Annotated in this window: 51 protein-coding genes and 1 pseudogene (1 of these 52 only partly in view); 14 read left to right on the forward strand and 38 right to left on the reverse strand. The window is 68.1% G+C overall.

Annotated elements, in window-relative coordinates; genetic code table 11:
• From ACIRRA_RS00435 to ACIRRA_RS00455, 5 genes and pseudogenes are all read right to left on the reverse strand, one after another.
• Positions 1–4,900 (reverse strand): annotated as a pseudogene (locus tag ACIRRA_RS00435) (hypothetical protein); the annotation flags it as partial.
• Positions 4,901–4,929: 29 nt separating this feature from the next.
• On the reverse strand, positions 4,930–5,424 hold the full coding sequence (locus ACIRRA_RS00440; RefSeq protein WP_402761121.1) for a YbaB/EbfC family nucleoid-associated protein: 495 nt from the start codon (positions 5,422–5,424) through the stop codon (positions 4,930–4,932).
• Complete coding sequence (locus ACIRRA_RS00445) at positions 5,421–5,750, reverse strand: hypothetical protein (RefSeq protein WP_402761123.1); 330 nt, start codon at positions 5,748–5,750, stop codon at positions 5,421–5,423. The genes ACIRRA_RS00440 and ACIRRA_RS00445 overlap by 4 nt, the downstream gene beginning before the upstream one ends.
• A gap of 118 nt (positions 5,751–5,868) precedes the next feature.
• A complete protein-coding gene (locus ACIRRA_RS00450; RefSeq protein WP_402761125.1) occupies positions 5,869–6,663 on the reverse strand; it encodes an ESX secretion-associated protein EspG in 795 nt (264 codons plus the stop codon).
• Positions 6,660–8,756 (reverse strand): hypothetical protein, encoded by a 2,097-nt coding sequence (locus tag ACIRRA_RS00455; protein ID WP_402761127.1) that lies wholly within the window; start codon positions 8,754–8,756, stop codon positions 6,660–6,662. The genes ACIRRA_RS00450 and ACIRRA_RS00455 overlap by 4 nt, the downstream gene beginning before the upstream one ends.
• Positions 8,757–8,924: 168 nt before the next feature.
• Here ACIRRA_RS00455 and dtd point away from each other — a divergent pair, with 168 nt between their 5' ends.
• Together dtd and ACIRRA_RS00465 are read left to right on the forward strand one after the other, a co-directional pair.
• A complete protein-coding gene (gene dtd / locus ACIRRA_RS00460; protein WP_402761129.1) occupies positions 8,925–9,368 on the forward strand; it encodes a D-aminoacyl-tRNA deacylase in 444 nt (147 codons plus the stop codon).
• 36 nt (positions 9,369–9,404) lie between these two features.
• The gene (locus ACIRRA_RS00465) at positions 9,405–10,004 is read left to right on the forward strand and encodes an AAA family ATPase (RefSeq protein WP_402761130.1); all 600 of its coding nucleotides are present in this window, start codon (positions 9,405–9,407) and stop codon (positions 10,002–10,004) included.
• A 21-nt stretch (positions 10,005–10,025) separates the two neighbouring features.
• On the opposite strand, the gene ACIRRA_RS00470 is transcribed toward ACIRRA_RS00465, so the two are convergent.
• The 12 genes from ACIRRA_RS00470 to rpsH all read right to left on the reverse strand — a co-directional run bounded on the left by ACIRRA_RS00470 (position 10,026) and on the right by rpsH (position 16,864).
• The gene (locus ACIRRA_RS00470) at positions 10,026–10,439 is read right to left on the reverse strand and encodes a nuclear transport factor 2 family protein (protein ID WP_402761132.1); all 414 of its coding nucleotides are present in this window, start codon (positions 10,437–10,439) and stop codon (positions 10,026–10,028) included.
• Between the two features lie 160 nt (positions 10,440–10,599).
• Positions 10,600–11,004, reverse strand: a complete 405-nt coding sequence (locus tag ACIRRA_RS00475; protein WP_402762219.1) for a type II toxin-antitoxin system VapC family toxin — start codon at positions 11,002–11,004, stop codon at positions 10,600–10,602.
• An 8-nt stretch (positions 11,005–11,012) separates the two neighbouring features.
• Positions 11,013–11,240: a CopG family transcriptional regulator gene (locus ACIRRA_RS00480; RefSeq protein WP_402761134.1), complete on the reverse strand. Its 228-nt coding sequence runs from the start codon at positions 11,238–11,240 to the stop codon at positions 11,013–11,015.
• A gap of 120 nt (positions 11,241–11,360) precedes the next feature.
• Positions 11,361–12,161: a type I methionyl aminopeptidase gene (gene map / locus ACIRRA_RS00485; protein ID WP_402761137.1), complete on the reverse strand. Its 801-nt coding sequence runs from the start codon at positions 12,159–12,161 to the stop codon at positions 11,361–11,363.
• Positions 12,162–12,707: an adenylate kinase gene (locus ACIRRA_RS00490; RefSeq protein WP_356996993.1), complete on the reverse strand. Its 546-nt coding sequence runs from the start codon at positions 12,705–12,707 to the stop codon at positions 12,162–12,164. It abuts the gene before it with no gap.
• The gene (gene secY / locus ACIRRA_RS00495; protein ID WP_356996992.1) at positions 12,704–14,026 is read right to left on the reverse strand and encodes a preprotein translocase subunit SecY; all 1,323 of its coding nucleotides are present in this window, start codon (positions 14,024–14,026) and stop codon (positions 12,704–12,706) included. Before secY ends, ACIRRA_RS00490 begins: the two co-directional genes overlap by 4 nt.
• A 168-nt stretch (positions 14,027–14,194) precedes the next feature.
• Complete coding sequence (gene rplO / locus ACIRRA_RS00500) at positions 14,195–14,638, reverse strand: 50S ribosomal protein L15 (RefSeq protein WP_354830509.1); 444 nt, start codon at positions 14,636–14,638, stop codon at positions 14,195–14,197.
• 2 nt (positions 14,639–14,640) lie between these two features.
• Entirely contained in the window at positions 14,641–14,820 is a 180-nt protein-coding gene (rpmD, locus tag ACIRRA_RS00505) for a 50S ribosomal protein L30 (protein WP_154786029.1), read from the reverse strand.
• Position 14,821: 1 nt separating this feature from the next.
• On the reverse strand, positions 14,822–15,469 hold the full coding sequence (gene rpsE / locus ACIRRA_RS00510) for a 30S ribosomal protein S5 (protein ID WP_402761144.1): 648 nt from the start codon (positions 15,467–15,469) through the stop codon (positions 14,822–14,824).
• Between the two features lie 31 nt (positions 15,470–15,500).
• On the reverse strand, positions 15,501–15,908 hold the full coding sequence (gene rplR / locus ACIRRA_RS00515; RefSeq protein ID WP_402761147.1) for a 50S ribosomal protein L18: 408 nt from the start codon (positions 15,906–15,908) through the stop codon (positions 15,501–15,503).
• 3 nt (positions 15,909–15,911) lie between these two features.
• Entirely contained in the window at positions 15,912–16,451 is a 540-nt protein-coding gene (gene rplF / locus ACIRRA_RS00520; protein WP_379437320.1) for a 50S ribosomal protein L6, read from the reverse strand.
• A 14-nt stretch (positions 16,452–16,465) separates the two neighbouring features.
• Positions 16,466–16,864, reverse strand: a complete 399-nt coding sequence (rpsH, locus tag ACIRRA_RS00525; RefSeq protein WP_040855371.1) for a 30S ribosomal protein S8 — start codon at positions 16,862–16,864, stop codon at positions 16,466–16,468.
• A gap of 348 nt (positions 16,865–17,212) precedes the next feature.
• Here rpsH and ACIRRA_RS00530 point away from each other — a divergent pair, with 348 nt between their 5' ends.
• Complete coding sequence (locus ACIRRA_RS00530; protein ID WP_402761151.1) at positions 17,213–17,497, forward strand: type II toxin-antitoxin system Phd/YefM family antitoxin; 285 nt, start codon at positions 17,213–17,215, stop codon at positions 17,495–17,497.
• On the forward strand, positions 17,490–17,909 hold the full coding sequence (locus tag ACIRRA_RS00535; RefSeq protein ID WP_402761154.1) for a type II toxin-antitoxin system VapC family toxin: 420 nt from the start codon (positions 17,490–17,492) through the stop codon (positions 17,907–17,909). The genes ACIRRA_RS00530 and ACIRRA_RS00535 overlap by 8 nt, the downstream gene beginning before the upstream one ends.
• Before the next feature lie 12 nt (positions 17,910–17,921).
• Here ACIRRA_RS00535 and ACIRRA_RS00540 read toward each other — a convergent pair whose 3' ends face one another.
• A complete protein-coding gene (locus tag ACIRRA_RS00540) occupies positions 17,922–18,704 on the reverse strand; it encodes a hypothetical protein (protein ID WP_402761157.1) in 783 nt (260 codons plus the stop codon).
• A 172-nt stretch (positions 18,705–18,876) separates the two neighbouring features.
• Here ACIRRA_RS00540 and ACIRRA_RS00545 point away from each other — a divergent pair, with 172 nt between their 5' ends.
• Positions 18,877–19,686 carry an alpha/beta fold hydrolase gene (locus ACIRRA_RS00545; RefSeq protein ID WP_402761160.1) on the forward strand — a complete coding sequence of 270 codons (810 nt, stop codon included), beginning with the start codon at positions 18,877–18,879 and terminating at the stop codon, positions 19,684–19,686.
• On the opposite strand, the gene ACIRRA_RS00550 is transcribed toward ACIRRA_RS00545, so the two are convergent.
• Together ACIRRA_RS00550 and ACIRRA_RS00555 are read right to left on the reverse strand one after the other, a co-directional pair.
• Positions 19,687–20,421, reverse strand: coding sequence for a helix-turn-helix domain-containing protein (locus ACIRRA_RS00550; RefSeq protein WP_402761162.1), 735 nt, complete (start codon positions 20,419–20,421; stop codon positions 19,687–19,689).
• A gap of 264 nt (positions 20,422–20,685) precedes the next feature.
• Entirely contained in the window at positions 20,686–22,092 is a 1,407-nt protein-coding gene (locus ACIRRA_RS00555) for an alpha/beta fold hydrolase (RefSeq protein WP_402761165.1), read from the reverse strand.
• A 506-nt stretch (positions 22,093–22,598) separates the two neighbouring features.
• On the opposite strand from ACIRRA_RS00555, the gene ACIRRA_RS00560 reads away from it, so the two are divergent.
• Both ACIRRA_RS00560 and ACIRRA_RS00565 read left to right on the forward strand, forming a co-directional pair.
• Entirely contained in the window at positions 22,599–22,862 is a 264-nt protein-coding gene (locus tag ACIRRA_RS00560; RefSeq protein ID WP_402761168.1) for a hypothetical protein, read from the forward strand.
• A gap of 126 nt (positions 22,863–22,988) precedes the next feature.
• On the forward strand, positions 22,989–24,467 hold the full coding sequence (locus tag ACIRRA_RS00565) for a plasmid pRiA4b ORF-3 family protein (protein ID WP_402761171.1): 1,479 nt from the start codon (positions 22,989–22,991) through the stop codon (positions 24,465–24,467).
• Positions 24,468–24,740: 273 nt separating this feature from the next.
• On the opposite strand, the gene ACIRRA_RS00570 is transcribed toward ACIRRA_RS00565, so the two are convergent.
• The 6 genes from ACIRRA_RS00570 to rplN all read right to left on the reverse strand — a co-directional run bounded on the left by ACIRRA_RS00570 (position 24,741) and on the right by rplN (position 26,965).
• A complete protein-coding gene (locus tag ACIRRA_RS00570; protein ID WP_402761174.1) occupies positions 24,741–25,160 on the reverse strand; it encodes a PIN domain nuclease in 420 nt (139 codons plus the stop codon).
• Positions 25,157–25,366 carry a type II toxin-antitoxin system VapB family antitoxin gene (locus ACIRRA_RS00575; RefSeq protein WP_402761177.1) on the reverse strand — a complete coding sequence of 70 codons (210 nt, stop codon included), beginning with the start codon at positions 25,364–25,366 and terminating at the stop codon, positions 25,157–25,159. The genes ACIRRA_RS00570 and ACIRRA_RS00575 overlap by 4 nt, the downstream gene beginning before the upstream one ends.
• A gap of 156 nt (positions 25,367–25,522) precedes the next feature.
• A complete protein-coding gene (locus tag ACIRRA_RS00580; RefSeq protein ID WP_029923637.1) occupies positions 25,523–25,708 on the reverse strand; it encodes a type Z 30S ribosomal protein S14 in 186 nt (61 codons plus the stop codon).
• Positions 25,709–25,711: 3 nt separating this feature from the next.
• Complete coding sequence (gene rplE, locus ACIRRA_RS00585; RefSeq protein ID WP_354830525.1) at positions 25,712–26,278, reverse strand: 50S ribosomal protein L5; 567 nt, start codon at positions 26,276–26,278, stop codon at positions 25,712–25,714.
• 1 nt (position 26,279) lies between these two features.
• Positions 26,280–26,594 (reverse strand): 50S ribosomal protein L24, encoded by a 315-nt coding sequence (gene rplX, locus ACIRRA_RS00590; RefSeq protein WP_067574588.1) that lies wholly within the window; start codon positions 26,592–26,594, stop codon positions 26,280–26,282.
• Between the two features lie 2 nt (positions 26,595–26,596).
• Positions 26,597–26,965 carry a 50S ribosomal protein L14 gene (gene rplN, locus ACIRRA_RS00595; RefSeq protein WP_033090674.1) on the reverse strand — a complete coding sequence of 123 codons (369 nt, stop codon included), beginning with the start codon at positions 26,963–26,965 and terminating at the stop codon, positions 26,597–26,599.
• Positions 26,966–27,333: 368 nt separating this feature from the next.
• Here rplN and ACIRRA_RS00600 point away from each other — a divergent pair, with 368 nt between their 5' ends.
• Together ACIRRA_RS00600 and ACIRRA_RS00605 are read left to right on the forward strand one after the other, a co-directional pair.
• Positions 27,334–29,373 (forward strand): M13 family metallopeptidase, encoded by a 2,040-nt coding sequence (locus ACIRRA_RS00600; protein ID WP_402761182.1) that lies wholly within the window; start codon positions 27,334–27,336, stop codon positions 29,371–29,373.
• Between the two features lie 78 nt (positions 29,374–29,451).
• Positions 29,452–31,506 (forward strand): M13 family metallopeptidase, encoded by a 2,055-nt coding sequence (locus ACIRRA_RS00605; RefSeq protein ID WP_402761185.1) that lies wholly within the window; start codon positions 29,452–29,454, stop codon positions 31,504–31,506.
• 30 nt (positions 31,507–31,536) lie between these two features.
• Here the strand turns inward: ACIRRA_RS00605 and ACIRRA_RS00610 are convergent, their stop codons facing one another.
• From ACIRRA_RS00610 to ACIRRA_RS00625, 4 genes are all read right to left on the reverse strand, one after another.
• Positions 31,537–31,872 (reverse strand): MmcQ/YjbR family DNA-binding protein, encoded by a 336-nt coding sequence (locus ACIRRA_RS00610; RefSeq protein WP_402761188.1) that lies wholly within the window; start codon positions 31,870–31,872, stop codon positions 31,537–31,539.
• A 35-nt stretch (positions 31,873–31,907) separates the two neighbouring features.
• Positions 31,908–32,510: a Uma2 family endonuclease gene (locus tag ACIRRA_RS00615; protein ID WP_402761191.1), complete on the reverse strand. Its 603-nt coding sequence runs from the start codon at positions 32,508–32,510 to the stop codon at positions 31,908–31,910.
• A gap of 128 nt (positions 32,511–32,638) precedes the next feature.
• Positions 32,639–34,015, reverse strand: coding sequence for a SagB family peptide dehydrogenase (locus ACIRRA_RS00620; RefSeq protein WP_402761194.1), 1,377 nt, complete (start codon positions 34,013–34,015; stop codon positions 32,639–32,641).
• Positions 34,012–35,007 (reverse strand): ABC transporter substrate-binding protein, encoded by a 996-nt coding sequence (locus tag ACIRRA_RS00625; RefSeq protein ID WP_402761197.1) that lies wholly within the window; start codon positions 35,005–35,007, stop codon positions 34,012–34,014. The genes ACIRRA_RS00620 and ACIRRA_RS00625 overlap by 4 nt, the downstream gene beginning before the upstream one ends.
• 190 nt (positions 35,008–35,197) lie before the next feature.
• Here ACIRRA_RS00625 and ACIRRA_RS00630 point away from each other — a divergent pair, with 190 nt between their 5' ends.
• Positions 35,198–36,292 (forward strand): AMP-binding protein, encoded by a 1,095-nt coding sequence (locus tag ACIRRA_RS00630; RefSeq protein WP_402761200.1) that lies wholly within the window; start codon positions 35,198–35,200, stop codon positions 36,290–36,292.
• A 123-nt stretch (positions 36,293–36,415) separates the two neighbouring features.
• Here ACIRRA_RS00630 and ACIRRA_RS00635 read toward each other — a convergent pair whose 3' ends face one another.
• Genes ACIRRA_RS00635 through ACIRRA_RS00655 form a run of 5 tightly spaced genes read right to left on the reverse strand, consistent with a single transcriptional unit; the run spans position 36,416 to position 51,333 of the window.
• Positions 36,416–41,002, reverse strand: coding sequence for an amino acid adenylation domain-containing protein (locus ACIRRA_RS00635; protein WP_402761203.1), 4,587 nt, complete (start codon positions 41,000–41,002; stop codon positions 36,416–36,418).
• Complete coding sequence (locus tag ACIRRA_RS00640) at positions 40,999–46,056, reverse strand: amino acid adenylation domain-containing protein (protein ID WP_402761206.1); 5,058 nt, start codon at positions 46,054–46,056, stop codon at positions 40,999–41,001. Before ACIRRA_RS00640 ends, ACIRRA_RS00635 begins: the two co-directional genes overlap by 4 nt.
• Positions 46,057–46,074: 18 nt before the next feature.
• A complete protein-coding gene (gene nbtC / locus ACIRRA_RS00645) occupies positions 46,075–49,272 on the reverse strand; it encodes a nocobactin polyketide synthase NbtC (RefSeq protein ID WP_402761209.1) in 3,198 nt (1,065 codons plus the stop codon).
• Positions 49,265–50,581: a polyketide synthase gene (locus ACIRRA_RS00650; protein ID WP_402761212.1), complete on the reverse strand. Its 1,317-nt coding sequence runs from the start codon at positions 50,579–50,581 to the stop codon at positions 49,265–49,267. Before ACIRRA_RS00650 ends, nbtC begins: the two co-directional genes overlap by 8 nt.
• Positions 50,578–51,333 (reverse strand): thioesterase II family protein, encoded by a 756-nt coding sequence (locus tag ACIRRA_RS00655; protein ID WP_402761215.1) that lies wholly within the window; start codon positions 51,331–51,333, stop codon positions 50,578–50,580. Before ACIRRA_RS00655 ends, ACIRRA_RS00650 begins: the two co-directional genes overlap by 4 nt.
• Positions 51,334–51,491: 158 nt before the next feature.
• Between ACIRRA_RS00655 and ACIRRA_RS00660 the strand changes: the two genes are divergently transcribed.
• The gene (locus tag ACIRRA_RS00660; RefSeq protein ID WP_402761218.1) at positions 51,492–52,148 is read left to right on the forward strand and encodes a GNAT family N-acetyltransferase; all 657 of its coding nucleotides are present in this window, start codon (positions 51,492–51,494) and stop codon (positions 52,146–52,148) included.
• On the opposite strand, the gene ACIRRA_RS00665 is transcribed toward ACIRRA_RS00660, so the two are convergent.
• On the reverse strand, positions 52,103–53,398 hold the full coding sequence (locus ACIRRA_RS00665) for a SidA/IucD/PvdA family monooxygenase (protein ID WP_402761221.1): 1,296 nt from the start codon (positions 53,396–53,398) through the stop codon (positions 52,103–52,105). The two genes, ACIRRA_RS00660 and ACIRRA_RS00665, sit on opposite strands and share 46 nt — an antisense overlap.
• 135 nt (positions 53,399–53,533) lie before the next feature.
• On the opposite strand from ACIRRA_RS00665, the gene ACIRRA_RS00670 reads away from it, so the two are divergent.
• Entirely contained in the window at positions 53,534–53,998 is a 465-nt protein-coding gene (locus tag ACIRRA_RS00670; protein WP_402761224.1) for a hypothetical protein, read from the forward strand.
• 286 nt (positions 53,999–54,284) lie between these two features.
• Here the strand turns inward: ACIRRA_RS00670 and ACIRRA_RS00675 are convergent, their stop codons facing one another.
• Complete coding sequence (locus tag ACIRRA_RS00675) at positions 54,285–55,148, reverse strand: DUF4190 domain-containing protein (RefSeq protein WP_402761226.1); 864 nt, start codon at positions 55,146–55,148, stop codon at positions 54,285–54,287.
• Between the two features lie 80 nt (positions 55,149–55,228).
• Between ACIRRA_RS00675 and ACIRRA_RS00680 the strand changes: the two genes are divergently transcribed.
• Both ACIRRA_RS00680 and ACIRRA_RS00685 read left to right on the forward strand, forming a co-directional pair.
• Positions 55,229–56,197 (forward strand): pseudouridine synthase, encoded by a 969-nt coding sequence (locus tag ACIRRA_RS00680; RefSeq protein ID WP_402761229.1) that lies wholly within the window; start codon positions 55,229–55,231, stop codon positions 56,195–56,197.
• Between the two features lie 46 nt (positions 56,198–56,243).
• Positions 56,244–57,008 (forward strand): CPBP family intramembrane glutamic endopeptidase, encoded by a 765-nt coding sequence (locus ACIRRA_RS00685; protein WP_402761232.1) that lies wholly within the window; start codon positions 56,244–56,246, stop codon positions 57,006–57,008.
• Between the two features lie 112 nt (positions 57,009–57,120).
• Here ACIRRA_RS00685 and ACIRRA_RS00690 read toward each other — a convergent pair whose 3' ends face one another.
• Positions 57,121–57,204, reverse strand: partial view of a hypothetical protein gene (locus ACIRRA_RS00690; RefSeq protein ID WP_354830556.1) — the end only. It continues 327 nt past the right edge of the window; 84 of the gene's 411 nt are visible here — the last part of the coding sequence; its start codon lies off the right edge, out of view; its stop codon occupies positions 57,121–57,123.

A 57,204-nucleotide genomic window follows, 5' to 3' on the forward strand; every position in this document is an offset into this window, starting at 1 on the left:
CACCGAGCTTCTCGCCCTGAACACGAAGATCCGACCGCTCCTCCGGAGCAACCCACCGACGCTCCTCGATCGGAATACCCTCGGACTCACCCTCCGGCCCCGAACCGGCCGACTTCCCCCGCTCCGACGCGGACGTATCCAATTCCCCCGCATGCGATTCCGGAAAAGCTACTTCACCGAGCTTCTCGCCCTGAACACGAAGATCCGACCGCTCCTCCGGAGCAACCCACCGACGCTCCTCGATCGGAATACCCTCGGACTCACCCTCCCGCTCCGAACCGGCCGACTTCTCCCGCTCCGACGCGGGCTCATGGGGCTGTTCGAACGTCTTCGACGGAGCGAGCGGGTCGGCGGCGGTATGCGCCACGTCCGCCGCGTGGGCCAGGTCCGCGTCGATCAGCGCGCGCGTCAAGGTGTCGGCGCGGTGCAATCCCGTTGCGGCGTCCCGCAATTTGGTGAAGGCCGCCTCCGGGTCCGCGCCCTTCTTCACCTTCAGCTCGCGGCCCTCGAGGTCCCGCATGGTGTCGTCGAGTTTGGCCGGGGTCAGGTCGGATTCGGTGACCTTCAGGCCGGTCGTCTTCTCCAGGTTGGCGATCGCCTTCCGCAGCTCGTGCTGGGCGATGTCGTGACCACGCACGATCTGGGTGTGGATGTCGGCCGGCTCCTGCTCGGGCTTGCCCTTCGCCCCGTGCCCGCCGTGCCGCGCATTGGTCGGATCCAGCAGGTGCCGGGTCTGCTCGTCGAGCGGATCCACCGGTTTGCCGTCGTCCCCGAAAAGGATCGCGCGCGTGCCCTCGGTCTCGCGGGGGATCTCGGGCGGGAAGCCGTGCTCACGGCCCGCCGCCGGATCCTTCACCACGATCTTGCCGTCCTCATTGACCAGCAGATAGGCGTGGCCGCCGACGCCGTGCTCATCGGCGGGACCGGCGTAATGGTCGATGACCAGCGCGGACGAACCAGAGCCCAACTCCAGCAGCCGATCCGCGATCGCCTGGTGGTCGTCGTAGCGGCGCAGCTTGCCGCCCGCCTTCGCGACCACTTCCGACACGCTCATGCCCTCATGACCGGGAACCCGATCCGGAATCCGGATCGAATCATTGCCGGTCAGCTGGCGCAGCAGTTTCAGGGCCAGCTCACCGCACCGCCCGCGGTTCGGGTGCCCGTCGGTCGCCTTGGCCGGATCCGATTGCGGCGCAGCGTGATCGGGTGCCTCGTCGGGGTGCGCGGATCCCGCGTGCGCACCGGGTTCCCGCACCGAACCGGGGTGCTCGGCCGCCCCGTCGCCACGCGCAGGCTGCCCGTCACGACGTTCGCTCGGCCGGACCTCCGAGGTGGGCCGCTCGCTCCGGCGTCCACTCTCCGGGGCGTCGGCCCGCCGCTCACCGGTCGGGGCACGATGCTCCCCGGTCCCGCCCGAACGCCCGAGCGGGTGATCGCCCAGCGCCACCGGCGCGACCAGCAAACCGTCTTGCGCACCATCGGATTCGTGCCGGACGTCCGAGTGCGAACCGTCCTGCGCACGCTCCTCCGGCTTGCCGGTCTCCGCGTGCTGCCCCGACGGATGCTGCTCGGACGGGTGCCGCCCCGTGCCGCGCTCCGGTTCATCCGGCCGGGACTCCGCCGGATCATGCACAGAGTCACGGGATTCCGGGTGTTCCCCGGGCTCGCCCGCCCGCTCGGCCGCACCGTCATGCGCGGATTCATCAACCTGCCGCGGCGATTCCTCATGCTGCACAGCGGGATCAGCCTCACCACGCGCCGGATCATCCGCACTCACCGCAGATTCGTCACGCTGCGAAGGAATTTCGGACACCGGCTCCGAGTCACGACCGATCTCGTGATCACGCGCGGAGTCCGAATCGTGCACAGCCGGAACGGAGCCGTCCGCGTGTGCCGGTGCGTCCGAATCCGGTTGCTCCACAGGGTGTTCGGAGGCCGGATCACCGTGCTGCGGTTCGGCGTCGGAGTGCGGGTCCGCCTCCCGTGCCGAACCCGGCTCCTCGCCCGAATGATCGAGCGCACCCGCGGGATCGGGGTCGTGCGCGGTATCGGCGGGCGACTCGGGATCGCGAGCGGCAGCGGGGTCGGACTCGTCAGCGGACCGGCTCGATTCCGGCTCGCCGTCTCGTGAATTCGACTGTTCCGCAGGGTGTTCAGCGTCCGGTCGGGCGGCCGGGTCAGCGGCGGGCGCGGCAGGGTCGTTCGCGGGCGACGCGGGGTCGCGGGTCTCGCTGTTGTCGCCTACGGCCGGCTCGGAGGGAGACTCCGAATCTCTTGCCGGACTGGGCTCCTCGCCGGGTGTGGCCGGATCGGCGGTGGAATCCAAGCCTGCGCGGCCGTCGGCTATGCCCGTATCCGGGGCTGACGGGTCGTGGGTTCCGGGCTCCGGGCTGGCATTCGAGTCGGCGGACGAGGCGCCATCGAGGTGCTGGCCGGCAGCGTCCGATGGCTGAGTTCCGTTCGATTCCGACTGAGCGGCAATGGGTTCCGCGTCGGGCCGCCCGGAGATCGGTTCGGCCGTCTCGTGCGGACGACCGGCGTTGGCGTCCGGGGTCTCGCCACGGGCCTGGGCGCCCGCCGGGCGGGCTTCGGCGCCGGTCGGGCGCGCTTCCGTGCCGGTGGGGCGGGCATCGGGGCCCTGGGGGCGGGCGGCGTCGGCGCGCGGGGCATCGGCGCGGACACCGCTGCCGTCCCCGGCTCGGACCGGGCTGGTGGCGCGAGCGTCGGGGGTGGCGCGCGGAGTATCGGAGGAGCTTCGCGCGTCGGGCGCGGTAGCCGTGCCGTGTTGGGGTGCGGCGGTCGAGGGGCTGCCGGGCGCCGTGGTGCCGCTGCCCGCCGTGGCCGGGGCCGAGGTGCCCGGAGCCTGAGATCCGTTGGAGGAGGCGGCGATCGACGGTTCCGACCGGTCCGAGCCGGGCACAGCCGGTGCCGCGGCCGCGTCGTGCGGAGCCGCTGAGGCGCCCGGAGCGGATGTGCCCGCGGCGCCCGCCATGGCGGCACGCGGTTCGGCGGGCGGGCTCGCAGCGGCGTCCGGGCTGCTGGCCGCGGGCGCCACCGGCGTGGTCGAATCGGCGGGACCGGCGGATGCGGGCGCGCCCCCGGAGGTGGCGGACGGGTCGGTGGATCCGGTGCCGGACGTGCGGGCGCCAGCGTCGGCGGCAGCGGTCGACGCGCCACCGGTGGAGGCCGACTGGGTGCTCGAGCCCGAAGCCGGAGCGGAGCCGCCGGAAGTCGAGGCGGGAGCGGAGTTCGCGGGGGCGGAGGCCGGGGCGGTATTGCCCGGCCCCGAGGAGTTTCCGAGGTCGCCGGGGGCGGCGCCGCCGGTGCCCACGGGGGCGGAGGCCGGGGCGGGGACGTCGTGCTGTCCGGCTTGGACTCCGGATTCGACCGAGCCACCGGTGTTTTCATGCACGCCGACCTGCGGCTGCGCGCCGGTGTCGGCGGGGGCGTGCCCGGCCGGGGCGCCGTCGGCTGCGGTGCTCGGCTGGGAGCCGTGGTCGCCGCCTCCGGTCGCGCCGGTGTCGGTGGGTTCGGTCCCGCGGTCGGCGGGCGAACGGGAATCGGAGCCGCCGTAACCGCCCTGGTCGCCACCCTCTGGGCGGGCGGTGCTGCCGTCGCCGTTGTCGTGAGCGGCGGCACCCGAATCGGTGGTGTCACCGGAGAATCCGGCCGGGTGCATGCTGGATCCGCCGGTATCTCCCACACCGGTCCGACCGCCGCTGGTACCACCGCCGTTGTCGCCGCCGGCATCGGCACCGGCCGACGTGTGCCCGCCACCGGCGTGACTCGCGGGCACGCCATTGTCGCTGCCGCCGAAATGGCCGCCGCCAGTGGAGTTTCCAGCACTGATGCCCGGATCGTGGACCGCACCGATATTCGCCATATCGGGGCTGACCCCCGCACGCATGCGGGCCACTCGCGGACCCCAGAAGTCATGCGAGGCGGCATGATTCAGACCCGATATGCCGCCATTGGCGACACCACCGGTCAGCATGCGCGGATCGAAATTGGTGAAGGCGTTGCCCGCGTTCTTGAACGCGTCGCCCCAGCCGTGCTGGTACGCGTCCACCCCGAACTGCGTCGCGGTGCCGGCCAGGAATCCCGCTCCGCCGCCGGCCAATCCGGCGGTGGTGCCGGTAATGGCTGCGGCCAGATAGTGATTGACCGCGGAGCTCTCGAAATGCTCGCCCAGCGCCTTGCCGACCTTGCCACCCGCGATACCGCCCGCGGCCGAACTGACCGCGGTGACACCGATCTTGGTCCAGTCGAAACCGCTGCGATGCCCGGCGGCGATCTGGTAACCCTCGATACCGGCTTCCTGCAGCACACCGAGACCGGCGTCGAGCACGAAGTGGCGCACCATGAACTTCGCCAGCGACGAGCCCAGCATCTTGGCGGCATAGGTCGCGATCCGCTCGACCGCCTCCCGGCCGATGATGCGTACCGCGATGCGGGTGGCCGCCTGCGCCGCCGCCTCCGCGGCCGGCGCGGTGGGCGGGAAGATCCACGCCGCGGCCATTTCGAACGCCAGCATGGCCAGCGACGAATAGAACATGAGCTTGGTCGACTCGATCTCGGTGCCGGTGTCGTGCACCGATTCACCGATCTGGTCGTAGAAGCCCGCGAGATCCAGAATGGAGGTATTGCCGTCCTGCTTACCGCCGACCCCGGCCATATTGTCGAACTGCTTGGCCATGGCATCGCGACCATCGCCGTCCACGTACGCCGCCAGCGTCTTGTACTTGGCGTCGTCCATGTTGGACACCTGGCCGCGCAGACCGTCGGCGGCGGACTTCCAATAGTTCGCCAGGTCCCACATCTGGTCTTCGTTGCCGTCGGGCCATTGCACCCCGACGATCCAGCCCAGCCATTCGAGTTCCGAGGGCAGCTCGAGAGCCATGCGGCGCTACCCCACCCCGCGAGTTCGCATTACCATCCGGAATCGGTGGCCCCGCCGTGCCGCGGCTCCACGGTCTCGATCGCCGGTTCCTGGAACCCGCCCAGCCGTTCGGGCGACTTCGGGGGCGCGGTCGACACCACCGGCGGCTCCGGAATCGCCAATTGCTTACTGAGATCCGGCATTCCGGGCACGATATCGGTCAGCTTGGGCAGCCGGTTCCGGTTCTGCGAGACCGGGGCCATGATGTCGCGGCCCCGCCGCGCCACCTCAGCGGCCGCCTGCTGCGCCGCCTCCGTCACCGCCTTGGCGATCTCCGCATAGCCGAGATCCTCTATGCCGGAACCGAATCGGGTCTCGATCACGGTGCCGTCTGCGTTCACCGTGACGGTGACCCGCTTGCCGCGCACCGTCGCCGAGACGGTCAGCGCCGCGCGCTCGCGCTGCAACTGAGTGATGACCCGCATCTGGTTGGCGAAACCGTCCAGGATCTCCGCGAGATCGGCCTTGGCCTGCTCATTGCTCATGCCTGCGCCACACCGTTGAAGGCGTCGGCATTGGCCTGCTCGGTCTGCAGCAGCTTGTCGGCCGAAGCCTGCTGCGACGTGGAGAAATTCGCGAAGGTTCCGGCCATGTTCTTGGCGCCGTCGCGAATGTTCTTCGAGCTGGCCAGGTAGCCCTGTGCGCCATTGGCGAACTGGCTGCCGAGACTGTCGCTGCCCCAAGGCGTCCCGAGTGCGTCGGCACTGGACTCGAGAGTGTGCACGACACCCTGGATCCCGTCTCGCACCACCCCGGTCGCCCGCGACGCGGTCACCAGCAAGTCATGGTACGACTCCAACCGACCACTCATGGCATTGACCTTGTCAGCCCTGGGCAACCACTCAGTAGCCGGAATCTTAACGGCGGGTGCCGATTCGGGCGGCGTGAGCGATCACCGGCGGCGCGGAAGCACCGCGCCGCCCCGGCGATCACTCGTCGTATTCGCCGCGCCACTCCATCTGCTCGATGATCTGCGCCACGGTCCCGGCGATCCGGTCGGTGAACTGCCGGGCGTCCACGCTCACGGCCAGCAGCTCGGGCTGAGCCAAGTCGATGAGGTAGCGACCGTCATCGGCCACGTCCCGCCAATCCAAAGCCATTCCGGTGAGCCCGCGCGGGCCGTACTTGGATCGCGCCTGCGCCACCCGCACCGACCCCGCGAGCGTGACCGGCTCGGAAAGGAATGCGACGGTTGCCGATTCGTCCGTCTCATCGAAACTGTCGAAGGCGCCGGACCCCTGCGAAGCGTACGGATCCGGCGCCACCGGCGCCGCGCCGACAATGGGAATCGCCGTCCGACGGCCGGCTTTCGCCGCCGGCAACTGCGCCACCAGCAAGCCGGGCAATTCCTCCGGATCACACTCCAGCACAGTGACATTCCCGCCGTGCTCGAACGTCTCACCGGCCTCCTGACGCAGTAGCAGCGCCCGCCGGCCCAGCCGCGCACCGTGCATACGGATCACCTTGGCCGGATCGCCGAACGCGCCATCCAGGCTGGCGCGCAACCCGATCCACACCTCAGGACGTGCCACCACCCGCATCGCCTGCCGGAAATCCGAGCCCAGTTCGCGATCCAGCCGCTCGCGGATCTCGGCGACCTCACGCTCGTAATCGGCGAGCAGCGGAGTGCGACTGAGATAGGTCAACGGCGCGGGCAGTACCCCGTCCAGGTACTGCACACTCAGCACCTGGAACTCGTCGTCGGTGAACTCCCAGTGGGTCACCCCTCGACCACCGGAATCCGCGCCTCCAGCGTGTGGGTCAACGCGTCGACGAAGTCGGGCTGCGCGGGTTCGGCTCCGGCGGTGCTGGTTTCGGTCACCACGACCTGCACGGGCGCGGCGGTCAGACCCACCGTCTGCACCGTGCCGTCCTGCTCCAGACCCGCACGAACCAGTCCGCCGTGATCCAGATCGGCGTGCACCATGCCGCCGTCCGGCAACACACCGCCGCCGAGCACGGTGTCGCCACCGAACAGGTTGGTGAACGACGGCACTCCGGCCGCCTGCGCGCTCGCGGGCGTCGGGATGGCCGCGCCCATGGGCGTGGTGACCGGCGTCGTCGTGGGCGTGGTGGTGGGCGTGGCGGCCTGGGTGGGATCGGTGGGCAGACCGAGCAGCTGCTTCAACTGGTTCAGCTTGTCCGGCGACGCCTCGATAGCGGTGAGCGCATTGGTCACCGTGTCCTGCGGCACCCCGAGCGCCTCGGCCAGCTTGGCGATATCGCCCGTGCTCAAGGCGGATTGCATCTGCTGGAACACCGTGCCCAGCGAGGACAGCCCCTGCAAGCCGCTCGACGCCACACCGGCCAGCGAGCTCAGCGTGCTCGCGATGGTGGACAGCCCGTCCGAGCCCGAGCCGGTGGAGCTGGTGGACGGTGTGGACTGCGGCACGGAGGTGCCGGGAGAACTCGGAGCGTTGCCGGACGGGTTGGTGGAAGGAGTCTGCCCGTTGGGATTCGTCCCATTCGGGTTGGTGCCGTTGGGATTCGTCCCATTCGGGTTGGTGCCATTCGGGTTGGTGCCGTTGGGATTCGTCCCGTTCGGGTTGGTGCCGTTCCGATCGGACGTGTCCTTCAAGGGCGGAATATTGGGGGCCTTGTACTGGCTCTTGGTGCCACCGCCATCGGAGCCGCCGGCGTTGGACCCACCGGCGTTCGAGCCACCGTTGCTGCCACCGTTGCTGCCGCCGTTGTTCCCACCGTTGTTGCCGCCGTTATTGCCACCATTGTTGCCGCCGTTATTACCACCGTTATCTCCGCCGTTGTCGGGCTTCTGCGGCTGCACCGCCGTCGGGCCCGGAACCACCGGGAGCGTGGACGCGGTGTCCTTCAACGGCTGGCAGTAGTAATTGGCGAAATTCTGCTGGTACGTCGGCAGATTGAAGGACCCGTCGCCGAACGTCGGAGTCTGGTAGACGCCGTAGGCGTTGACACCGGTCGTCCAGTACATGGTGTCGTCCGGCGCGGATTCCAGGGGCATGTTGTTCTTGGTCTGCGCCATCCAGCCCGACGTGTACTCCAGCAGCGCGCCGGTGGTCCGCATGACATCCGTCAACGGCCCGAGATCGTCGCAGTAGCGCTGCACTGCGGCCTGCGCGGCGTCGGCGCCGCCCGCCACCGGACTCGACCACGAACCGCTCAGCGACTGAATATTGTTCGAGAAATCACCGATGTAGCTGTCGACCTGATCGGCGAGCCACTTCCATACTCCGCCGGCGGTGGCATACGGGTCCGGTTTCAGCGCTTGGCCGAGGTTGTAGAGCTGGTTCCAGGTCATCGCCGACGAGTTCTCGATGTGCACATCGACGCCGACCTTGGTCTTGCCCGAATCGCCTTGGAAGGTCTTCAGATTGTCGGGGAACTTGACGTCGAAGGAACCGGTCGGCGCCTTCTCGGGCGCCGGTGGATTCACACCCGCCAGAGCCGTCGCCGTATCCGTGATCTGGGTATTGAGACCCTTGAAGTTGTCGGCGTTCTCGCCGTCCTGCTTGATGTACTCCTTGCCCGCCGCCTCGAAGGTGTTCCCCATATCGGTGAGGATGGCGACATGGATGTCGAAGACATTCAGCAGTGCGGTGCCGGACTTGTTGAACTCGCTGCCCATCAGCTTGCCGGAGGAGAGACTGCCGATCGGGCCGAGACTGTCGAGGCCATTGCCCTTGGCGATGTTCTTCAGATACAGCAACTGGCCGATCAGGTCCGAACAGTACTGCGCGCCCTGTTCGGCGGCGCCGGGGTCATACTTCAGGGCGCCCTGGTCCGCCTGCTGCTTCAGCCCAGGCCAAGCCGTGTTGTCTTTACTTGTGTCAGGTGCCATCGGTAACTACTGCCACTCCGCCCAGTTTTCAGATGTCCGTGCCAGCACAGCCTACTGTCGTGAACTACCGGTGGCGCACAAGGAAATTCGGGGCATGCACGGGCGCTCAACAGTAACTCCGAACGGCGACCGCCGCCCGGCGGAGGCCGTCTGGAAAGATCGCGAACCATGCGGGTACTGGTGCAGCGGGTCACATCAGCGCAGGTGACGGTGGACGGCGAAGTGGTCGGGCGGATCGATCCCGGCGCACACGGCGCGGTCCACGGGCTGGTAGCCCTGGTCGGGGTCACTCACACCGATACCGAGGCGACGGCGAAGACGCTGGCCGACAAGCTGTTCCGGTTGCGGATCCTCGACGGGGAGCGATCCGCCGCTGATCTGGGTGCGCCGATTTTGGTGATCAGTCAGTTCACCCTCTACGCCGATACCACCAAGGGCCGTCGCCCCTCGTGGAACGCCGCCGCCCCCGGGCCGATCGCGGAACCGCTGGTGGACACGTTCGCCGCCGCCCTGCGCGCACTCGGTGCGACGGTCGCCACCGGGCGGTTCGGGGCGCATATGCATGTCGAGCTCGTCAACGACGGCCCCGTCACCATCCTGCTCGAAAGCTGACCAGGGACAATAACCCCCGCGGCTAGGGTGGCAGGCATGCTGCTGTGGATCAATGGGCCCTTCGGTGGAGGAAAGACGCACACCGCGTACGAACTGCATCGGCGGTTGCCCGGGAGTGTGGTGTGCGATCCCGAAGAGGTCGGATTCGGGCTGCACCGGGTCCTCCCCAGGGAGTTGCGGGGGGACTTTCAGGATCTACCCGCCTGGCGGCAGGGCGTTTTCGAGACGCTCGATCTGGTGTTGAGCAAGCATGACGGGCCGGTGATCGCGCCGATGACCGTGGTCGAGCCGGCCTACTTCGCGGAGACGGTCGGGCGGTTGCGTGAAAAGGGGCATGAGGTACGGCATTTCGCGCTGATGGCGCGGCCCGAGACCGTGGTGCGACGGCTGCGCGAGCGCGCGCTGGGCGGGTTGCGGCACGAGAGTTTCGCGGTGGAGCGGGTCGACCATTGCCTGAACGCGCTGGCCGCACCCGAATTCGCCGACCACATCCACACCGACGAGCTCACGCTGCGTGAGGTCGCTGATCGGATCGCCACCACCTGCGGCCTCACCCTGACCCCGAACACCGACGGCCGGTTCCGCACCGAACTCCGCCGAGTCCTGTTGGGCATCAGGCATATTCGCCTGTTCTGACGGATCCGTCAGCGGACCGGGTCAGGGCGCGGGTGTCAGCGGTTTCAGGACCCGCTCCACCAGGGCCGTGTCACAGTGCTCCACAACCTCGGTGATCAGGCCATCGGCCAGTGTGAACAGCAGGCAGTAGGTCTGGTGGTAAGGCTCGCCGGAGACCGTGGTGGCATAGCCGCGGGCCTGGACCACGACGCGGTCGCCGTCGGCCAGGATCAGATCGGCCTCCATTCGGTAGGCGTCGGCGAACTGGGTCATCAGCGGACGCAGGAGACCCTGCACCACAGCGCTTTTCGGGGACCAGGTGCCCGACCAGGACCAGGATCCTGGAAAGGTCCAGCGGCAATCGTCGGACATGGCGTCGCTCAGGGCGCGACGGTTGCCCAGCGCCATCTGATCGAAGACGGCTCGGATCAGTTCTTTGTTTTCCGCGGTGCTCATACGGTCGACGTTACGGGTGAGCCCGGCTATGCGACCAACGAGAATCACGCATACCCAGCATCACCATTCCGCATGGGTCACGACTCGCGGGCCGAGGTCGGCAGGGCGGCGGTCAGGCCTGGAACGCCGTCCCTTGCACAGCCATTGGAGCGACGTTCGGTCAGGGGAGCAAGGTGAAGCCCTCCGCATGACGAGGACGTACGACGGAGAAATGGCGGCGGTCTGTGGTCGCGACCTGCGTCAGGTTTCTCCGCTCCGCGGCAGCGACGACTGATGCGTCGGCGGTTCCGAGTGGTAGGTCGCGATACTTCGCCACGAGTTCCGCGATCCGCAGCCAGTCCGCAGGATGCACCGGTTCCACGCTGAATAGCCCCTCGGCGAAATCGCCTAGAAACCGAACCTCCGCCTCGGCCCCCAATCGTGTGCCGATCAGATACGCGGCCTCCGCAATCACCAAGGTCGGCACCACAAGCGGCCCGCGATGAGACTGCAGTAACTCGAGGCAGGCTTCGTGGTGAGCGTCGTCCGCGTCGACGTATGCGTACAGGGGACCTGCGTCGACCACCAAGGCAGCTATCGTCCCCACTCCCTCTCGAGAATCTCATCGATACGGCTCGAGGTATCGGACCGACCGCTGCGCCCGGCTGCCGCAGCTCCGAATTTCCGCCGCCCGGAGGGCGCGGACAAGTACTGGGCGAGAGCCTCTCTGGTCAACTCGGACACGGTGATGCCCCGCACGTGCGCCTCGTGCCGTAGCCGGTCATCGAGTTCGTCCGGCAGTTTCACCGTTGTGCGCTTCATGGTATGCCAGCATACCTTCGAGCACCGAGGATCTGCTGACGAGAGAGTCAGCGGCAAGCAAAACGAGTCACGCCCCGTTCCAGCACATTGGAACGGGGCGTGATGAGATCGGCGTAGGTCCTACTCCGGGCGCAGGGTCAGGATGCGCGGGCCGTGCTCGGTGACCGCGACCGTGTGCTCCCAGTGGGCGGCTCGGGTGCCGTCGTCGGTGACGACGGTCCAATGGTCGTCCAGCTCATGGGTTTCCGTGGTGCCGAGGGTGAGCATGGGCTCGATGGCGAGGACGGAGCCGACGCGGAGTTCGGGGCCCTTGCCGGGTGCGCCCTCGTTGGGCAGGAACGGATCCATGTGCATTTCGCGGCCGATGGCGTGGCCGCCGTACCCGGAGACGATGCCGTACTTGCGGTCGTGCAACTTCTCGGCGGCGTAGGTGCCCTGCTCGATGGCGTGCGAGACGTCCGAGAGCCGGTTACCCGGGACCATGGCGGCGATGCCGGCCTCCATCGAGAGCCGGGTCGCCTCGCTGAGCAGGCGGTCCGCCTCGATGAGGGTGCCGGCGCCGAAGGTCCACGCCGAATCGCCGTGCCAGCCCTCGAGGATGGCGCCGCAGTCGATGGACACCAGGTCGCCCTCGGCGAGGATCTCGTCCTTGGACGGGATGCCGTGCACCACTCGGTCGTTCACCGACGAGCAGATGGAACCCGGGAAACCGTGGTAGCCCTTGAACGACGGGATCGCCCCGGCCTCACGGATGACCTGCTCGGCCACCTCGTCCAGTTCCCAGGTCGAGACGCCGGGCTTGGCGGCGGCTCGCACCGCCACCAGCGCGCGGCCGACGACAGCGCCGGCCGCCGCCATGGCGTCCAGTTCACCGGCGGTCCGGAAGGGCACCACCCGCTTGCTCTTGCGGCCGAAGACCATTCAGCGACCCAGGGCCTTCAGCGCCCGCTCGTTGACCTCGGCGACATCGCCGACACCCTCGACCGAGACGACCTGGCCGTCGTAGTGCTCCAGCAGCGGCTCTGTCTCCTCGCGGTAGACGCGCATGCGGTTGCGGATGACCTCTTCGGTGTCGTCGCCGCGGCCGCGGGCCAGCATGCGCTCGACCACCACGTCCTCGTCGACCACGAAGGAGATGACGGCGTCGAGCTCCTTGCCGGCCTCCTTGAGCATCTTCTCCAGCGCCTCGGCCTGATCCACGGTGCGCGGGTAGCCGTCCAGGATGAAGCCGTTGACTGCGTCCGGCTCGGCGATGCGCGCCTCGACCATGCGGTTGGTCACGTCCGACGGGACCAGGTTGCCGGCATCCAGATACTGCTGCGCCTCGCGGCCCAGCGGAGTCTGCTCCGCGATATTCGTGCGAAAGAGGTTCCCGGTGGAGATGTGCGGAACACCGAGCTTTTCCGACAACAGTTCGGCCTGGGTGCCTTTACCGGCACCGGGCGGTCCGAGCAGTACGAGTCTCACTTCAGGAACCCTTCGTAGTTTCGGTTCATCAACTGGCTCTCGATCTGTTTCACGGTATCGAGGCCGACGCTCACAATGATCAGCACGGAGGTACCACCGAACGGCAGGCTGGACACGCCGCCACCCCCGGAGCCGATACCCAGCAGCAGGTTCGGTAGCACAGCAACAGCACCGAGGTAGAGCGAGCCGGGCAGGGTGATCCGGCTCAGGACGAAGTTCAGGTAATCGGCGGTCGGCCTGCCCGGGCGGTAGCCGGGAATGAAGCCGCCGAACTTCTTCATCTCGTCCGCGCGCTCCTCCGGATTGAAGGTGATCGCGACATAGAAGTAGGTGAAGAACACGATCAGGGCGAAGTAGATCGCCACGTAGACCGGGTTACTCGGGTTGACCAGGTACTTCTGGATCAGCTCCTGCCACTTGGCAGGGTTACCGGAACTCTTCTGGGTCAACTGCGCCAACAGGTTCGGCAGATACAGCAGCGAGGACGCGAAGATGACCGGGATGACACCCGCCTGGTTCACCTTCAACGGCAGATAGGTCGAGGACCCGCCGTACATCTTCCGGCCGACCACACGCTTGGCGTACTGCACCGGAATCCGGCGCTGGCCCTGCTCGACGAAGATGACGCCGACGATGACCACCAGTGCGGCGAAACCGACCAGAATGGTGGTGGTCAGGCCACGGCTGTCGTAGATCTGCTTGCCCTGCGACGGAACTCGCGCCGCGATACCCGCAAAGATCAACAGCGACATGCCGTTACCGATGCCGCGCTCGGTGATCTGCTCGCCGAACCACATGACCAGGGCCGCGCCCGCGGTCATGACCAGCACGATGATGATCATGCCGAAGATCGAGGTGTCGTCCAGGATGTCCTTCTGACAGCCACGCAGCAGCTGACCGCGGGAGGCGAGCGCGACCAGACCGGTCGACTGCAGCACGGCCAATGCGATCGACAGATACCGCGTGTACTGGGTCATCTTGTTCTGACCCGACTGGCCTTCTTTGCGCAGTTCCTCGAACCGCGGGATGACGACCGTCAACAGCTGGATGATGATGCTCGCCGTGATGTACGGCATGATGCCGATCGCGAACACGGACAGCTGCAGCAACGCGCCGCCGGAGAAGAGGTTGATCAGCTGGTAGATACCGGCGTCATTGCCGCCGTTGACCAGGTTGATGCATTCCTGGACGTTCTTGTAACTGACGCCCGGCGAGGGCAGCGACGCACCGAGCCGGTAGAGCGCGATCAGTCCCAGCGTGAAGAGAATCTTCCGCCGTAAGTCCGGGGTCCGGAAAGCCGACACGAAGGCGGAAAGCACAGATCCTCCTGGCTAACGACATGGGTCAGGCCACGGATTCAGCGATGGGCTGGTTTAGCCGAAAAACGCCGAGAACCATGACGGTGTTGGCAGACAACACTTGAACTCTAACAGCGGCACCGGGCGAGCTCGCGACTCGCCCGGTGCCATTGCTATTTCAGGTTACCGTCAGGCCAGCTCGGTGGCAGTGCCACCCGCCGCCGTGATCTTCTCCTTGGCGGAGCCGGAGAACTTGTCGGCCGAGACCTGAACGGCCACAGCGATTTCGCCCTCGCCGAGCACCTTCACGAGCTCGTTCTTGCGAACGAGGCCGTTGGCGACCAGCTCGGCCTTGCCGATGGTGCCGCCCTCGGGGAACACGCGGGCGATGTCACCGACGTTCACGACCTGGTACTCGGTGCGGAACGGGTTGGTGAAGCCCTTGAGCTTGGGCAGACGCATGTGAATCGGCATCTGACCGCCCTCGAAGCGGACCGGGACATTCTTGCGAGCCTTCGTACCCTTGGTACCGCGGCCCGCGGTCTTGCCCTTCGAGCCCTCACCGCGACCCACACGGGTCTTCTCGGTCTTGGCACCCGGGGCAGGACGCAGGTGGTGCAACTTGATGGTCATGCTTAGACCTCCTCAACCTGAACGAGGTGGCGCACGACGTTGATCAGGCCGCGATTCTGCGCGTTGTCATCACGCACCACGGACTTGCGGATACCACGCAGCCCGAGGGTGCGCAGCGACTCCCGCTGATTCGCCTTGGCGCCGATGCTGGACTTGACCTGGGTCACTTTCAGCTGTGCCATATCAGACTCCCTGTCCCGCGCGCGCACGCAGCATGCCGGCCGGGGCCACGTCCTCGATCGGCAGACCGCGGCGAGCGGCGACCTCTTCGGGACGCTGCAGCATCTTCAGAGCCGCAACGGTGGCGTGCACGACGTTGATGGCGTTGTCGCTACCGAGCGACTTGGCCAGAACATCATGGATGCCCGCGCATTCCAGCACGGCACGGCACGCGCCACCGGCGATCACACCGGTACCGGGCGAAGCCGGACGCAGCATGACGACACCGGCAGCCGCCTCACCCTGAACCGGGTGGGTGACGGTGGAGCCGATCATCGGAACGCGGAAGAAGTTCTTGCGAGCCTCTTCGACACCCTTCTGGATGGCCGCGGGAACTTCCTTGGCCTTGCCGTAGCCGACGCCGACGAGACCGTTGCCGTCACCGACGATCACGAGGGCGGTGAAGCTGAAGCGACGACCACCCTTCACGACCTTGGAGACGCGGTTGATCGCGACGACGCGCTCGAGCTGGTTCTTCTCGGCGGCATTGTCCCGGCGATCGCTACCGCCGCGGCGGTCGCGACCGCCACCACGCTGATCGCGGCTTTCGCTGCCACTATTCTGTCCGGCGGGACCGTTGCTTCCGCCGTCACGCCGCTGACGTCCCGGCATCAGACGTTCCCTTCGTTCGCAGTGTTGATCATCAGAACTTCAGCCCACCTTCACGGGCGGCATCGGCGAGCGCCGCGATACGGCCGTGGTAGTCGTGACCACCACGGTCGAACACGACCGCCTCGACGCCGGCAGCCTTGGCGCGGGCGGCGATCAGCTCGCCGACCTTGGCGCCCTTGGCGGACTTGTCACCCTCGAGAGCACGCACATCGGCCTCGATGGTCGACGCGGCGGCAATGGTCTTGCCGGCGGAGTCGTCGATCAGCTGGGCGTGGATGTGGCGCGCGGAGCGGTTGACCACCAGGCGCGGACGCGCGGTGGTGCCGACGACCTTCTTGCGCAGACGGAAGTGACGACGCGTCTTGGACAGGCGGCGCGCGGTCGAGACGTCCTTGCCGATCGGCTTGCGAGCGGCCTTCTGCTTTTCGGTTTGTGCCATGGCTTACTTACCCGTCTTTCCGACCTTGCGGCGAACGACCTCGCCGGCGTAGCGGATGCCCTTGCCCTTGTACGGATCGGGCTTACGCAGGCCGTGGATCACCGCGGCGATCTGGCCGACCTTCTGCTTGTCGATGCCGGACACCGAGAACTTGGTCGGGGACTCCACTGCGAAGGTGATGCCCTCGGGCGCGTCGACCGGAACCGGGTGGCTGTAGCCCAGGGCGAACTCGAGGTTCGAGCCCTTGGCCTGCACGCGGTAACCGACGCCGAAGATTTCCATCTTCTTCTCGTAGCCCTGCGTCACACCCACGATCATGTTGCTGATCAGGGTGCGGGTCAGGCCGTGCAGCGAGCGGTTCTGGCGCTCGTCGTTGGGACGGACCACCTCCAGCTCACCCGACTCGGCCTTGGCGACGGTGATCGGCTCGGCGACCACATGCGAGAGGGTGCCCTTGGAACCCTTCACCGTGATGCTCTGGCCGTCGATGGTCACCTCGACGCCGGCGGGAACCGGGATCGGCTTCTTACCGATACGCGACATTGTTCCTACCTCCCTTACCAGACGTAGGCGAGGACTTCGCCGCCCACGCCCTGCTGCTTGGCCTGACGGTCAGTGAGCAGACCCGAGGACGTGGAGATGATCGCCACGCCCAGGCCGCCGAGCACCTTGGGCAGGTTGGTGGACTTCGCGTAGACCCGGAGGCCCGGCTTCGACACGCGGCGCACACCCTGCAGGGAACGCTCACGGCTCGGGCCGTACTTCAGGTCGACGACCAGGGTCTTGCCGACGGTCGCATCTTCGGTGCGGAAGTCGGCGATGTAGCCCTCACGCTTGAGGATCTCGGCGATGTTCGCCTTGAGCTTCGAGTGCGGAGCCTTCACCTGATCGTGGTACGCCGAGTTGGCGTTGCGCAGACGGGTCAGAAAGTCTGCGATCGGATCAGTCATGGTCATGTGTTTGACCGGTACCTTTCTCGCCGCGGTTCCCATTCAGCACCGTCTGAGATCGGCGGTCGTGGGCCTACGACAATTCGGGGCGGTCCAGCCGGGGATGCCCGACTGGAGAAAACGCTTGCGCCCGGAGCAAAAAGGCCACACACGCGAAGCGCGTGCGGACACAGGTGTGCCCGAGCAACCGGTCTAGTGTAGACAAGGGCTGATCAGCGGCCAAATCGAGGCCCCGGTCACACCCACCGGCGACGGTGACACGACGATCCGACCCGGGAACAGCACCTCTCCCAGAATCATCACCGTCCAGCACACCGACGAACCGCGACACGGCGTCAGCGCACTACGCTAGCCATGCATAGCATCAATTGCTATCCTTGGCGGATGACGAGAACGATTACGCAAGCAGAGCTGCGGAACGGCAGTGCGGGCGTGATGGATGCACTCGAAGCCGGCGAGGACTTCGTCATCACCCGCAACGGACGTCCGGTCGGGGAACTGCGGCCCATTTCTCCGCGGAGGGACATGACAGTCAGCGAGCTCAAGGCTCGCTTGGCCGGTATCGGACGCAGTGGCGACAGCGCGGAGGAACGCGCTGAGATCGATGCCGCTTTCGGCGAAGACCGGTTCGATGACTGAACCCGCGTCCGCAGACCGGCTCCCGGAGGGGCTGTTGGACACCTGCGTTCTCATCGATATCGATGCCATCGACGATGCCGAGCTGCCTGTGCGAGCACGAATCAGCACGGTGACCCTCGCTGAGCTGGGCATGGGAATCGCCGTCGCGTCCACGCCCGCAGCGCTGGCACTGCGCACCGAGCGGCTGCTCGCGATCGAGCACAGCTTCGACGCGCTTCCGTTCTGCACCGCGGCCGCGCGGCGATTCACCTCCCTGGCGAAACTTGTTGTGGCAGCGGGCCGTAGGCCCAAGCCACGCCGCATGGACTTGATGGTCGCCGCCATCGCCTCGGCCAACGATCTCCCGCTGTTCACGCGCAACGCGGACGACTTCAAAGGGCTGGAGCCCTTGCTGACCGTCGTAGCGGTGTGATCGGCGAGGAGGTCAGTGGGCCGCGCCGAGGCAGAAGGTGGTGGGGAGGACCAGGAGGCCGGGGCGTTGGTAGGTGTAGCTGGCGGTGGAGCCGGAGACGGTGTCGCACAGGGACTTGTCCAGGACCGAACTCAGGATTTTGTAGTCGGCGTCGGGGGCTGTGCACGAGGCGATTTCGACGTCGTTCGCGCCGGTCTTCTTCAGGCAGTCGCCGACCTTGGCGTTGTCGATCGTGCGGGTTGCGTCGGAATCCTTTGCGATCAGGCAGAACACGACGCCGGTACCGAGTGAATTGATGCCCTTCTTGGACTTCAGGATGTAGCTGTAGGTTGTCTGGGTGCCCGCGACGTTCTTGCAATCCGCGTCCGGCATGAAACCGGTGGTGGCGATGCGGTCCAGGACGCGGTAGACGGCGGTGCGGTCGGTGCAGGCGGCCTCCTGGACATTGTTGCCGCCGGTGTCGGTGAGGCAGTCGCCCTTCTGGGCGGCGTTCGCGGCGTGGGCGGGGTCGACACCCTTGATGCCCACGCAGATCGAGCCGCTGTCCTTGTCGGTGTAGACGTATTCGGTGCCCGCGACGTCGACGCACTTGTCGTGCTGTTTGCCGGCGCCGGCGCGGTCGAGGACCACGAATCCGGCATCCGATGAAGAGCAGGAGACCCTGTCGAAACCGTCGTCGCCGGCCTTCTTCAGGCAATCGCCCTGTTGGACGGCACTCGCGGAACCGCCGATCAGCCCGCACCCGCTCGTGAGCAATGCCAACAGCAGCGCCGAAACGGCCACCACCCAACGCATTCGGAATCCTCCCCCGATTCAAACCCGTCATTTCCGACGAATCGCCACGCTAGCGTGCTGCGGCGACGACCACCAATCGTCGACCCCGCTCCGCCATGCCGTGCGCGGTGCGGTCCGGTTAATCTGACAGTTCAAAGCGCGAATTCGATGGAATGGCAAGGGGGTTGGGCCGGTGCCCTACGTAACCACCGACGACGGGACCACGGTCCACTACCTGGACACCGAGACCGACGGACCGGCCCTGGTGCTGGGGCACGGGTTCTTCATGGACGGCGAGATGTGGCTGCCGCAGTTGGAGGGGCTGGCCGATCGGTATCGGGTGATCGCGGTGGATGCGCGAGGGCACGGTAGGACCGAGGATGCCGGGAATCCGTTCACCTATTGGGATCTCGCGTGGGATGCGTGGAAGGTCGTCGATGCGCTCGGGCTGGATCGCGTGGTGCTCGGCGGGCTGTCGCAGGGTGGGTTCATCGCGTTGCGGATGGCGTTGCTGCAGCCGGCGCGGACGCGCGGGCTGGTGTTGATCGGCACGACCGCGGCCGCCTACACCGAGCAGGAGCGGGAAGGGTACGAGCGGGTCATCGTCAAGAGCTGGGTGGGCGGTGCGGTGCCGATCGACGACATCGCGTTGCCGATGGCCGCGGTGATGATCGGTGGCGATCGGGACCGGCATCAGCGGCCGTGGGTGGAGAAGTGGCGGGCGAGCGATCGCGGGCGGCTGGCGCAGGCCGCGCGCTGTCTCATCGATCGCGAGGCCATCACGGAATTGCTCGGGGAGATCACCGTGCCCGCGCTGCTGTTGCGTGGCATCGGTGACCAGGCCTTCAACCATGGGCACATGCAAGGGCTCGCAACAGGATTGGGCGGTCCGGCTCGGATGCAGACCATTTCTGCCGATACGGCCACCCATATCTGCAACCTCACCCACCCCGAGCTGGTGAACCCCGAGATCAGGGAATTCCTGGACGGCCTGCCCGCCTGATCAGTCCCCGGCGCCGGCCGGGAACCCGATGACCAGCCAGCCCGACGCCGCCGGAATGAGAGATTCCCGCAGCACGGTCATGGTCGCGGTGTCCGGCGACCAGATCCGGCGGTCACCCTTCGGCCGACGGACATAGACGACACCGGAATCCCAGAGCCGGCGAAATTCTCCGTGACTCGCCGCCAGCTCCCGGACGATCTCGGCGGTGCCCCCGAGTCCGGGTGCGGCCGCATAGTGGTGGCGCATCATGCCCGTCACGACGGTGGCCTCGAGCTGCCAGGTCGGCAATACCAGCTTGGCTCGGGGATCCCCGAACAACCAGTGCGGCATGGTTTTCGCGTCGACCAGCCCCGGCAGCAGTCGCCGATACCAATCGTTCGCGGCGGCCACGCGCCAATCCACCACCCACGCCGCCGGGAGTGACGTCAGCCGGTCGAGCAGCATTGCCACATCCTCGGCCGACGCAGCCTCGTCGAGGGTGACATCGGGTCGTCCCGCCAGCGCCCGCAGATGCGCCCGCTCGTGTTCGTCGTCGCACATCGCGTCGGCGAGGACGGACAGCGCCCGGTCGCCGACGCTGACCTTGTCACCCTGTTCGAGCTTCTGCACGGTGCCGACTCCGATGTGCGCGTGCTGCGCCAATTGCCGCTGTGTCCATCCGCGCCGCAGGCGCAGTCGCTTCACGAACGCTGCGAGCGTCGGCATCTCGACTTCGACCCCATCGCCGAACAGCATCTGTGAACCCTTTGCACCAGTGAGAAATTCGACTCCCCCGCGATGGGGGTAGAGCGCCCGACGCTACCACCGGGTTGGGACAGCCCGTGATATTGCTGGAGCGATCACCGCCTTGAAAGAATCGACCTCCGGCGATGCCCTGGCCGCGCTTCGGAGGGGACGGTCAGGTTTTCGCCTCCCTCGAACCACCGGTGCCAGCACGTCGGCGCGGCGTGGCGCTCTGGAGTGAGCACGAATCGCGCTGCAAGGCCCGGAAATACGTGCCTACTCGAGTGGCGTGGTGGGCCGGCAGGTGCGGTCTTGTGCCGGGAAGGTTCCGTCGCCGAAGTAGCGGTTGGTGGTGTCGAGGATGCAGGTGCTCAAACCCGGGCGCAGCACCATGTGGATCCTGGTGTCGGTCAAGGTGATCAAGCGCGACCCCGACATTTGCTGGTGGAGTGCTACAGCATGTGGGTAGGGCGTCCGGTTGTCGCCGGTGGCCTGCAGGATCAGCGCGGGCACGGCGTTGTCGACCACAGTGGGTGGTTCCAGGGGCGGCGGCCAGAATGCACAGGGTTGAATATTGTTGGCCAGTGCCGCGAAGATCGGCTGGCTCGGGCGGGCCGCCTGGATCGCGTTCCAGTACCAGGCGGGGTCGGCGGGCATCGGTGCGTCCGCACACCAGATCTGCACCATGACCGAATCTTCCTCATGCTTGTCGGCCTCGATCTGCTGGTGCAGCTGCTGGGGTACCTGCGGTGCGCGTCCCTCGGCCGCGTCGGTGATGGCCCGTACCGATGCCGCCAGGGCCTCGTTCAATCGCGCGTCACGCAACATCGTCCACAGCACGTTCGGCAGCAGATGATCATCGAAGCCGAAGCCCTCGACCACGATCGGCGACAGCGATGCGCGGTCGATCAGGTCCTCGACTCCACGACGTACCTCGCTCGCGGAGTCGCCGAGGTGGTACTGCTGGTCACGAGCAGCGACCCAGTCCGCCCAGTCGTCGAAGGCCGCTTCCACCGCCGGCCCCCAGTCCTGCTGCAACCCGAGCCAGTAGCGTCGCGGATCGATGACACTATCGAGCACCATGCGATCGGATCGGTCGGGGAACAACTGGGTGTAGACCGCACCCAGGTACGTTCCGTATGACACGCCGTAATAGCTGATGCGGTCCTCGTTCAGTGCTGCACGGATCACGTCCATGTCGCGGGCGGTATTGCGAGTGCTGAGCTGCCGCATCCAGTCCCGATCACCCACCAGGCAATCGACGGCCAGCTGTGCTTGCAGGACTGTTTCGGCAGCGAATCCGGGGAACCCGATACCGGCCGACCGAATCGAGCTGGCGACCGGCCATCCGCATCGCTGGGACCGCCCGGAACGGGCGACTCCACGCGGGTCGAATCCGATCAGGTCATAGCGGCTCAGCACATCCGGTTCGAGAACATCACCGACGAGATCGAACGCATCGATCCCCGGCGTACCCGGTCCGCCCGAATTGGTCAGCAGCACACCGCGTCGATGTGCCGCGTCGCGTGCCGGGATCCGCGAGACCGCAATGGTGATGCTCGGCCCGTCCGGCCTGCCGTAATCGAGTGGCACCTCGACATCCGTACAGGCCGCGCCCTCCGCCGTCAGGGCCGCATCCTCGCACGTACGCCAGTCGAGATATTGCTGATGAAAGCGCGTCAACGAGTCTGCTGGTTCAGCGACCGCAGCGCCCGAAGCAGAGGCCACCGTGACCGCGAGGACGGCAACGATCACCGTCGCAACAACACTACAGAAATCATTCAGCAAACCTCGAGGGTGACAGCGCTCAGCGGACGCAATCGAGTACGGATCTCCAACACCCACGAGGACCAGACCTTTCAGCAAGTCGAGATCGAATCGCACCGGGAGCCACCGCCAACCACCCAGCCGAGCAGAAATCAGTCCGGGTCAGCCGCAAAACCAGGCGATTCCGGGGAATCCCACGGTATTTTCCGCCTTGGCCACGGATTTCGCGGTGGGTTGGCGGGACCGAGTGTAGCGTCCGATCACGGGGCGGACGGTTATTCGGGCTCGATGCCGAGCAGGCATTCAGCGAACTTCTACATAGCGAATAGCAAACTCGTGGCAGACATTGACGACCAGCGACAGAGGGCAGCAGATCCGGGCCTGTGGTGAGGATGACCCCTCCCTCCGATCAGGAGTCGGCCATGACCAACCCGTTCGCCTACATACCGTCGTCCGACGGCCCGAAATCCGCTGCCCGGCACGACGAACCGTCAACCCCGCCATCACTGCCCGACGCCGGAATCGAGTTCGAGAACGCACAGAACGGTGCAGTGGTGGTCGAGTCCGGTGACGGAGCGGCGATGATCGAAGTGCCGCAATGGTTTGCGCAGCACATCGGTGCGGACAGCCGCACCCTGACGCTGACACCGACCGCAGAAGATATTGCGCAACTGAAGGACGCCTGAACCGGAGGCTCCCACCGAGATGGACCGGGTTCCGGACGTGAGCGCAATCGTTGGAACGGGCGGCCGGTCGCGCATAGGGTAGGGCGGGTGAACCGGAAGCGGAAGACGCGCGGCGACCTTCGAGTAGTGAGTTCGGCGGATGCACCGGCCGAGTGCGAATGCGGCGAGTGCGGCGGCGCCGAGACCGCGAGACAGGACATCCTGCACGCACTCGAGCACTTCATTGATCCGATAGAGGCCGAACTCTTCGGCGGAATGCTGTTGGCGACCACTGGTCTGGCCGGTGATGACCTGGAGGAAGCAGGGATCGGCCCGATACTTCCGGCGATCCTCGACCTGGGCGAGAACGCGTCCGCGGTGCTGGCGGTGCTGGCGTTCCTCGGCACGGGCCGCCTCGGGCGGGAGGCCGCCGCGGAACTCGATCGGTTGCCGGCGAGCGGATCTGCGCCTTGGGTCGAGGAACTGGCCCGCCCGCTGACCGCCCGCGACTTCGTGGCGCTGACGGGTCCCGACGATGAAACCTTCGCACTGGCAGCCTGTTTCGACCGAGCGAACCGATCACACGCGATTGTCATGCTCCTCGAACCGGTCCACTGCGGCGCGGCGGCCACCATCGATCTGATCGACTCTCGACATTTGCCGGGCGCACTCGCTGACATCCGACAGCACGCACGGGAGGCCGGACTCGCCTTCCACGAAACACCGCTCAGCCCAGCCGAATTCCGCTGGCGCGCCGAGGTGGCGCTGGATCGCCGCGTACAACACGACCACGAGGATCTCGACACCGCCGACCTGGCCGACATCATCGACCTGGGCGACGAGGACGCCCCCGGCTACCACATCACGCTTCCACTGTTGGAGGCCCGGCTGCGCACGCTGCCGAAGTCGCCGAAACCGATTCCGGCCCATCCGCAGTCGCCACCAGATGACCTGCTGGACATGCTGCGCCAGTTCACGGCTCCGGCCGGCCGCCCCCTCGGCTCGCCGAGACCCCGCAAGTTGCCGGCCAAGCGCAAGACCCGGGACGGCCGGGCGCCGATCTACCGGCTGCGGGTGGATCTGCGCGGCGCCAAGCCGCCGATCTGGCGACGACTCGAGGTGCCGGGCGACATCCCGCTGAACGAACTGCACGACGTGCTGCAAGCCGCGTTCGAGTGGGACGACGACCATTTGCACGTATTCGAAACCGATTTCGGCGATTTCGGCGAGCCGGACCCCGAGTTGGGTCGTCGCGCCGAGACCAAGGCGACGCTGGAACAGGTCGCCGGCAGCGGCGCGAAGCTGGTCTACACCTACGACTTCGGCGACGACTGGGAGCACACCATTCTCGTCGAACACATCGCCCCCGCCGAAGCCACCGCCGAATACCCGCGCTGCACCGGCGGAAGGCGTGCCGCACCGCCGGAAGACTGCGGCGGAATCTGGGGATACGAGAACCTGCTGGCGACCCTCGCCGACCCGAGCGGCCAGGATCACGAAGATCTGCTGGAATGGCTCGGCCTCGACACCGCCGACGATTTCGACCCGACGCAATTCGACCGGGACGCCGTCAACTCGGCATTGGCGCGAATGCGCGGCGAGCGGACCACACGCAGGCGTCGGTAGGTTCGATGCCGAAAAGGCCTGTGCCTGCACGGCATTCAGCCGGGCGGGGGTTGCGCCACGTTGATGACGCGGCGCTGCCCTGCCCGCTTCGCGGGCGCGGCCAGCGGGACCGAGGAACGTGCGCAGATCGATGCCGCCTTCGGTAGGGAGCGATTGGATGACTGAATCAGGGTCGATCGATCTGATCGACGTCGGTCACTCACAGATATGGGCGCATTCCCCCGATGCGGCCGGGTTGACGTAAAAATATGCACAAGGTGCCCATGCGGGCTCTCAGGGAATCGAACCGGGGGTTGAAATCCACTGTGTTGCTTGACCGGTCACGCCGGCCACCGTCTCGAAGTCGTGGTCGTAGTGGAGAACGGTCAGCTTGTTGGCTGCGGCCGTGGCGGCGATGACGAGGTCAGGAAGTCCGGCGCTACGGTGGTATCCGTGCTCCGTGAGCAGTTGCTGCGTCCGATGGGCCCGCACCCAGACGTCATCGGGCGTGACCGCCCAGCCGAACAATCCATCGAAGAGGTCCTTCTTGCGGAGGCGATCCGCCAGAGATCGAGCTCCGTACAACAATTCGAGCTCGACGGCATCGCAGATTGCGATCAGCCCTGCGCTGAGCGGTTCCTCCCATGCCTTGCGAATCGAGGGATTGAGAAGCAAACGACCAGCGGCTGACGTATCGATCAAGTACTCGATCATCGACGGTACCCCCGCTTGTCGAGCAGGTAGTCGAAGTCACCTCGCTCGGCCATCTCGACTAGCTCCGCCAGCGCCTTGGCGCGCTTGATTCGCTTCGCGACTTCGATGAGTGCCGCGTTCACGGTGTCCTTCTTCGTGGATGTGCCCAGGAGACGCTGAGCTTCCGCGAGCGCCTCGTCGTCGACGTCGATAAGGAGTTTGGACATTGGATACCCTCGCTTATATATGCGATAGCTGACTCAAATATAACCGATATCGCCCTCGTAATGCCGGATACCTCGAAGTCAGGTGAGCGCGAAGCACGCCGAAGGCCCCCACCGGGACGGATCTCGGTGGGGGCCTTCGGGTTTGGTGGTACTAGCTCACCAGGACGACTTGTGGACGCCCGGGAGTTCGCCGCGGTGGGCCATCTCGCGCAGGCAGACACGGCACAGGCCGAACTTGCGGTAGACGGCGTGCGGGCGGCCGCAGCGCTGGCAGCGGGTGTAGGCGCGCACCGCGAACTTCGGCTTGGCGTTGGCCTTGTTGATCAGAGCCTTCTTAGCCATGGATCAGTTCTCCTTGAACGGGAAGCCGAGGTGCTTGAGCAGGGCCCGGCCTTCTTCGTTGTTGGTGGCGGTGGTCACCACGGTGATGTCCATACCACGCGGACGGTCGATCTTGTCGACGTCGATCTCGTGGAACATGGACTGCTCGGAGAGACCGAAGGTGTAGTTGCCGTTGCCGTCGAACTGCTTCGGCGACAGACCGCGGAAGTCGCGGATACGCGGCAGCGCGATGGAGATCAGACGGTCCAGGAACTCCCACATCCGGTCGCCGCGCAGGGTGACCTTCGCGCCGATCGGCATGCCCTCACGCAGCTTGAACTGGGCGATGGACTTGGTGGCCTTGCGGATCTCGGGCTTCTGGCCGGTGATCAGGGTGAGGTCGGCGACCGCACCGTTGATCAGCTTGGCGTCACGGGCGGCGTCGCCGACACCCATGTTGACGACGACCTTCACCACGCCCGGGATCTGCATCACGTTGGCGTAGTTGAACTCGTTGTTCAGGGCCGGCTTGATTTCCTCGCGGTAGCGGGTCTTCAGGCGCGGCTGCACCTTGTTCTCAGTAGAAGTCATCTCAGATGTCCTTCCCGTTGCGACGGGAGATGCGGACCCGCTTGCCGTTCTCATCGGTGCGGTAGCCCACGCGGGTCGGCTTGCCGTCGGAGTCGACGACCATCACGTTGGAGGCCTGGATCGGCGCTTCCTGGGTGACGATGCCGCCCGAGCTGGCGCCACGCTGGTTCGCGGAGTTCGCGACGTGCTTCTTGATGCGGTTCACGCCCTCGACGAGGACCTTGCCGGTCGCCGGGTAGGCCTGGATGACCTTGCCCTTGGCGCCCTTGTCCTTGCCCGAGACCACGATGACCGTGTCGCCCTTGTGCACCTTCATGGTTACAGCACCTCCGGGGCCAGCGAGACGATCTTCATGAAGCGCTTCTCACGCAGCTCACGGCCGACCGGGCCGAAGATGCGGGTGCCACGCGGATCGTTGTCCGCCTTGATCAGCACCGCGGCGTTCTCGTCGAACTTGATGTACGAGCCATCCGGGCGACGACGCTCCTTGACGGTGCGCACGACGACGGCCTTGACGACCTCGCCCTTCTTGACGTTGCCGCCGGGGATGGCGTCCTTGACAGTGGCGACGATGATGTCACCGATGCCGGCATAGCGACGCGACGAACCACCGAGAACGCGGATGCAGAGGATCTCCTTGGCACCCGTGTTGTCGGCGACGCGCAGTCGCGACTCCTGCTGAATCACTTCAGCTCCTCCTAGACCTGGACGATATGCACGCCGGATTGCCGACCCGACGGGCATGGTCAGTTGCCCTTCAGCTGAGCCAATGGCCCGCTCCGCAGGTACGCGGGGCAGCGCCTGCCAGCGGTTTTTCACCGAACAGGAGAACAACCACTGTGGGTTCGCGGCCGAAGTGCGGGCATAGCTCCCGCAGGCAACCGGAACAGTTTAGCGAAGACCCTGTTCAGGGTGAAATCGGGGGCAAACCCCGGAGGAAGGCCGGGCGGGACACCCGGCTCGGCGCGGGATTCAGGTCTTCCTCAGTCGGGTCAACTAGCGTCGGCGCGAGCAACGTCCGAGCCATTCCGATTATCCGGTAGAGGAGATTCGCGTTGTCCGAGCGCCCCATCGCTCTCGACCGCCGCACGTTCCTGATCGCCCTGGGCCTGGCGCCCGCGGTGGCCGTATTGCCCGCCTGCTCCCCGGACTCCCAGACGTCGAAACAGCCGACGGGCCCTGATATGTCCGGGTCGGATCCGGCGGTGCGGCCGCAGGACGATCTGTACCGGTTCGTCAACGGGAAGTGGCTGAAGGAGTATCAGCTGCCGCCGGACAAGTCGTCGTTCGGGACCTTCAACGAGGTGCAGGAGCGGGTCCAGGAGCAGCTGAAGGCGATCATCGAGGGGATCCGCGATCCCAAGGCCGGCTCGGACGAGCAGAAGATCCGTGACCTCTACGACGCGCGGATGAACCTGGACGAGATCGAGACGCTCGGCATGACGCCGCTGCAGGATCTGTTCGATCAGATCGACAAGGCCGCGACCAAGCCGGATCTCGCTCATGTGATGGGCGGATTGACCAGCGTGGGTCTCATCGGCCTGAACGTGGGCCCGGACCCGAAGAACTCCAATGCCTATCTCCCCTCGATCGGGCAGTCCGGGCTCGGCATGGGCGAGCAGTACTACCGCAAGCCCGAATACGCCGCCCGGCTCGCGGCGTACCGGACGTTCATGCAGCGCCTCGCCGCCGGAGCCGGGTTCCCGGACCCGACCGCGATGGCCGACCGGGTGGTGGACCTGGAGACCCGAATCGCCGGATTCCATTGGGACAACGTCAGAACCCGCGATACCGACGCGACCTACAACCTGATGGCCTGGACCGCGCTGACGGCGCTGGGACCGCAATTCGACTGGGACCCTTGGCTTTCGGGTAGCACCGACCGGCCGACGAGCATGTTCGGCATGATCGATGTGGGTGAGCCGTCGTTCGTGACCGGCGCGGGGCAGCTGTGGGCCGAGGTCGACCTCGCCGCCTGGCGCGAGTACCTGAAGCTGAGCCTGGTGCGTGCGTACGCGCCCTATCTTCCCAAGGCGATCGCCGACGCCAATTTCGATTTCACCGGCAAGGTGGTCCAGGGGCTGCGGGAACAGCCGGAGCAGTGGCGGCGGGCCGTGGAAACGGTCAACAGCGTCGTGGGCGACGCGCTCGGAAAGCAGTACGTGGACAAGCATTTCCCGGCCGAGGCCAAGAAGCGGGCGCTCGAGATGGTCGACGATCTGCGCGCGGCGTACCGGGAGAACTTCCAGAATTCGACGTGGATGTCGCCACCCACCCGGGACGCGGCCATCGCGAAACTCGGGAAGATCAACGCCAAGATCGGCTACCCGGACAAGTGGGAGGATTACTCCAAACTCACGGTCACGAGGGGCAGGCTGGTCGAATCCCTGCGCGCCTCGGACGTTTTCGAGGCGAAGCGGATGTTCGATCGGCTGGGGACGCCGGTGGACAAGGCGGAATGGGCCATGCCGCCGCAGACGGTGAATGCCTACTACAACCCCAGCGGCAATGAAATCGTGTTCCCCGCGGCCTTTCTGCAGCCGCCGTTCTTCGATCCGGATGCCCAGCCCGCGGTGAACTACGGTGCGGGCGGTGCGGTGATCGGTCACGAGATCGGCCACGGGTTCGACGATCAGGGCTCCAAGTACGACGGGGACGGCAATCTGAAGGATTGGTGGACACCGGAGGACAAGGCGGCCTTCCAAGCCAAGACCAACCAGCTCATCGCGCAGTACAACGCGCTGGTGCCGCAGGGCCTACCGCCCGATCAGCACGTCAACGGCGAGCTCACGGTCGGCGAGAATCTGGCGGATCTGCGCGGGCTCGAGATCTCCCTGTCGGCCTATCGGATGGCCGAGAAGCGCAAGGGGACAGATACTCCCGACTACAAGCCGATGTTCGAATCCTGGGGCCGGACCTGGCGCACCAAGATGACCACCGAGGCGCTGCAGAGTCAGATCGCGTCCGATCCGCACTCCCCTGCCGAGTTCCGGTGCAATCAGGTGGTACGGAATCTGGGCGAGTTCTACAGCACCTTCCACGTGAAGGACAGCGACAAGGAATACCTGCCGCCGGACCAGCGCGTCACCCTCTGAGAACACGACAACCCGCGTGAGGCCGCCGACCCCGGTAGCCTCGCGTCGGTATCGCAGCTTCGGGGAGAGGTAGTGCCTGTGAGTTCGTCGGATCGTCCGGCCGGTATGGACCGTCGTCGTTTTCTGATCGCGCTCGGTCTCGCGCCGGCCGTCGCCACGCTGGCGGCGTGCGGCAGCGATACGAAGAACACGGTCACCTCGACCCAGCTCACCGGCCCCGACATGTCCGGGTCGGATGCGGCGGTACGTCCGCAGGACGACCTGTACCGGTTCGTCAACGGCAAGTGGCTGCAGGAGTATCAGCTGCCGGCGGACAAGGTGTCGTTCGGGACCTTCGACGATGTCGCGGATCGGGTCGAGGGCCAGCTGCGCGAGATCATCGAGGGCATCAAGGATCCCAAGGCCGACACACCCGAGCAGCAGATCCGCGATCTGTACGACGCCCGGATGGATGTCGACACCATCGAGAAGCTGGGCCTCGCGCCGCTCGCCGACCTGTTCGCCGACATCGACAAGGCGGCGGGCAAGCCGGAGCTGGCCAAGGTGATGGGCGCGCTGCCGATCGGCGGGCTGATCGGGCTGGGCGTCTCGGTGGACCGGAAGAACTCCAGTGCGTACATCGCCTCGGTCGGTCAGTCCGGAATCGGCTTGAGCGAGCAGTACTACCGCAAGCCCGAATACGCCGACAAGCTGGCCGGATACAAGACCTACCTGGAGAAGATCGCGACCGGCGCCGGATTCCCGGATCCGGTGGCCATGGCGGACCGGGTACTGGATCTGGAGACGCGGATCGCGGCCGGATTCTGGGACAACATCAAACTTCACGACACCAAGGCCAGCTACAACAAGATGTCGTGGACCGACATGGTGGCGCTGGCGCCGCAATTCGATTGGGACCCCTGGCTTTCCGGGAACACCGATCGGCCCAAGAGCCTGTTCGCGACGGTGATCGTGGGCGAGCCGTCGTTCCTCACCACGGCCGGGCAGCTGTGGCACGACGTCGATATCGCGGTGTGGCGGGACTACTTGAAGCTGGCGGTGGTGCGGGAGTTCGCGCGTTTCCTGCCGAGGACGCTCTCCGACGCCAACTTCGCATTCTTCGGCACCGTGATGAGCGGGCAGCAGCAGCGGCCGGATCTGTGGAAGTCGGCGGTCGGCACCGTCGACAGCACGGTGGGCGAGCAGCTCGGAAAGCTGTACGTGGCCAAGCATTTCCCGCCCGAGGCCAAGAACCGGGCGATGGACATGGTGGCCGACCTGGTCGCGGCCTACAAGGACAACTTCACCAATTCGACGTGGATGTCGCAGCCCACCCGGGACGCCGCGCTGGTCAAGCTGGGCAAGATGGGTGTGAAGATCGGCTATCCGGACAAGTGGGAGGACTACACCGGGCTGAAGATCACCCGCGGCCAGCTCGTCCAATCCCTGCGCGCCGCCAATGTTTTCGGCGCGAAGAAGATGTTCGACAAGCTGGACAAGCCGGTCGACAAGACTGAATGGGGTATGACGCCACAGACGGTGAACGCCTACTACCAGCCGGTCAACAATGAAATCGTGTTCCCCGCAGCCTTTTTGCAGCCCCCATTCTTCGACCCGAAGGCCGAGGCGGCGGTCAACTACGGCGCGGGCGGCGCGGTCATCGGTCACGAGATCGGCCACGGCTTCGACGATCAGGGCTCCAAGTACGACGCCGACGGCAACCTGAAGGACTGGTGGACCGCCGAGGATCGGGCCAAGTTCGACGACCGCACCAAGAAGCTCGTCGACCAGTACAACGGCCTGGTCCCCGAGGGCCTCGACCCCGCCCACCACGTCGACGGCACCCTCACCCTCAGCGAGAACGTGGCCGACAACCGCGGCCTGCAGATGGCTTTCGCCGCCTACCGCATCAACCAGAAGCGCGCCGGCGTCGAGAATCCCGACTATCAGCCCATGCTCGAATCCTGGGGCCGCAACTGGCGGGCCAAGCAGACCCCGCAGTACACCGAGAATCTGCTCGCCAACGACCCCCACTCCCCCGACGAGTTCCGCGCCAACCAGGTGCTCCGCAACCAGGCCGAGTACCACGCGGCCTTCGCCACCAAGGATGGCGACAAACTTTTCCTGGCCGAGGACCAGCGCGTCACCTTCTGACGCACCCTGATCGCGGCGGGATCCGGCGGTTCAGGCCGGATCCAGCAGTTCCCGGGGTGCGGCCAGCCGCCAGGAGTCGGTCACGATGGCCGTCAGTTCATCGTGGTCGTCCAGGGCCCCGAGTCGCACCCGCACCCACGCGTTCCCGGCCTCGTGCGGGGCGATCCAGAATTTCTCCGGCTCGGCCTGCACCAGTTCGTCCCGATCGACGATGGGACACCGGACCGCCATGGAGGTCTCGTTCTCGGGCAGGGTCAGGAACAGCTTCCCGGCCACCCGGAACGTGGGCATCTGCCATTCGAACTGTTCGGTGGTGCGCGCCAGCGCAAGCGCCACCGCCCGCACCTGATCCCCGGTCGCCGTCATGATCTCGATGCTCCCAGCCGGGTACGACAACTGGGTCAACTACCGAGCAGATACACCTTTTCCGGGGTCACCGAGATCTCGAAAGGTCGCTCCACGACGAGGAGTTCGTCGCCGGTGACACATGGCCCGTCGACGTAGTGCCCGTTCTCGAGATTGAGCACCTGGATGCTGAAGACGGGCCGGAAATCCACAATCCAGTATTGCGGAATCCCGGCGGCGGCATACTCCAGTCGCTTGACCTTCCGGTCATGCCCTTCGCTCCCGCTGCGCCGCGAAACGACTTCCGCGACCAGGTACAGATCGGAAGGATCCAAGTAGAGCGCGTCCGCGTCGGCCAGCTCGCGTTCGGCTGCGCCCTCGAGGATGAAGACATCGGGCTTTCGGATGGCAGTGGGGAATCGGAACTCGTATTCACCACCATCGACGAAGACGTCGGCGCCTGCCCGCTCGGCCGCATCCTCGAAGAGCCGACGCAGCCCCCGACCCATCCGATTGTGACGCCCCGACGGCGACATCTTTTCGATCAACCACCCGTTCCACAGCTCGTAGCCCTTGCCTTCCTCAGGACTGTTGTGCAGATCGTCCGGAGTGTATGGGCCGTGACCGAACGGGGTGCCGTAATCGAGTGCAGCGCTCACAGCTCCTCCTGGGTGTCGCAAGCTGTGTATCTACGTCTGGTGATCCTTGTCCCGGCTCGGAGAGAGATCTCTCGGTTCCTCTCGGCGAGACAGGTGCCAGCATAGCTAGACACCGGACGGGCCCGGTGTCAATCAGTCGTGCGCGGCCTATCCCCGGGGGTGCCGAGGATCATGCTGCCCACATTGCATTCCTCCAGTTCGTCGGCACCGGTGGCGGCGGTGAAGGCGGCGGTGTCGGAGAAGCCCTGGGCGACCGCGCCGAGGCGCATGGCGGTGGCGGTGAGGTAGAGGGTCTGCATGAGGACGCCGACGTGTTTGAGGATATTGGCGTAGGCGACCGACTCGTAGGACCACATGACGCGGCCCGCCCGGGCCGAGATCAACAGCAGCAGTTGGGGTTCCGCGCCATTGGCGAGGGTGGCGGTGGTGGTGCGCAGGAGTCGCTGGACCGCGATGGAATCGGCGGGGGCGACCGGGCGCAGGGCGTGCTCGAAGGAGTCGTAGTGGTACATGCCCGCGGCCAGGCCCTCGACCGTTCGGACCACGGGGTAGAGCTCGAGTTCGTGCACGCTGCCGCCGGAAGGATAAGGGCGGGAAGGGAGTTCGGCACCATCCGGGGTGGTCTCGACCGACCGGGTGCGGGCGCTGCGGTAGAGCAGTTCGGCCAGCTGGGTGCGGGTGATCGGCCGGGCGTCGTCGAAGGAACGGCAGGAGCGGCGGTCCTCGAGGACGGCGGTGAGCGCCGGGTCCGTGGCGCGGAGGGTGCCGAGATCCGGCGCGGGAAGGGCGATCGGGGCGCCGGGATAGGCCGGACGATGCGCCGGGCGTTGCGGGAATTCGTCTTTCGCCCATGCCGTGGGGCCGAAGTTGTCCCAGGTGACGGTGCGGGAACCGAGGGTGCTGCGCCGGTGGAACCAGAGGTCGGGGGCGCTCCAGCTGCGGGTGGTGAAGTCGAGGTCCTCGGCGGCGGGGTCGGCGGTGAAGCCGCCCCAGCGCAGGTCTGCGGCGATGCGGGCCGAAAGGGACTCGGGCAGGCCGAGTTCGGTGGGATCGGCGCCCGCGGCGAGGGCCAGCAGGCGGGGGTCGTGGACGCGGAGGTCGCACCACGAGGTGGGGTGTTCCAGCACCAGGCCGTCCGGATCACGGTGGATGACAGTGAATTTCGACAGGACCGCGCGCGGCCCGTCGCCCGTGCTCGGACGTGCGGGCGGGGTGGTGAAGGGGCGCAGGGTGTAGAGGTCCCGGTCGCCGTCGCGGACGGTGACCTCCAGCCAGCCCGCCCCGGCCAGCCGGTCGAGAAGGGTTGTCACCGAGTCGGATTCGGCCGCGAGCGCGCTCGTCGTCGCCGGACCCTGATTGAGGGTCTTCAGCGCCTGGCTCTGGGCCGGGGTGAGCCCGGCCAGCTTCTCGTTGTGCGGCGGGTTCAACAGGACCGCGGCGCCGGGGACGGTCAGGCAGGTGACGCCGGGGCGGAGGGCGTAGCGGGTGTCGTCGGTGCGGATCATTTGGCGGCGTTGGCGAGAGCCGGTTCGAGCTTGTCGAGCAGGTAGGGCAGGGCCAGCGGGGTGGGCTGGTTGATGGCGCTGATCTCCTGGACCGTGAGGAAGACCGCGGAGTTCTTCTCGACCGAGGGCAGCGCGCCGAATCCCGGCAGGCCGCGGTACTTCTCGTCCATGCCGGGCGAGTAGCCGGCCAGCAGCAGATCGGAGTCGAGTTCGTCGAGGCGTTCGGGCGAGAGGGCCAGGCGGCCGCCGGAGCCGCCCTGGTCCACCAGGTGCTGCGGGATGGTCATGCCGAGCTGGGTGAACAGGCGGCTGGACCCGTCCCCGGGGTCGGTGAGGACCATGAGCTGCGACGGCCCGGCCAGCCAGGAGCTGATGAAGGTCTTGTTCCTCAGGCCCGGATTGCGTTGCGCGATACCGTCGATGCGGCCGTTCAGGTCGGCGATGAGCTTGCCGGCGGCGTCGGTCTTGTGCAGCACCTGGCCGAGTGCGCGCACCTGGTCGGTCCAGGGCGTGACGGACTCCTTGGTGAGCCCGGGCAGGGTGGGCGCGACCTTGGACAGGTCGCCGTAGGTCTTGGCGTCGGCGATGAACGGGTCGGCCAGGATCAGGTCCGGGTTCAGCGCGGCCACCTGTTCGGCGAGGTTGCCGGTGGTCTGCAGCGCGGTGGACTGCGCCAGCGCGGCCGGCTCCCACGGCGGTGCACCCTTGCTGAGCACCGCAATGTTGTCGATGTAGCCGACCGGCGTGACGCCGAGCGCCTGCGCGGCGTCGAGCCACTGATTGCCCAGCGCCACGACGCGGGCCGGGGTCCCGTTCACGGTGGTCTGGCCGAGCGCATGGGCGATGGTGACCGGTTCCCCGCCGCCCGCGGCGGAGTCGCCGGACTTCGATCCGCAGGCCGCGAGCCCGAGGGCAAGCAGGCTCACCACGGCCGCAATGGCGCCTCGCGCGGTGATCGATCGCCCGCTACGCGCGGTGAACGCCGACTTCATCGTGACTCTCCTGTCTGCCGATACCCAGCGGTTGGGCGCGAGCAGTAGGTGAGCCTAGCCTAATTTTTCCACCAGGCGGGGAGCGTTGTCGCCGATTCGATCCCCTAAGAGGTGGCCGATCGTGCCCTCGATCGATTAGGTTAGGGTTGCATAAGTTAAAATCCGGGGGTTTGGAACGATGGAGCGAGCGGTGCCGGAAATCTTGTCCGCGGTCGAACGTCATCGGCTCGTGGACGAATGGGCCAATGGCGTCGAACTGTACGACGTGCCGTCGGTCCCCATGCTCATCGAGTGCGGTCGCCGCGTGCCCTCCCTGCGGACCGCCGTGCGCTGCGGCGATCACATTCTCACCTATGCCGAACTCTTCGAACGCCTCGACGGCGGCGTGACCGGGACCGCCGGGCCCACGCTCGACGATCTCGCCCGCGTGCTGTGCGATATCGCCGCAGCCGCCGAGCTCGGCGCGGTACTGGCCGAACTGGGGCCGCACGGCACCGGCATGAAGCCGGTCGCGGTGGCCGCGGCCGCCGACGATCGCCGCGCGGTTGCCGCGGATCAGCGCTCCTGCCCGATCGACCGGGCCTACGGCTCGCCGGATGTGCGGTTGCTGGCCACCCGCTGGGATACCACCGCCGCGGCGGTGGAACTGCTGGCCACGCTGGCCGACGGCGCGACCCTGGTGCTGTCCACCGCCGTCCAGCGCACGGACGCGGCCGCCCTGGCCGAGCTGATCGCCCTGACCGCCTCGACCCATGTGGTGGCCGACGCCGGGACTCTCGCGAACCTGGCCTTCCTGCCCTCCCCCGCGCTGCCGACCGTGCGCCGCTGGGATGTGTTCGGAAACGACTGCCCGGCAGCCCTTTCCGCCCTGCTGCGCGAACTCGCCCCCGGGTCGTGCGCCGGATTCGCCTACACCACTCCGGAGTACGCGGGCGTCGCGGCGCGCGGACCGCTGGACGGCTCCGGCCGGGTGCGGCCGATTCCGGGCGCGCGGCTGCTGGTGCTGGACGAATCGCTGCGGCTGGTGCCGCCGGGACGCTCCGGCCGGGTGTACGTGGGTGGTTCCGCACTGGCGCTGGAATTGGACGGTGCCGCCGAGGGTTTCGTGGACGACCCCTTCGTGCCGGGCGGCCGGCTGGTGCACACCGACACGCACGGCGGCTGGACCGCCGATGGCTGGCTGCTGCTGGATATGATCGAATCCGTTTCTCCCGCAGCGCCTTCGGCGACCGAGCCGATCCCCGCGCCGGGTCGGGACGACGCCTCCGGCTACGCCGCCGCCTGACCGCCCAGCTCGTATCCTCGGCCGACCGCGCGGCTTCTCCTGCGGTGGGCTGATCGGCGAACTTCTCCCGCGGTACCGGCCGCCGCCACTCTCCTGCGGCGGACGGCCCCTACCGCCTGGTGGTCAGGACAGGGCGACTGCCAGGGCAGCCAGGCTGCGCTGCCAGAGTTCGATCAGATGATGGGCTTCCGCTTCGCTGAACAGGGTTTCGCTCCAGCGCCAATTGGTGGTGAGCTGCGGGCCCTCCGGGGCCGAGCCGATGCCCGCGATGACATCCAGTGCGTAGCGCAGGGGTAGGTCGGGTTCCGGGTCCAGGGGCAGTGCCTCGTTGAGCGGGCCGGTGAGCAGGGACCAGGATCGGGTGTCGTGGCCGCCGAGGTCGACTCGGCCGAGGTAGTTGAACTCGATCTGGGGGTGCCGCGCGGTGGCCAGCTCCGGGACGCGGGTGGTGTAGCGGAGCAGGCCGTAGTCCAAGCCCTGGTTGGGGGTGGCGGACAGGTGCGCGGTCACCGACTCCAGGAGGGCACGGGCCGCGGCCGGATCCTGTTCCGCCCGTTCGGCATCCACGGTCCGGCCCGCACCGAGGCGGATCGGGAACACGGTGGTGAACCAGCCGAGGGTGTTGCTGGTGTCGGTGCCGAGCAGGTCGTCGGCGCGGCCGTGGCCCTCCAGGGCGAGGAGGGCGCCGTGGGCGGGATCCTGGGCGCGCTCGCGCCGCCAGCTCGCCAGGGTGATGGTGAGGGCGGTGAGGAGCAGTTCGCGCACACCCTCGTCGCGGGTGAGCGTGGCGAGCAGGCGGGCGGTGACCTCGACCGGGGTCAGCGCGGTGGCGACGCGCAGAGAGGACCAGGTGTCGGTGTGCGGGTACGGGATGCGGCGGCCGATGGCGGGGTCGGGTGCAGCGAGCTGGTCGCGCCAATAGTCATGCTGCGCGCGGACTTCCGCGGACCCGGCCCGCTCCGCCATGCGGCGCGAGAATTCGCGGTACGAGGTGGATTCGGGGAGGGCGGCGCCCTCGTTCAGGGCGGCGATGAGCAGGTGCCAGGAGACCACGTCCACCGCCAGGTGGTGGATGGCGAGCAGCAGGACATTGCCGCGCTCGATGCCGGAGAACCAGACGGCCCGCACCATATCGCCGGTACGCGGGTCGATCTGGTCCATGACCGTCCGGGCGGCGGCGTGGACGGCGGCGGTGTCGGCGGGATCGGCTGTGTGCGTGAGGATATCGGCCGCGCGGACGGTGCCCGGCGCGGCGGTGACCAGCCGCGGGCCGTCGTCGGTGTCGACGAGGCGCGCGCGCAGAGTGTCGTAGCCGTCGAGGACGGCCTGCAGCGATGCCTCGACGGTGTCGCGGTCGATGCCCTCGGGCAGCCGGAGCAGCGCGGTCTGGGTGAAACGGCGGTAGTTACCGTACTCGTTCATCCACGAGACGACCGGAAGCGGCTGCACCGCACCGTGATCCGCAACGGGCATGGGGTTGGTCGAGTCCGCGGCGTCGAGGGCGGCGGCGAGTTCGCGCAGGGTCGGGGTGGCCAGGACCATGCGCGGGGTGAGGGTGAGGCCGCGGCGGCGGGCCTTGTTGACCAGGGAGATGGCGACGATGCTGTCCACGCCGAGGGCGAAGAAGTCGTCGTCGAGGCCGGGGGTGCGGCCGCCGAAGAGTTCGGCGAGGACCTCGGCGAGTTCCTTCTCGGTGGCGGTGCTGGGCGCGGCGCCCGATCCGGTATCGGCGAGGGCCGCTTCGGCGAGCCGCGTCAGCTCGGGGCCGTCGAGTTTGCCGTTGGCGTTCACCGGCAGCCGCGGCAGGGCGAGCACGCGGGCCGGAATCATGTAGGCGGGCAGGCGTTCCGCGAGCGCGGCGCGGGCGCGCGCGGGGTCGACGGGCTCGCCCCGCTCCCCCACGGCGAAACCGACCAGACTCGCCCCGCCCGCGCGGCGTACCACGGTGACGGCGGCGGTGTCCACGCCGGGCAGTCGCCGCAGGGCGGTCTCGATCTCGCCGATCTCGACGCGGTAGCCGCGCACCTTCACCTGCGCGTCGGCGCGGCCCAGGTAGCCGAAGCCGCCGTGGGGCAGGCGGCGAACCAGATCGCCGGTGCGGTACATGCGGCGGCCGGGCCGGAAGGGGTCGGCGACGAAACGGTCGGATGTGGTTGCGGCACGGCCGATATAGCCGCGAGCCAGCTGCGGCCCGGACAGGTACAGCTCGCCTACGACGCCGCCGGGTACCGGGCGCAGCCTGGAATCCAGGACATAGCCGGACATTCCGGCGTTCGGCGTGCCTATGGTCGGGATGTCGAAGTCCGCGACCGGGGCCACCACGGCCTCGACGGTGGTCTCGGTGGGTCCGTAGCAGTTGTAGACCGCGGTGCCGGACCGGCCTTCGGACGGGGCCAGCGCGCGCAGCCGCGCCCACAGCGCGGCGTCGATGGCCTCACCGCCCAGCGCCAGCACGGGCAGCTCGCGGTCCACCAGTCCGGCGGCGTTGAGCTGCGCGAACATCGACGGGGTGGTGTCGATCAAGTCGATGTCGTGGGCGATCATGCCCGCGCACAAGCGCTGCGCGTCACGCATTTCCGTGGCGTCGAACAGGTGGATTGTCTGCCCCGCGAGCAGGCCCACCATGGGCTGCCAGGAGGCGTCGAAGCTCAGCGACCAGGCGTGCGCGATGCGCAGTGGCCGGCCCAGGCGGGCCGTGGCGGGCCGATAGACCCGGTCGCGGTGGTCGGCGAAGTACGCCGTGAGCGCGGCGTTGGTCCCGGCGACGCCCTTGGGTTCGCCCGTCGAGCCGGAGGTGAAGATGAGGTACGCGAGCTGGTCCGGGTGGCGGACGACGCGCGGGAGTACGACGGGGACGGCCGAGGGATGTTCGGCGACAAGGGAATCGCCGAGGAGCAGCACCGGCACCCACTGCTTGCCGACGGCTACGACATCTGCGCCGGACTGCAGGGAACCGGCGGTTTCGAGCAGGTCGCGGGTGGTCTCGTCGGCGACCACCAGCGTCGGTCGCGCCTGCCGGAGGATCGACTCGATGCGTGCGGCGGGCAGCGTGATATCCACCGGCACATAGGCTCCGCCCGCAGCGAAGGCCGCCAGCACTCCGACAATCGATCGCACGGTACGCGGAAGCGCCAGTGCTACAACAGTTTCCGGGACGACACCCTGTGCGGCGAACTCGGCGCCGAGCCGGACCGCCGCGTCATGCAGGGCGCGGTAGGTATACCGGGAGCCGGAGCTGTCCTGGAGTGCAACGGCTTCCGGCGCGGCGGCCACCTGTCGCTCGAACAATTCCCAGACCGAGGCGGCGCCGGCGACCGCGGTCGTGGAACCTTCTGCCATCGCGGCGGGTGGGAAGGGGCTGATCGGCGCTGCGGACATCTCCTGCTCGGACGCGGTGAGCACGCTGAGCGAATCGGTTGTGGCCGTGCCGGTTTCCGGTAGTTGCCGCAACAGCGCGAGTAGCCGCTCGCCCAGCTCTGCGGCCGGGAAGTAGGGCAGCGCGGCGGGCATCACCTCGAGCTGGACCAGCAGCTCGTCGCCGCTCATGTGCGCGACCACCGTGAGCGGGTAGTGCGCGAGGCTTTCCATCTCGATCGGACGGAAGCGGGCGCCGTCCGGGGCGGTGACGGTGCGGATGGCGTCGTCGATGGGGGCGTTCTCGAAGACGAACAGCGTGTCGAAGAGGGTGCCGTGCCCCGCGGCGCGCTGCACGGTCGAGAGGCTCAGGAAGCCGATGTCACGCATGGCGGCGCACTCGCGCTGCAGGCGGGCGCACTGGTCGGCGATCGAGGTGCCGGAGTCCAGTTGGTGGGCGACGGGCACGGTGTTGATGAACAACCCGACCATGCCCTCCACGCCCGGAACCTGGTCGGGCCGACCGGAGATGGTGGTGCCGTACACGATGTCGCGGCGATCGGTGAGCCGCCCGAGCAGCACCGTCCAGGCGAACTGCACGGCGGTGTTGAGGGTCAGCCCGTGCGCACCGGCCCAGGTACGGACCCGGTCGGTGTCGGCAGCGGACAACAGCAGGCGGGTCTTCTCCGGCACGGTGTTCGAGCCGACCGGCGCGCCGTCCGCCAGCATGAGCGGACCGCTCACCCCCGCGAGGTAGTCGACCCAGCGCTGGGTGACGGCGGCGGTGTCCTGGGCGCCCAGCCACGCGATGTAGTCGCGGTAGGGACGCGGTTTCGGCAGTGCCGCAACGGATCCGCCGGACCGGTAGACGGCGAGCAGTTCGGTGAAGAACACCGCCACCGCCCAGCCGTCCATCAGGATGTGGTGGGCGGTGAGGATCATGCGCCGGCTGCCGGTGTCCGGCACGGTGAGCAGCAGGATGCGCAGGGCCGGGCCGCGGCTCAGGTCGAACGGCGCGTGTCGTTCGGCCGCGGCGATGGTGTCGAATTCCGCCGGCCGCGCCTGCTTTTCGATCCAGGGCAGTTCGGCCCGGGCGGGCACGATCTGCACCGGCCACGGCACGTTCTCGTCCCAGAAGGCCGCGCGCAGGTTGGGATGCCGGTCCAGCATGGCCTGCGCGCTGCGCCGCAGCAGCTCGCTGTCCAGCGGTCCGTCGATGTCCACCACGAACTGCATGGTGTACAGGTCGAGGCCGTCGCCGCTGAGCCGCGACAGCGAGAACAGCCCCTCCTGCAGCGGGCTCAGTGCCAGCACGTCCTCGATCTGCGGTGGCGCGGTGCGGCTTCCGGTGGTCATCGGGCCTGCCAGGACGAGGTGAGGGCGGCGAGGGCGGCGGCGTCGAGGCCGGAGGCGCTCATGGGGGCGGATTCCTCCGGTGGGTTCGACTCCGCTTGCGCGGCAGCGGGTTCGGCGGCGTCGACCGCGGCGGCGAGTTCGGCGATGGTGAGGTGCTCGAATACCAGCTGCGGGCTGAGCGGCAGGCCGAGCGCGGTGGCGCGGGCCGACCACTGGATGGAGATGACGCTGTCGCCGCCGAGGGCGAAGAAGTTGTCGGCGGCCTCGACCTCGCTGATGTCCAGCAGCTCTTCGAGTAGTTCGATGAGCGCGCGTTCGGTGCGGGCGTGGTCGCCGGTGGCGGCGGCGCGGGTCGCCGCGGCGGGCGCTGGCGGGGCGAGCAGCCGCTCCAGCCGGTCGACGGGCAGCACCTCGAGCTCGACGACGGTGCGGTCGGGCGCGGTGGCGTACGCCTCCAGGGTGGTGGCCAGCGCGGTCGCGATGTGCTGCACGGTCTCCGGGTCGTACAGGTCGGCATTGGCGACCACGCGCACGGCCAGGCCGCCGTCACCGGTGACGTTCACGGAGACATTGAGGTCCAGGAAGGAGACGTCGAAGTCGACCGGCAGCACGGTGGCGGTGGTGGTGCCCGCCACGGCCAGGGTGCCCGGCGCCCAGTCCGCGCCGCGGAAGTGCAGCATGCTCTGGAACAGCGGGTTCCGGGAGCGTGAGCGTGGCGGGTTGAGCGCCTCCACCAGGCGTTCGATCGGAAGTTCCTGGTGCGCTTGCGCATCCAGGGCCATATCGCGGCCGCGCAGCACGGTGTCGCGCAGGGTCGGGGTGCCCGACAGATCGTTGCGTAGCACCGCCATATTGGCGAACAGGCCGATCAGCGGTGCGGTCGCGTCGTCGACGCGGCAGGCCACCGGCGTGCCGAGGGTGATGTCCGTGCCGCCGCCCAGCTTGTGCAGCAGGGTCGCGACGGCCGCCTCGTACACCATGAATTCCGTTGCGCCGCAGGCTTCGGCGAGCGCGGCCAGTCCGGAGCGCAGGGCGGCGGGCGCGGCGAAGGTGGCGACCTCGCCGCGCTTGCCGAGAACCGCGGGCCGCGGCCGGTCGGGGGCGACATCGATCTGGTCCGGCAGTCCGGCGAGGGCGGCGCGCCAGAAGTCCAGCTGCGCCCGGCCGTAGTCGCCGGCCAGGCCATCCGCGCCGGAAGCGAACGCATCGTGCTGCCACAGCACGTAATCCGGGTACTGCACGGCAAGCGGGCTCCACTGTGGCGACCGCCCCTCGACCCGCGCACGGTAGGCGGCGACCAGGTCCGCGAGCAGGATGCCCAGCGACGCGTGGTCGGCCACGATGTGGTGCACCAGCAGCGACAGCACGTGCGTGCCCGGGTCGAGGACCAGCAGGCGCGCCCGCAGCAGCGGCTCGGATTCGACCGTGAAAGGGTAGCGGCCGATCTCGGCGAGCTCGTCCGCCAACCGGTCGGCAGCGATACCGGTGATCTCGAGCTCGACCTCCCCGGCGGCTCGCACCACCTGGTACGGAACGCCGTCCTGCTCATCGAAACCGGTGCGCAGCGCCTCGTGCCGCGCCACCACATCGGCGAGCGCCGCCCGCAGCGCGGCGATATCGATGCCGCCGTCGAACCGGACGGCGAAGGGCAGATTGCCGACCGCGCTCGGGCCCTCCATGCGGTACTGGAACCACATGGCCAGCTGTGAGTAGGACAGCGGCAGTCGATCCGGACGCGGGCGCGCGGTGACGGCCGGACGCCCGGAAGCCGATGCGGTGACGGCGGTCTCGCCCGTCTCCACGTCGTCGTCCATGGCATCCAGGTCGATGCCGAACTCGTCGCGGAACCGCGCGACCAGACCGGCGGCCAGCCCGGCCGGGGTCGGGGTGTCGAACACGATCCGCACATCCAGCTCCACACCGAATTCGGCGCGGATCTGCGCGACCAGGCGCGCGGCCAGCAGCGAATGCCCGCCCAGCTCGAAGAACGAATCATCCGCGCCCACCGTCGGTATCCCGAACAGCTGGGTGTAGATCGCGCACAGTCGGCGTTCGGTCACGGTGGCGGGCGCGCGGTGCACCCGCTCGATCGCGGGCGTCGGCGCGGGGAGCGCCCGCCTGTCCAGCTTGCCGTTGACGGTCAGCGGAATCTCGTCGATGACGGCGAAAGCGCTGGGCACCATGTACTCCGGGAGCGCGGCGGCGGCGTGGGCGCGCACCTGGTCGACCTCGACCGTCGCACCGGCCGCGGGCACCAGGTAGACGGCGAGCTGTGCGCCCGCGGCCGGATCCTCGGCCACGATCACCACGCAGTGCCCGACGCTCGGGTGTGCGGTCAGCGCCGACTCCACCTCGCCGAGTTCGATGCGGAAGCCGCGCACCTTGACCTGGTCGTCGGCGCGGCCGACGAAGTCCAGTTCCCCGAACTCGTTGCGGCGGGCCAGGTCTCCGGTGCGGTAGAGCCGTGCGCCGGTGGTGAACGGGTCGGCGACGAAGCGGCTCGCGGTGAGCGCGGCCCGGCCGAGGTAACCGCGCGCCAATTGCGCACCGCCCAGGTAGATCTCGCCGACCACCCCGGCGGGCACCAGCTGCAGGGCCTCGTCGAGCACGTAGGCGTGCACGTTCTGATTGGGTACGCCGATGGGCACGATCCCGGTGCCCTGCGGGCCCGCCACCGGCTGATGGGTGGCGCACACCACGGCCTCGGTCGGCCCGTAGTGATTGCGCAGTTCGGCGTCGAAGACGGTGGCGAACCGGTCGGCCACCTCGCCCGGCAGCGCCTCCCCGCCCACCGGGACATGGCGCAGCGCACGCCATTCGCTCACCTCGGGCAGCAGCAGGAAGGTGCCGAGCATGGACGGCACCATGTGCAGCACGGTCACGCCGCGGCGGGTGATCAGATCGGCGACATAGCGGATGTCGCGGAAGGCATCGGGTTTCGGCACGATCAGCCGCGCGCCCAGCGCCAGGGTGACGAAGATGTCCAGCAGGGAGGCGTCGAAGCTCACCGAGGATGATTGCAGCAGCCGGTCGTCGGCGGTCATGCCCCATTCGGCGGTGAAGCTCACCACGTGCTCGGCGATGGCGGCGTGCGAGACCGGGACGCCCTTGGGCTTGCCGGTCGAACCCGAGGTGTAGATGACGTAGGCCAGGTTCGCCGGGAGCAGCGGGCGGACGCGGTCGGTGTCGGCGGGATCGGTGTCCGGCAGGCCGGCGGCGGCCTCCTCGGCGGCGTCGAGTTCGACGCGGCCCAGCACCAGACGCGGGCCCGCGTCGGCGATCAGGTAGTTGATGCGGTCGTCCGGGTAGGCCGGGTCGATGGGCAGGTAGGCCGCGCCCGCCTTGAGCACGCCGTAGACGGCCACGATGAACTCGACCGAGTTGCCCATGCGCAGGGCGACGATGTCCTCAGTGCCGATGCCCTCGCGGATCAGCCAGTGCGCCAGGCGGTTCGCGCGGCGGTTCAGGTCGGCGTAGCTGAGTTCGATGTCGTCGGACACCAGGGCCAGGGTGCCGGGGCCGGCGGCGGCACTGGCCTCGAACAGGTCGACCATGGTGGCCGGGTCGGCCGGCACGTCCGCGCCGCGCGACTGTTCCAGGATGGCGAGGCGGTCGTCCCCGCCCAGCATGTCGAGGTCGGAGAGTCGGCCGCCAGGGGTGCTCAGCGCCCGATCCAGCAGCCGCACATAGTGTTCCAGCATGCGCTGCACCAGCGGCCGCGGCAGCACGTCCACCTGGTACTCGGCCTCGAGCACCGCGCCGTGCGCGCTCTCGGTCACGACCGCGACGGCCAGCGGGACCTGCGCGGTGGGGGCGCCCAGTTCGTCCAGCTGGGTCGAGGTGACGCCGTCCAGCGCGAAACCGTCGGCGCACTTGCGGACGCTGAAACCCAGGCGCACCAGCTGATCCATGCCGTCCCGTCCAGCGACGCGCTCCGGGTTCACCTCGCGCACCACGCGGTCGATGCCGACGGTCCGATGGGCGAAGGCGTCCAGGCAGGTGCGCCTGGTGGCCGCGACCAGGCCGGTGAAAGTCTCGGCGCGGTCGAAGGTTTCGCGCAGCAGCAGGGTGTTGCCGAAGTAGCCGATCAGCTGTTCGGCGGCCGCCGACCGGCGATTGGTGACCGGAATGGAGACCAGGAAATCGTCGGCGGCGGTGTAGCGCTGGATCAGGGCGGCGTAGCCGGCGAGCAGCACCATGAACGGGCTGGCCGCATGCTCGCGGGCGAAGACGTCCACCCGGTTCAGGAGATCGGCGGGCAGCGCGACGGTGCAGCGGTCGGCGCGCTTCGACGGCGCGACCACGGCCGAGCCGGGGAGTTCGAGGGGTTCCGGCAAGGGGCGCAGGGTGTTCCGCCAGTAGGCGATGTCCGCCTCGTCCTCGGCCGGGGCGTCCAGGACCTCGAGATCGACGAACTGCGCGGCCGGGGCTGCGGTCCGGGCTCCGTTGTAGGCGGCATTGAGGTCGGCGAAGAATACGCCCCAGGCGTCATCGTCCCAGCAGCTGTGGTGCGCGGCCAGCAGCAGCACCCACTCCGCTGTTCCCTTGCGCACCAGCGTGATTCGCAGCGGAAGCTCGGTGGCGAGGTCGAAGGGGCGGCCGAATTCCCGGCGGGCCAGCACCTCCACCCGCACCGGGCGGGCGGACTCGGCCAGGTCGGTCAGATCGTGCGATTGCCACGGCAGCGTGATGTCGCCGGCGAACACCTGGAACGGCTCGCCGTCCGCGTCCACACCGAAGGTGGTGCGCAGTACGTCGTGCCGGGCGAACACCGCCGCCACCGCGGCCCGCAGGCGCTGCTCGTCGAGCGCGCCGGTGAGCCGGTACGCCACACAGATATTCAGTGTGGTGTCCTCGGGGTCGCGCGTCTGCAGGAACCACATGCGGCGCTGCCCGGCCGACAGCGGACGCCGCTCGCCGGCCCGGGTGCGGCGCACCGGTGCGGCGGTGGCGGCGGCCAGGCCCTGCTCGGCGAGCCTGCGCCGCAGCAGTTCCCGGCGGCGGTCGGCGACGGAGGTTCCGGCCACGGACACGGTGGCATCGGTGTCTGACATGAAATCTGGCCCCTAGCCCTAGTTGGTGTTCTCTGCCATCAGCAGCACGACATCGTCCAGCGATGCGCCGCCCAGGATGGCCGCGACCGGCAGCTCCCGGTCGAGCGACGCCCGGACCCGCTTGCGGAAGTCCAAGGCCTGCAACGAATCCAGGCCCAGTGCGACCAGCGGCGTGGAGCGGTCGATGGTGTCGCCGGAGTCGATGCCCATGACCCGCTCGAGTTCGGCGAGCACCTGGTCCGCCAGCGGACGGTCCAGCGCGAATGCCGCCGGCTGGTGAGCGACGGCGCGCCGTGCCGGATTCTGATCTGCGACAGTCTGATTTGCGCTCTCATCAACGGCCACCGCGTCCGCGATGTGGGATGGCTGCGGCGTGATCGCCTCCGGCTCAGGCACTTCCGACAGCACTGCGGCCTGGCCGAAGGCTCCCATGACATCGCGCAGGAACGGCCAGTCGGCGGAAATCACCATCGCGTCGGTCGGCTGCCCGGTGAATCCCGCGGCGATGGCGTCGGCCGGATTCATGGGGTGCACCCCGGCGCCCTCGACCCGCGCCATACCGGCCGCATCGAGCGGTCCCGCGACACTCCACAGGCCCCACTCCAGTGCGGAGCAATCGATCCCGCGCTCGCGCAGGCGGCGGGCGAGAATATCCAGCATCCGGTTGGTGACGGCATAGAGAATCTGCCCGCGGCCACCGAGTGTCGCGGCCGTGGACGAGCACAGCAGCACCCGGCCATTCGGACGCAACCGCACCGCGTCGAGCACCGCCTCCAGGCCCAGCACCTTCGACGCCGCGGCGGTGGCGACCATCTCGGCGGTGATCTCCTCGATCCCGGCGTCCACATAGTTGACCGCCGCATGGACGAGCAGGCTCACCGGCCGCTCCCCCAGCCCCGCCGCGAGGCGCGCAACAGCGTCGGCATCGCCGACATCACAGGTCGCGACCATGATCTCGGTGTCACCGAGCCCACGTAGTCGCGCCACTTCCCCGGCAGCCGAACCGGATTCGCCGGACCGGCTCACCAGCGTGATCCGCCCCGCGCCCTGCCGCGCGAAGTGTCCGGCGAACAACAACCCGAGCTTGCCGGTACCACCCACGATCAGCACATGATCGAGCTCAGCGGCCTCCCCCGGCACCGACTCGTCCGCGACCAACCGCTTGACGAACACCTTCCCCCCACGCAGCGCCACCTCCGGCTCACCCTCGGTATGCAGCGCCGCGACAACCCGATTCGCTTCCCCGGCTCCGGCATCGGCCGCAAGATCCAGATGCCGGAGCAGCACCCTGGGCTTCTCCACCCCGACACACCGGAACCCGGACGCCACGGCACCGTGAAACAACTGCGGCACCGCATCCTCCGGCACCACAACCTCACCCCCGACCGTCACCAGCCAGACCTCACCACCCGGCCGTAGGCCGGACAGACCGGGCAACCACGCTCGCCCGGCGAAGAATTCGCTCAGCTCGGCTATGGCATCGGCGCTCCCGCCCTGTGGCAGCGCGGGCCACAGGATCACGGCGCTGTCGAAGGCCTCCGAGACGCCGATCGGCGCGGTGGCGGCCGTCAGCACTCGCGCCGGGTTGTCGGCTCGGATCCGGCCGACCGTGTGCTGCGGTGATTCCTGACCGGTGGCGGTGGCGCCGTGGCGGTCTGCCGCGGCGAGCAGCGCGGAGAGTTGCTCGGCGCAGCGGCCGGTGGGGTCGAGGAAGGCCAGGCGGCGGGGCCGGGTCAGGGAGCGGCGCTCCCAGGGGATCCACTTCTCCACCAGGCGTTGGGGTTTGGGGATGGGCGCGGTCGGTGGGTGCACGGCTTCGGGGGCGTAGCCCGGGTTGGCCCACAGGCGTTTGGGGTTCATGACCGTGTGGGGGAAGTCGCGCAGTGGGAGGGCCGCGGGCGCGTCGGTGCGCAGGGCGGTCCAGTCGTAGGCGAGGTCCTGGACGGCGATAGTGGCCAGGTTGCGGGTGAATTCGCGCAGGGAGGTGGCGGTCCGTAGTGAGGTGCCGAGGACCTTGAAGTCACGGGGGCCGCGGGACGGGTCGCGCGGGACCAGGGAGAGGTTTTCCTGAAGGGCCAATTGCAGGACGGGGTGTTCGACGACCTCGATGAGGGTGTCGATGCCGTCGGTGGCGGCGGCCACTACGGCGCGGTCGAAGCGGACCCGGTTGCGCAGGTTCCAGTACCAGTACTGTTCCTGGATCATGTCTGCGGCGATGGTGGCACCGAGAGTCGCACCGTAGCAAGGGATCTCGGTGTCGGTGAAGGTCCGATCGCTCAGCTCGCCGCCGAGGAAGCCCTCGAATTCGGCGCGCAGTTCCGCCACGATCGAGGTGTGCGCGGGGTAGGCGACGCCGATCTCGCGGGCGAAGTGGCCGCGTTCGGTGGCGGCGGCGACCATGTCGGCGATGGTGTCGCGGTCGCCGGAGATGGCCATGATGTGCGGAGCGTTCACCACCGACAGCTCGGCCCAGCCCGAGTGGCGGGCCAGCAGCGCCTCGCAGTCCTCGCGGTTCATGGCCAGCACGGCCATGGCGTAGCCACGCGGCGAGAGGCGCTCCACCAGGCGCGCGCGGTGGGTCACCACCAGCACCGCGTCGCGCACCGACATGACCCGCGAGACCACGCCCGCGGCCAGCTCACCCTGGCTGTGGCCGATGGTGGCGGCCGGGTGCACACCGGTGGCCTGCCACATGGCGGCCAGACCGGCCATGTGGAACATCAAGGCGGGCTGCACCTCCCACACCGCGTCCTGGTACGCGCCCGCGGTGCCGAGCAGATAGTGCAGCGGCTGATCGTGGCCGAAGCGCTCGGCGTGCACGGCCGCGCACTCGTCGACGGCGGCCCGGTAGTCCGGGGACAGGTCGTAGTACAGCGCGCCCATACCGGGACGCTGACTACCCTGACCGGGGAACACGAAGCCGATCCGGCGCGCGGTGGCGGGACCGTCACCCAGCACCACCGCGGGATGCGAGGTCCCGTCGGCGATGGCGCGCAGGGCATCGAGCAGGTCCGCACGCCCGGTGACCATGGCCAGCGCCCGGTACCGGCGGGCCGTACGGGTGCGGAACAGCATGTCCGCCAACTGATCCGGGGTGACCGCGGGCCGCTGCTCCAGGTAGGCCAGGATGCACGCGGCCTCGGCCCGCACGCCGTCCGCGGTGTCGGACGAGAGCAGGACCGGGATGCTGCCATCGGGCAGGCGGTGGCTACACATCGCTTTCCTCCAGCTCGGGCAGGCTCACGAGGGCGTGGGCATTCGTGCCCGCGACACCGAACGAGGACACGGCCGCGTATCGCATGCCGTCCACGGCCGGCCAGGGTTCGAGTTCGGTGGCGAGCCGCAGAGTGGTCTCGGCCCAATCGATTTCGGCGGCCGGCCGCTCGGCGTGCAGGGTGGGCGGGATCTGCCCGTGCACTCCCGCCAGCAGCACCTTGATCAGGCCCAGCAGCCCGGAGGCGGCCTGTGCGTGACCGGCATTTGACTTCACCGAGCCCAACCGCGGCCCGGAGGTACCCGGGAGACCGTAAGTGGCCGCGAGCGTGGCCAATTCGAGCGGGTCACCCACCGGAGTGCCGGTGCCGTGGCCCTCGATGAGCCCGACCTGTCCGGCGGAAATCCCGGACACGGCCAGGGTGTCGCGGATGAGCCGCTCCTGCGCCGCCGCACTCGGCACGGCGATCGGCGCGCCCTTGCCATTGTGATTCACCCGCGAACCCAGCAGCCGCCCGTACACCCGATGCCCGAACGCACGCGCCCGCGACTCCCGCTCCAGCACAATGACTCCCGCACCCTCACCCCAGAGCGTGCCGGTGGCGTCGGCGGAGTAGGACCGGCAGTGGCCGTCGGCGGCCAGCGCATTGTTCTTGGAGAACTCGTAGAACGCGCCGGGCGAACCCATGACACACACCCCGCCCGCCAACGCCCACTCGCACTCCCCCGTTCGAAGGGCGGCGGCCGCCTGATGCACGGCGGTGAGCGCGGACGCGCACGCGGTGTCGACGGTGACCGACGGCCCGATCAGGCCCAGCCCGTGCGAGATCCGCCCGGCCACCGCGCCCAGCGCGGTGCCGGTGGCCCGGTACCCGCTGTACTCGTTGACCGAGGCTGCCCGCGGCCCGTACTCCATGACCGAGGCGCCCATCCAGCAACCGGCCGAATCACCGTCCACCGCACCGGGATTGATCCCGGCCTGCTCGAGTGCCCGCCAGGCCACCCGCAGGCCGACCCGCTGCTGCGGATCCATGGCCACGGCCTCGCGCGGCGTGATGCCGAAGAACAGTGCATCGAAGTCGGTGGCGCCGGTGAGGAACCCGCCGGCGTCCGGCACCGCGCCCCAGCCGTCGTGCCGGTCCAGGGTCAGCAATTCCGCCAGCGGCCATTCCCGATCACGGGGAAAGGGGCCGAGCAATTCCCGTCCGGACGCCAGGGCCGCCCAGAATTCCGGCAGAGTGTCGATGCCGCCGGGCGCCTCGATACCCATGCCGACAATCACAATGGGATCGCCGGAATCCAGCACGCTCATGCGAGGACGCTCTTCTCCGCGGCCAGCAGTTCGGCAATGCCGCCGACATGGTCATTGAGATAGAAATGCCCGCCCGAGAAGAGGATGACCCGAATTCCGCCGCGGCTGTGGCTCTCCCATGCGTACAGATCAGGCGGCGCGACGAATTCGTCCTCGTCGCCGCCCAGCACCAGAATCGGCGCGTCCACGGCAGTGTCGACCGCGCACGAATACGCGTCGAAGGCACGGTAGTCGGCCTTCATGACCGGCAGCGCCATGCGCAGCACGTCGCGGCTGCCCAGCACCTCCGCACCGGTGCCATTGAGCGCCGACATGTGGTCGAGCAGCGCCTCGTCCTCGGTGGGATGCCCCGGCAGCGCGGCGATCCGGGCGGGTGCCGCGGCCGACGACGCGACGAGCAGTCGGACGTTCAGCCCCGCCGCCTCGGCCAGGCGGGCGAATTCGAACGCGATCACCGCGCCCATGCTGTGCCCGAAAATCGTGAGAGGAACACCGGTTTCATGCACGGATTCCCGGAATTCGGCGAATGCCCCGGCCGCGATTTCGGACAGCGTTTCCAGGGCGGCCTCGCGCGCCCGGTCCTGACGGCCCGGGTACTGGAACACCACGACATCGAATTCGGCAGCCAGCGCCCTGGCGAAAACCCGATAGGCGGAGGCGCCCGCACCGGCGTGCGGGAAGATCAGCAGCGGTGGCGCGGATTCCGCACTCGGGGCCTGAAATTGCCTGATCCAGCCGAGTTCCCGTGGCATTTCCCGCATCTCTCCTACGCAACTGCCCGACCGCATTCGGCGTCGGTTCCGCTTGTCCCCCTTGCAATGTCCGGGCAACCGTAACACCGTCTACTTAGTATAGGCTAGCCTTACTTCATAGGGTGATCAAGCTAACCGACGAACGGAGCGCCACAGCGATGAACCGGACGACCCACGTCCTCGCGCGCGAACTCACGGACCTTCCCGACCACATCCGCCGCGCGCCCGCACCGGTGCTGCCCGAGTTCGCCGCACCGTTCACGCTGCGGCCGGTCGACGTCGACTCCCGCGATCCGGAGACCATCACCGAGTGGATGCACCGGCCGCACCTGCTCGAGACCTGGGAACAGGCCTGGGACGCCGATCGCCGCCGCACCGACTGCGAGGCGCAGCTGGCCGGAACCTTCTCCCGCCCTTGCATTCTCGAATACGACTTCGCCGCCCTGGGCCGTCCAGACCTGGGCCACCGCGAGGTGGCCTATGTGGAGTTGTACCGCCCCGCCAAGGATGAGATCGCGCGCCTCTACAACGCCGACGCCCGCGACATGGGCTTCCACATCGCCACCGCGGACACGACCCTGCTGGGCCGCGGCGTCATGTCGGGCTGGATGCGCCTGCTCGGGCAGGCGATCCTGGCGGCCGAACCCGAGTGCCGCCGGCTGCTGTGCGAACCCGATCATCGCAACACCCCCATGCGGAAGGCGTTGGAGAAGATCGGTTGGCAGCACCTGGGCGACTTCGACATCCGGCCGGATCGGCGCATCTCGCTCTATGCGCTGCCGCGCAGCGCGGCCGACCTGCCCGAGATCCGGTAGCGCGGCACGGGATTCACCGCCGGTTGCAGGATCCGGTCCGAAAGCTCGCCCAGGCAGCTGAGATTCGGGAAGCCGGGACCCTGCGCCAGGGCGGCCATATTCGGCAGGTACAGCTTGGCATCCAGACCGGACACCGCCAGGTCGAAGCCGATGGCCGCCTCGATGCGCGCGGACTCCAACGGGCCACCGACCGCCAGTTCGAGCAGATCGGTTGCGGCCGAATCGAACAGATCCAGGAACCACAGCGGCTGGCCGCCGGTGGCGTCCACCACCAGATCGAAGGTGTGCACCTGATCGGCGCGCAGGTCGTTGCGCAGGGTGAGGGCGACCCGGTCGTCCTGATCGGCGAGGTTCACCACCCGGCCCTGCAGGTGGTGAACCCGGTTGTCCCCCAACAGGCTTTCCTGCACCCGCACCGAGAACACCCCGCGATCGGTGCGCCGGATGACATCACGGCGCTCGGCCATTCCCAGGCCCGCCCACTTGGTGGGATCGCTGTAGAGCGAATTCTCGAAATAGCTTTCACCGCGCGTGTACAGGGTCGCCTTGGGCGAGATCACCGAGACGGTGAGCATCTCGTGGCGGACCAATTCGTCCAGCGCCGACCCCGCGGTCTCGCCGCCGCCGATCACGGCCACCCGCGAGGACGGGGGCAGTTCGCGGCGGCCCGCCAGCTCCCAGAATTCGGAGATGCTGAGCACCTTCGGGTGCTCGGCCAGGGCGCGGTCGCTGCGGCCGGGTCCGGTGATCATGACCGCGTCGCAATCGATCTCGTCCACGCGGCCGGCCGCGTCGGCGACCGACACCAGCCAGCCGTCGGCCGCGGCGGCGATGCCCGTCACCGCGCCCTGCACCAGATCAAGGTCGATGCGCCGGGCCACCCACTGCAGGTATTTGGCCCACACGTGATGTTGCGGGCTGGGCCGGCCGCGGTCGATCCACTCGGCGTAGGTGCCGTGCTCGACCAGGAAGGCCGTCCAGCTGAAAGCCCGCATGGCCGTGTCGATCTCGCGGTTGTGGCCGCGCGCCCAGGTCGAGTGGTAGGGGAAGCCGACGTCCTTCTCGGGGCTGGTGCCCAGGCGGTGCCTGCCGTCGGTCCAGCCGCCGGTGGGTAGCCAGTTGCCACCGACCGCCTGCGCCTCGACCACGGTCACCCGCGGTGCGGGCAGGCCGAGTTCCCGAAGCACATGCGACTTGGCCGCTACCGCCAGAGCTTTCGGCCCCGCACCGACCACCAGAAGTGTCTCCACCGATTCTCCGTCCAGTTGCTCACTGTTGCCCGCCTCGCACAACCCACCAATCACTTTAGGTTTGCATAGCCTTACCTTATATTGCTTGGCAGCGCTTGCGAAGCGCTCGAGACGAAAATGATTGGACTGGAAACGATGCCCCCTACCTCGCGCCTCCTCGGTGCCGCCCTCGCCACCGCCGCCCTGCTAGCCGGGACCGGCGTCAGCGCGGTCACGGCCACGGCAGCACCGGCTTTCGCTCCCGTACGCACCGCCTCCCCGAGCACCGCCGACCTGAAGGCCAAGCTGCAGACCGCCCTCGACACCGGCGCCCCGGCCGCCACCCGGGCCGCCGAGCTCGAGGCCGGCGAGGCCGGACTGCCGCTGCTGGACCAGATCGGCACCGCCATGAACGCCGCCCCGCCGAGCTTCCGCTGGACCATCCTGGGCCCGGTCACCGAGAACGCCGACATCCTCTCGGCTACCCTGCAGACGGCCGTGGACGGATTCGATCCGTTCACCTTCCCGCTGACCTGGAAGCTCGTCGACGGCGACTGGAAGCTGTCCCGCGAGGGCGAGTGCACCGTCGCGAGCGTCGCCATGCTGCCCTGCAGCCTCTGACAATTCGAGAATCACCCACCCGGACGGCCCCGGACTCGCGCGGCGGAATCCGGGGCCGTCCCGGCTACGCGGGTACCGGTGTCGGCGTGCGCGATCGTCGCGAGACGATGCGCCACCACGAGAACGGTTCTGCCACGGGTCAGTTCGTGCACGCCGCGCGCCACCGCCGCCTCGTTATGCGGGTCGAGGGCGCTTGAGGCCTCCCACCTTCCTCCATCCGGCGCTCCCACGAACACCGACGAGAAGAGAGGTCGGGCCAACCTTTACCGAACGGCCACACCGTCGGTCAGCGCGGCACCTTTCCGGTCAGCTTCTTGCCGCTCGCGTCGTGGACCATGCATGTCGCGCGGCCATTGAGCTTGTTCCACTGGGTCTCGTTGGCCGGGTAGAGAATGAAGGTCTCCAGCTGGTCGTACATCGAACTCTTGCTCAGCTGCTTGTCGATCTCATCCAGGCAGGCGTCATTGGCCTGCTGGAACGAGGCATCCAGCGAACCCGGCCAGGAACCGGTCAGATGCACCTGGGCGATCACCTCGGCATCGTGCGCGGAATCACATGGCAGCACGGTCACCTTGCGAATGTGGTTGTTCTCCTCGACGGTCTGCAGGCAGTCGCCGACCTTCACCTCGTCGACCGAGATGGCGGTGGGCGAATCCGGCAGGGCCGAGGTGCGGGTCGTATTGTCCTGCGACGCCGAGGTATCCGAGCCGTTCACCGCGCCCACGGCGAACAGGATCACGACGATCAGTGCCCACACGCCAGAGGCGACCAGGCCGCCGATCGCCAGCCCCTTGCCGTTCTGATTGCGCTGCTTGATCTGGGTCAGCGCGATGATGCCGAACGGTACGGCGAGCAGACAGGCGCCCAGCAGACCGAGGATCAGGGCGGCGATGGCCAGGCCATTGGTGCCCTGCGGAGGCGGCGGAGCCATCGGGTAGCCGGGCGGCATCGGCTGGTACCCGGCCGGGTAGCCGGGCTGACCACCCTGGCTGTAATCCCACTGATCCGGCCGGCCGTAGGCGGGCTGCGCGTATCCCGGCTGCGGCTGACCGTATTCCGGTTGCGGGGGTTGTGGAATCTGGCCGTAGTCCGGCTGACCCGGCAACCCTTGCGGCTGTTGGTCGTTCGGGTACACGAGACCCCCGATCACTCGTTCCGACCCGGACATTCCGGGCGTTGGCCAACCGTACCCCCTGATCCGGACAAAACTCGGGGACTAGGGTTTGGCGAGTGAGACGCAGGCAGCAACCACCGCTACCCAAGCGGCACGGGCTGGACCCGGCCCGGTTGCGGCTACCCGAAGACGGCGACTGGGCGACCATTCGTGACCACCTCGTGGAGCGATTGCCCCGGGTGCGCCCCGAACGCATCGACGAACTGCTGTCCACCGGCGGCATCGTGGATCTGGACGGCCCGATCACCCTCGACACGCCCTATGCACCCGGCGGCGCGGTGTGGTTCCACCGAGATCTGCCGGACGAGACCGAGGTTCCATTCCCGATCGGCATCGTCTATCGCGACGACGACATCCTCGTCGCGGACAAACCGCACTTCCTCTCGACCATCCCGCGCGGGCAGCACATTCTGCAGACCGCCCTGGTGAAACTGCGCCGCGACCTGGACCTGCCCGAACTGGTGCCCGCGCACCGGCTCGACCGGGTCACCGCCGGGCTGGTGCTGTTCATCGTTGATCCGGCGGTGCGCGGGGCGTATCAGACCATGTTCCACAAGCGGCTGGTGCACAAGGAGTACGAGGCCGTCGCGCGCGTCGACCCGGAGCTCGCACTGCCGCGCACGGTCATCAGCCGGATCGTCAAGGAGCGGCAGGTGCTGCGCGCCTACGAGACCGCGGGTGAACCGAATGCGGAGACCCTCGTCGAATTGGCCGAGCAGCGGGACGGATTGGGGCGCTACCGGCTCCGGCCGCGGACCGGGCGGACACATCAGATCCGGCTGCACATGAACAGCCTCGGGATCCCGATCCTCGGGGACGACTTCTATCCCGAACTCACCGACAAGCCGATCGACGACTACACCCGGCCGCTGCAACTACTGGCCTCGGCACTGGAATTCACCGATCCGATCACCCGGGAGCCGCGCCGCTTCGACACCGCGCGCACGCTGCAGGCCTGGGACGATCCCGAGGGCTGGGCGAGCGGACGAGCGCCGGCCGCCGGGTATTCCGCACAGCGGGATTGAGCACAATCGAAGGCCGTTGCAAGAATCCGCTCGTACACTGGCCGGGATGTCTCCAAACGATAACGGTGCGGTCGCTGTACTGCCCGACCCGCCCACGCTGCCCGGCCACAAGCTCTACGCCTACGTGGATGTGGCTGTCGTCGTTGTCGTCCTGATCTGCACGAATCTCATCGCGCACTTCACCAACCGGTGGGCCAGCATCTTCACGGTGCCGATTGCCGCATTGGTGCTCGTTGCCCTGGTGCGCCGCCGCGGGCTGGGCTGGGAGGACCTCGGCCTGTCGCCGCGACAGTGGCGGCGCGGGTCGCTGTGGGCACTCGCGGCGGTGGGCGTGGTGCTCGCGGCCGTGGTCATCGGCGCGGCACTGCCGATCACCCGGCCGTTCTTCCTCAACGACCGCTACGCGGCGGTCTCGGGCGCGCTCATCGCGTCCATGATCGTGATCCCGCTGCAGACCGCGATACCGGAGGAGCTCGCCTTCCGCGGCGTGCTGCACGGCACCCTGGACCGGGTCGCCGGGGCGCGCGGAGTGTTCGCGGCGGGATCAATGCTGTTCGGGCTCTGGCACATTGCCTCGTCACTGGGATTGACCAGTGGGAACAAGGGATTGACCGGATTCCTCGGCAGCGGCCCGGCCGGACAGCTCCTCGGCATCGGACTCGCGGTCCTCGCGACCGCCGGGGCGGGCGTGGTCTTCACCTGGCTGCGGCGGCGCAGCGGCAGCCTGCTCGCGCCCATCGCCCTGCACTGGGCGGTGAACGGTGCGGGCGCGCTGGCCGCGGCCGTGGTCTGGCACGTGACGGTGCACTGACCCCGGCCGGGCGCGCGAACGCAGAGGGGGCCGACTGACCTGGGAACAGAGGATTATGGTCAGCCGGCCCTGGGACGGTTCGGCGGGTCGGGCCCACACCGAACCGAGTCTGTTAGGAGCCCAGGAAACCCAGCGGGCCCGCGCCGCAGGTGGCGCTGCCGGTCAGGGTGGGCTCGAGGACGTTCACCTTCAACTC

Origin of the sequence: Nocardia sp. NPDC101769, from assembly GCF_044766925.1 — a bacterium.
In the GTDB taxonomy this organism is placed as follows: domain Bacteria; phylum Actinomycetota; class Actinomycetes; order Mycobacteriales; family Mycobacteriaceae; genus Nocardia.

What these genes read in the sequence shown, in the direction of transcription:
- ACIRRA_RS00440 (WP_402761121.1), bottom strand. Translation starts at nt 5,424, where the DNA reads ATGAGCAATGAGCAGGCCAAGGCCGATCTCGCGGAGATCCTGGACGGT.
- ACIRRA_RS00445 (WP_402761123.1), bottom strand. Translation starts at nt 5,750, where the DNA reads ATGAGTGGTCGGTTGGAGTCGTACCATGACTTGCTGGTGACCGCGTCG.
- ACIRRA_RS00455 (WP_402761127.1), bottom strand. Translation starts at nt 8,756, where the DNA reads ATGGCACCTGACACAAGTAAAGACAACACGGCTTGGCCTGGGCTGAAG.
- dtd (WP_402761129.1), top strand. Translation starts at nt 8,925, where the DNA reads ATGCGGGTACTGGTGCAGCGGGTCACATCAGCGCAGGTGACGGTGGAC.
- ACIRRA_RS00465 (WP_402761130.1), top strand. Translation starts at nt 9,405, where the DNA reads ATGCTGCTGTGGATCAATGGGCCCTTCGGTGGAGGAAAGACGCACACC.
- ACIRRA_RS00470 (WP_402761132.1), bottom strand. Translation starts at nt 10,439, where the DNA reads ATGAGCACCGCGGAAAACAAAGAACTGATCCGAGCCGTCTTCGATCAG.
- ACIRRA_RS00480 (WP_402761134.1), bottom strand. Translation starts at nt 11,240, where the DNA reads ATGAAGCGCACAACGGTGAAACTGCCGGACGAACTCGATGACCGGCTA.
- map (WP_402761137.1), bottom strand. Translation starts at nt 12,161, where the DNA reads ATGGTCTTCGGCCGCAAGAGCAAGCGGGTGGTGCCCTTCCGGACCGCC.
- rplO (WP_354830509.1), bottom strand. Translation starts at nt 14,638, where the DNA reads ATGACCATCAAGTTGCACCACCTGCGTCCTGCCCCGGGTGCCAAGACC.
- rpmD (WP_154786029.1), bottom strand. Translation starts at nt 14,820, where the DNA reads ATGGCACAGCTGAAAGTGACCCAGGTCAAGTCCAGCATCGGCGCCAAG.
- rpsE (WP_402761144.1), bottom strand. Translation starts at nt 15,469, where the DNA reads ATGCCGGGACGTCAGCGGCGTGACGGCGGAAGCAACGGTCCCGCCGGA.
- rplR (WP_402761147.1), bottom strand. Translation starts at nt 15,908, where the DNA reads ATGGCACAAACCGAAAAGCAGAAGGCCGCTCGCAAGCCGATCGGCAAG.
- rplF (WP_379437320.1), bottom strand. Translation starts at nt 16,451, where the DNA reads ATGTCGCGTATCGGTAAGAAGCCGATCCCGGTTCCCGCCGGCGTCGAG.
- rpsH (WP_040855371.1), bottom strand. Translation starts at nt 16,864, where the DNA reads ATGACCATGACTGATCCGATCGCAGACTTTCTGACCCGTCTGCGCAAC.
- ACIRRA_RS00530 (WP_402761151.1), top strand. Translation starts at nt 17,213, where the DNA reads ATGCATAGCATCAATTGCTATCCTTGGCGGATGACGAGAACGATTACG.
- ACIRRA_RS00535 (WP_402761154.1), top strand. Translation starts at nt 17,490, where the DNA reads ATGACTGAACCCGCGTCCGCAGACCGGCTCCCGGAGGGGCTGTTGGAC.
- ACIRRA_RS00540 (WP_402761157.1), bottom strand. Translation starts at nt 18,704, where the DNA reads ATGCGTTGGGTGGTGGCCGTTTCGGCGCTGCTGTTGGCATTGCTCACG.
- ACIRRA_RS00550 (WP_402761162.1), bottom strand. Translation starts at nt 20,421, where the DNA reads ATGCTGTTCGGCGATGGGGTCGAAGTCGAGATGCCGACGCTCGCAGCG.
- ACIRRA_RS00560 (WP_402761168.1), top strand. Translation starts at nt 22,599, where the DNA reads ATGACCAACCCGTTCGCCTACATACCGTCGTCCGACGGCCCGAAATCC.
- ACIRRA_RS00570 (WP_402761174.1), bottom strand. Translation starts at nt 25,160, where the DNA reads ATGATCGAGTACTTGATCGATACGTCAGCCGCTGGTCGTTTGCTTCTC.
- ACIRRA_RS00575 (WP_402761177.1), bottom strand. Translation starts at nt 25,366, where the DNA reads ATGTCCAAACTCCTTATCGACGTCGACGACGAGGCGCTCGCGGAAGCT.
- ACIRRA_RS00580 (WP_029923637.1), bottom strand. Translation starts at nt 25,708, where the DNA reads ATGGCTAAGAAGGCTCTGATCAACAAGGCCAACGCCAAGCCGAAGTTC.
- rplE (WP_354830525.1), bottom strand. Translation starts at nt 26,278, where the DNA reads ATGACTTCTACTGAGAACAAGGTGCAGCCGCGCCTGAAGACCCGCTAC.
- rplX (WP_067574588.1), bottom strand. Translation starts at nt 26,594, where the DNA reads ATGAAGGTGCACAAGGGCGACACGGTCATCGTGGTCTCGGGCAAGGAC.
- ACIRRA_RS00610 (WP_402761188.1), bottom strand. Translation starts at nt 31,872, where the DNA reads ATGACGGCGACCGGGGATCAGGTGCGGGCGGTGGCGCTTGCGCTGGCG.
- ACIRRA_RS00620 (WP_402761194.1), bottom strand. Translation starts at nt 34,015, where the DNA reads ATGATCCGCACCGACGACACCCGCTACGCCCTCCGCCCCGGCGTCACC.
- ACIRRA_RS00625 (WP_402761197.1), bottom strand. Translation starts at nt 35,007, where the DNA reads ATGAAGTCGGCGTTCACCGCGCGTAGCGGGCGATCGATCACCGCGCGA.
- ACIRRA_RS00635 (WP_402761203.1), bottom strand. Translation starts at nt 41,002, where the DNA reads ATGACCACCGGAAGCCGCACCGCGCCACCGCAGATCGAGGACGTGCTG.
- ACIRRA_RS00640 (WP_402761206.1), bottom strand. Translation starts at nt 46,056, where the DNA reads ATGTCAGACACCGATGCCACCGTGTCCGTGGCCGGAACCTCCGTCGCC.
- nbtC (WP_402761209.1), bottom strand. Translation starts at nt 49,272, where the DNA reads ATGTGTAGCCACCGCCTGCCCGATGGCAGCATCCCGGTCCTGCTCTCG.
- ACIRRA_RS00650 (WP_402761212.1), bottom strand. Translation starts at nt 50,581, where the DNA reads ATGAGCGTGCTGGATTCCGGCGATCCCATTGTGATTGTCGGCATGGGT.
- ACIRRA_RS00655 (WP_402761215.1), bottom strand. Translation starts at nt 51,333, where the DNA reads ATGCCACGGGAACTCGGCTGGATCAGGCAATTTCAGGCCCCGAGTGCG.
- ACIRRA_RS00660 (WP_402761218.1), top strand. Translation starts at nt 51,492, where the DNA reads ATGAACCGGACGACCCACGTCCTCGCGCGCGAACTCACGGACCTTCCC.
- ACIRRA_RS00670 (WP_402761224.1), top strand. Translation starts at nt 53,534, where the DNA reads ATGCCCCCTACCTCGCGCCTCCTCGGTGCCGCCCTCGCCACCGCCGCC.
- ACIRRA_RS00685 (WP_402761232.1), top strand. Translation starts at nt 56,244, where the DNA reads ATGTCTCCAAACGATAACGGTGCGGTCGCTGTACTGCCCGACCCGCCC.